The organism is Caballeronia sp. INML1 (assembly GCF_023631085.1).
GTDB lineage: Bacteria > Pseudomonadota > Gammaproteobacteria > Burkholderiales > Burkholderiaceae > Caballeronia > Caballeronia turbans.
This window is the reverse complement of record NZ_JALQDT010000056.1, coordinates 1-55,680: the sequence shown is the minus strand read 5'-3', so window position 1 is coordinate 55,680 and position 55,680 is coordinate 1. Positions and strand designations below refer to the sequence as shown.

Sequence of the window (55,680 nt, the reverse complement as noted above, 5' to 3'; positions counted from 1 at the left end):
CGGCCACGCGCGGGAAACCGGAACGGAAGCCGCTAAAGGGTAGGCGTTCCTAATCGACGCACGCGAAGGATGCCCTCATGCGACCCGCCAAAGTGCCTGCCACCGTCATTACCGGTTTCCTTGGAGCCGGCAAGACGACACTCGTGAATCATCTGCTCGAATCCACGCGGCCGATGCAGATCGGCATCGTCGTGAACGAATTCGGCGAAGTCGGTATCGACGGCCAGTTGATCGTCGCCGATGAACGCGCCGTGATCGAGATCAACAACGGCTGCGTCTGCTGCACGGTCCGCACCGATCTCGTCGCCAGCGTGCGCGACATGTTGATGCGCTTCGGCGATCGCCTGGAGCGGCTCATCATCGAAACGTCGGGCCTCGCCGATCCCGCGCCGGTGCTACAGACCTTTCTCGCCGATCCCGACCTGCGCGAGCGCGTGGAACTGGAATCGGTCGTCGCCGTGGTCGATGCGATGCACGCGCGGGCCCAGCTTCATGACGATATCGCGCGGGAGCAAGTGGTGTTCGCGGACCGCATCGTCGTCAACAAGACCGATCTCGTTTCGTCCGATGCCGTCGATGCGCTCGTCGCCGGGATTCGCCGGCTCAATCCGACTGCACGCATCGAGTACGCGCAGCGTTCCAGGATCGACGCGCATGCGCTTTTCGGCACGCGGAGCTTTTCGGTCGACAACCTGCTTGCCATCGAGCCGAAACTGCTCGACGAAGACAGCCACGATCACGAACACGACGACAGCATTGCATCGTGCGCGATCGTGGTGCCCGGTGGCATCGATGCGACGCGTTTCAACCGGTGGATCAATCAGCTCGTGCAAACGCAAGGCACACAGCTTCTTCGCATGAAAGGCGTGCTCAACATGCACGACGAACCGCGACGCCTGCATTTTCATAGCGTGCATATGTTGCTCGACACCACGTTCGGCCGTGCGTGGATGCGCGACGAAACACGAGAGAGCCGTTTCGTGATGATTGGCCGCAACATCGACGCCGCGCGAATGCGCGATGGACTTCTGAGTTGCATGAACTGAAGCCTTCATTCATTTCTTCTTCAAGGAGCTACGCATGAAAAAGCCAGAGGCATACACGGTGAGCATCGGCGTATTGGCGGTCGTCGATACATGGCTCACCGGCACGATCTTTCCGGTTCCCGTCTGGGTGACGTTCATCGCCTGGGCGTCGTTCTTCGTGCTCGGCGGCGGGCGCGCGGGCTTCGTCAAGAGCGTGGCGTCGAATCTCACGGGACTCGTGATCGCTTCGCTTACCTTGCTCTGCATTGCGACGACGAGCGGCGGCGCGATCGCGGTGGCGGTGCTGGTTGGCATCGGCAGCGCGGCGATGGTTCAGGCATCCAAGATCAAATTGCTCGACGTCTTGCCTGCGATCGTCTGGGGCTTCGCCTCGACCGTCGGCACGATGGTGGCCACAGGCAAGGCGATCACGACGGCGGGCATCGGCAATCCGGCGCTGATCGCGGCCGCCGCGCTCGTTACCGGCGCAGTCTTCGGCTTCGTCTCGGAAGTCGTCGGCGAAGCCCTGCAATTCAGACGCGAGCATCGGCTCGGATGAGACCGTTCCTATTCAAGCGGAGCACAACGTGAAGCTACAACATCATCTTGGCGGCATCGAAAATCTGGGGCCGGTCAGCACTGAAAAGCGCGTATTCGTCGAGCCATGGGAAAAGCGCATCTTCGGCATTCATACGGTCATGATGGCGGAGAGTGCGCATCTGTCGGACGCGCCGCATCGCTATCCGGTCGATACGCTGCCCACCGCCTTCAAAAGCAACTGGACCTGGGCCTCGCTGCGCACCGGCGCCGAAGACATGCAGCCGTTCGAGTACTTCAAATATCGCTACTACGAGAAATGGCTCGGCGGCATCACTCAGTTCTTCGTCGATCAGGGGTATGTGTCGGCGGAGGAACTCGCAGAGAAAACCGCCCACTACAGCGCGCACCCGGACGCGCCTTTACCCGATCGCCCCAATGCCGAACTCGCCGCGCAGATTGACGCCTATCTGCAGAACGGCGACTCGGGCTATCACGCGCTCGACGGCGCGGCGCGCTTTCGAGCTGGCGATGTCGTGCGTATTGCCGATCCCGAAGCGGTGGACCACACGCGCTTGCCGGGGTATCTGCGCAACAAGACCGGCGTGGTGGATCTCGTCTATCCCGGCGCGTTCTCCTATTTCGTCTCGACGGGCGCGGACGGTATCGGCGCGCCGATGCCTGTATATCGCGTTGCCTTCGACGCCGCGTCGATCTGGGGCGCCGGCAAAAGCGAGCCGAACACGACCATTTACGCCGACCTGTACGAAGCCTACGTGCAGGCAGCCGAATGAACTCGAATACAAGCCAACCACGAGCGAACCCATGAGCCAACTCTTCGAATTTTCCGACGACCGCGAAGCATCGAGCGCCGCCAAAGTGCGTGCGCTGGAAGCCTTGCTGATCGAAAAAGGCGTGATTGCCACCGACTCCGTCGATGTCGTGCTCAAACACTTCGAGACGATGGCCGGCCCGTTCAACGGCGCGAAGATCGTCGCGCGCGCATGGGTCGATCCGCAATACGCGAGGCGTCTCGTCGAGGACACGCCGAAGGCGATTGCCGAACTCTCGCTTCCACTCGGCATGACGGGCGCGGAAGGCGAGCATATGGCCGCGGTCGCGAACGATGCGAACGTGCATAACCTGATCATCTGCACGCTGTGTTCGTGTTATCCGTGGCCGGTGCTCGGCTTGCCGCCGTATTGGTACAAGGACCCGGTATTTCGCGCGCGCGGCGTGCGCGAACCGCGCGCCGTCTTGCAGGAATTCGGCGTACAGGTGCCCGCCACGAAGGAGGTGAAGGTGTGGGACAGCAGCGCGCAGATTCGCTGGTTCGTGGTGCCCGAGCGCCCCGCAAACACGGAGCATCTGAGTGAGGAAGAACTCGCCGCGCTCGTTACGCCCGAGTCGATGATGGGCGTTGCACTCGTCGAAGCGCCCGCAGCCTGAGGAGCGTGTCATGTTCACGCGTTTCGAAGAATACGCTGCCGCGTCGATGCTCGGCGCACCGGATTCGCCGCCGCGTCTCGACGGCAAGCTGCTGTTCACCAATCGCTGGGAGCGCGATGTGTTCGGCCTCGCGCTCTCGCTATCGAAGGCGGGATGTTTCGAGTGGGAGGACTTTCGCCAGAGCCTGATCGCGTCCATCGCGAAGTGGGAAGCAATCGAATGCGCGAATCAGCCGCGCTGGGACTACTACGAACGTTTTCTCGAAGCGCTGCTGAACGTGGTCGAGACGAGCGGCGTGCTGTCGCGCCGAGAGATCGAAGCTATCGTCGCGGCGCGCAGCCGCTGACATTTTTCTGACTCTTCCGGAGGTACTTCATGAATCAAGCTGTCCTGCATTCCACTGACACGTTCGAACCGATTCCGCTGCGCGAACTGCTGCCGTGGATGATCTTTGGCGGATTGCTGATGCTGCTGGCGCTGTATTTCGTCGGCGCGGAGCAGGGTGCTACCGCGATCTTTCAGGGCACCGCCATTCACGAGTTCGTGCATGACGGACGCCATCTGTTGGGCTTCCCCTGCCACTGACGAGGAGACGACGATGGTCGGCAAACTGTTGATGCGCGGCATGCTCGTGGGCCTCATCGCGGGACTGCTGGCGTTCTGCTTCGCGCGAGTGGCGGGCGAGCCGCAGGTCGAACGCGCGATCGCTTTCGAGGCCCATGAAGCACACGAGCACGCTCACGCAGGAGATGCGCCCGAGCCTGAAATCGTCAGTCGTGAAACGCAAGCCGGCGTGGGCTTGCTGACCGGCGTACTCGCGTACGGCGCTGCATTCGGTGGCCTCTTTGCGTTGTGCTTTGCCTATGCGTGGGGACGCGCGGGAAGCATGGGCGCGCGGCCGCTTGCGGCATGCCTTGCGCTCGCGGCTTTCGCCGCCTTGGTGGTGCTGCCGGCGCTGAAATACCCGCCGAATCCGCCTTCGGTGGGCGCCCCGGAAACCATCGGCATTCGCACCGCGCTTTATTTTTTCTGCATGGGGATTTCCGTCGCCATTACACTGCTGTCGATAGCTTTGCGCCAAGCGCTGTCGCGCAAATGGGGCGATGCCGACGCGACGCTCGCCGGTCTGCTGGCTTTCGCGATCATGACTGCTGCGATGCTCGCGCTGTTGCCGGCTATCGACGAAGTGCCCGCCGAGTTTCCCGCCACGTTGCTGTGGCAGTTCCGGGTGGCGTCGATCGGCATGCAGGCGATTATCTGGACGGTCATCGGCGCGGCATTCGGTGTGGCGGCAGAACGCATGGCGCTGCCCGGCGCAGCGCGCGCGCGTCGAGGCATGCCCATGAACAAGCCTGTTCTCAGAGGATCCGGATATCCGCGATGAAACGCATCAAGGTCGGAATGCTCGTCTTTCCTGGATTTCAACTGCTCGACATCGCCGGGCCGAAGGATGCGTTCGCCGAAGTCAAGGTGCTGAGCGGAGGCGAGTGCGAGTACGAAATGATGATGGTCGGCACGACGCGCGGCACGGTCCAATCGTCGAGCGGCCTGACGACCGTGCCGGATCGTACGATCTTCGATCCCTGCCCGGAGTTCGACACCATCATCGTGCCGGGCGGGCTCGGCATCTTCGACGCCTTCGACGATCCGGCGCTGAGCAACTGGCTGCGCGCGCAGCATCGGCAGTGCCGCCGCGTGTCCGCTATCTGCAACGGGTTGTTCGCCCTCGGCTCGGCGGGGCTGCTCGACAACAAACTGGTGACGACTCACTGGATGGACGTGCCCCGGCTCGCCAGCACTTTTCCGAAGGCGCGCATCGAGCCGGATCATATCTTCGTTCGCGACGGCAGCATCTACACGACGGCCGGTGTCACGGCGGGCATCGACCTGTCGCTCGCGATGATCGAAGACGACTTCGGTCGGCAAATGGCGCTCGATGTCGCCAAGTATCTGATCGTCTATCTGCGGCGCTCGGGCGGGCAGTCCCAGTTCAGTCCGCTGCTGGAAACGCAGGCTTCGCCGGGTTCGCAGACTATCGAGGTCCAGCAATTCATGCTGGATAACCTGCATGTGGATCATACGGTAGCGTCGCTCGCCGAACGCGTGCATATGAGCGCGCGCAATCTCTCGCGTATCTTCGCAAAGGATTGCGGCATCACGCCGATGACTTATCTCGCCAATGCGCGCATCGATGCCGCGCGGCGCTACCTGGAAGCCACGGACTTGCCGCTGAGAGTCATCGCACACCGATGCGGCTTCGAGGACACCGACAAATTTCGCCGTACGTTCCTGCGCCGTCTGCAGATTAGTCCGGTCGATTATCGCAACCGGTTCAGATCGAGGAACAAGCAAGAGTCGCTTAGTGCGGTTTGATGTGTCTCGCCATGCCGGGATGATGCGCTGAGATTGACTTTTCTGGCACTAAACGCGTGCATGGCCATGCACTTCTTCGGGGCTAATCGGCGCATTAAAACTTTAATTAAAGGTTAATTTTGGCGAGCCGTAAGAGGCGTAATAGATAGGTGGGCGAACGCGATCGCCGGCGGCCATTCGCTGCCCTGCGAGCGCCCGCCTGCATGACTTTTCTCGCACGCTTGCAAACGTCTCGCCCATGAAACGGAATCCTTTCTTCAAGCTGCTCGCGCGTTTGCGCGTGGGGCACAAGTTGCTGCTCATCTACCTGCTTGATCTGAGCGCGGTGATCTACATCAGCGGGATTCTGATTCACGAAAAGTATCTGGCGATTGATTTTTCAAACAAGGAGATTGTCGGCAACGCGTATGTTCACGAGGTGGAACATAGCATCACGTCCATCGCAATGGCGGGCGCGGGCAAACCGCCGACGGCGGCGCAACTCGATGCAGAGGTCGACAGGCTCGTTCGTGCCGAGCAGCAATACGGCGCGCAGATGGGAAGCGCAGAGCCCAGCAACGCGCTGCGGACCGCTCTGCAGACGATGGCGCACGAGCGTGAACTCAGGATCGCGTCGACGGACCAGGCGCTGACCGCCTCCCGCGATTTGATAACGCGCATCGGTAATCAGTCGAACCTGATTCTCGACCCGGATCTCGACAGCTACTACGCGATGTCGCTCTCGATCTTGCGTTATCCCGCACTGCTGACCGCGGTGAACAGCATCGGCCGCCATCTGCACAACGGCGTTCACGCGCGCTCGCGAGAGGAAGTGCGTTCGCGCTATCTGGTCCTCGAAGGGCAACTCGACGGCGTCATGCAGGGTTTGCGGTCGGACTACGCCGAGGCGGGGGCGGCCAATCGTCAATTCGAGCGCACGCTCACCCCGTCGTTCGATCGTATGCGCACTGCCGTCGAGGCATTCAGGCATGCGGCGCGGGTGGTGGTGGACGACAACGTGGCGCCGGATGCAGCGGTGCTGATGATCGTCGACAGCGCGCAGCAAGCGCTGGTTCAAAGCGTAGACGACCTCTGGCGCGATACCGGCGAGCAGCTCGACGGCCTGCTGCATGCGCGCGTGCACGCCCTGTTTTCGCGCATGTGGCTGCATTTGGGGACGGCGCTTTTCCTGCTGTGCGCCATCCTTACGCTAGTTTATTGCGTCGCGCAGCAGATTTCGTCGCCGCTACGCAAACTCGCGCGCGTAATGGATGTGGTGCGCCGTACCGGCGATCACACGAAGCGCGCCGACTGGGACAGTCAGGACGAGATCGGCCAACTCGTGCGCGGCTTCAACGAAATGCTTGCGCAGCTGGACCGCGAACGCGTCGTGCAGAAGGAATTGGCGGCGACCGCCCGCGCGTCAGCCGCGCAATCAGCGCTCGTGGAAGCCACGCCCGTGCCGATGGTAGTCACCGCTATTCCCGGCCACGAGGTATTGCACGCCAATGCTCCAGGACTCTTCTGGCTCAATGGAAGCAGCACCGACCCGTGGGCTCAGGGCCTCGACTCCGCCACCCGCGCGCGCTTTTTTCAGCAACTTTCCGACCGCGAAGCCATCGACGAATTCGAAGTTCACTGGAAAGCCACCTCTCAGCCGAGCTGGGCGATGCTGTCTGCGCGCCGTCTCGACTTCCAGGGACGCGACGCCATTCTCACCGCCTTCACGCCGATCAATCAGATCAAGCTCATGGAGCAGCGGCTGGAACTGTGGGGCAAGGTATTCGAGGCATCGTCCGAGGCGATCGTCATCCTGAACGCCGAGGCGCATCTGCTCACCGCGAATCCTTCGTTCTTTCGCGCAACTGGCTATCGGATGGACGACGTGGCGGGCAAGCCGCCGGCCTTCATCGACACGCAGACGCAGGACGACGAAAACGGCCCGCTGGGTAACCTCCTGCAACGCGTCGGGCGCAGCAGTACGTGGCACGGGGAGGCGCAAATAAGCCGCCGCGAGGGCGGTGACTATCCGGCGTGGCTCATGATCAGCGCAGTACACGACAAGCGCGGCACCGTATCGCATTACATCTGCACGCTTATCGACATCACGGACCGCAAGAAGAGCGAAGCGCGCATTCAGTTTCTCGCGCAGCACGACGTGCTCACCGAACTGCCCAACCGTGCACTCTTTGCCGCGAAACTCGGGGTCGCCATTGCAGCAGCGCAGCGAACGCGGCAGCGCGTCGCGGTGCTGTTCATCGATCTCGACCGTTTCAAGAACATCAACGATTCGCTCGGGCATCACATCGGTGACGGCTTGTTGCGGTCCGTGTCGCGACGCCTGCTCAATGCGGTCGGCACCCACGACACCGTGAGCCGCCTGGGCGGAGACGAGTTCACGGTACTGCTCAACGGAGTCGGTCACGCGAGCGAAGTGGCGCGCAGCATCGCACAGCGGCTACTCCCGCTGCTTCGCGAAGCGCATGAAGTGAGCGGGTTGACACTGCAGGTTGCAAGCAGCATCGGCGTCGCACTGTACCCGGATGATGGCGAAGACATCGATACATTGATGCAGAACGCCGACGCCGCGATGTATCAGGCCAAGTCTGCCGGACGAAATCAGGTCAAGTTTTTCGCGGCCGACATGGCCGAACAGGCGCGTCATCGGCTCGCGCTGGAAACGGGTTTGCGCACGGCTATTGATCTCAGCGAGTTGCGGCTCGAGTGGCAGCCGTGCCTCGAAGCGCGGTCCGGTGCGCTCGCGAGCGTCGAAGGACTGCTGCGCTGGAAGAGCGCGGTACTGGGTGAAATCGGTCCGGCGGTGTTTATCCCGGTGGCGGAGGACACGCGCCTCATCGTTTCCATTGGCGCGTGGGTGATCGAGGAAGCATGCCGACAGCTCGCCGCCTGGCGCGACGAAGAGGGCCTCGAAATACGCGCGTCTGTCAACATTTCGGCGATCCAGCTACGCGAGCCGGAACTCGTTGCGGCGCTTGGCAAGAGTCTGCTCGCGCATGGCGTACCGCCGCATTGCTTGGAACTCGAAATCACCGAGACGGTTCTCATGGATGGCGCCGAACACTACGCGCAAGCCATTCACGCCATTCGCGGGCTAGGCGTCAAGCTCTCGCTCGACGACTTTGGCACCGGCTACTCGAGTCTCAGCTATCTGAACCGGTTTCCGCTCGACCGTCTGAAGATCGACCGCGCGTTCGTGCGAGACATGCTCGACGCGTCCGCTGATCTTGCCATCGTCAAGGCGATCGTCGATCTTGGGCATGAGCTTGGTTTGCGCGTGGTGGCCGAAGGTGTGGAAACCGGCCATCAAGCGCAGGTATTGCGCAAGATCGGCTGCGATGAGTTGCAGGGCTTCCTGTTCGCACCGGCGATCCCAGCCGAAGAACTAGTGCTGTGGAACAGGGCGCGGCAAGACGAGGCGCTCGATGCTTCGCCGGCTTGAGGCGATCCCATCGCCACATGCGAGTCCCGACTAGCTATTCAACAAGGCCGGCGCTTCGTAGAACTGTTGAGCATCAGTGTAGAGCGTGCAGCTATGCAGTCGGAGGCCGTCGGCGAGGATATGCGGACTTACGCGCAGGAAAGGTTCGTCGGCTTTTTTCGGCGGGTCACGGGTCTGGTTTCGACAACGGCGCCAGCAGTGATGCACCGATGGCTGTGCCGAGCGCACTCATGATCAGATAGACAATCATCGAAAGGATCACTCCAGCGATGATGGAACCCCACGACAGCCGCGGCAGGCCGTCTTTTGTCGTAAGCAGTCGCATGATGTGTTCTCCGTCAGATCGTTTCGGGCGATGGTGACGTTGCGCAATACGCATGCCGGTTTCCTTGAGGTCGGAAAAACTCATCCCTCGGTCAGGCGCAAAGGGTTGAACCCGCCACGTCTGCGGCTCGGGTCTGCAGTTTCTTCCGGGGCGAAGCGCTAGGGCGCGACTTCCTGCGGCGCGAATTCAACTCTGCGTCTTTTTGGGAAACCCGGCCGCCCGAGCCTATCGGTGGGCTTCTTTTCTGTCTCGGTTTAGTCAACGCGGCCGGCTTCGCATTTCAAGGAATACGGCTATTGGTATCAGTGCTGCTACCTCGCCGCTTGGCGGAAGCCGGCGGCGCAATGACGGTTCGCCTCAGTCAACGGTTGCCGAAGGGCTGGGAAGTCGCGCTGCATATCAGGTGCAGAGCGCAACGGTCAGGGCAACTTCGCGCAGACCGGACCATTGTTTAACTCGCGTAGCCCGGTGCCGTCGAACGCCGCCCTTCAGCGAACGGACGCCAGCAGTTCCGCTGACGTCATCACTGCAGCGTATTTCTGCCGCATGTCGAAGAGATTGGCCTCGTGCGGCTCGAGCGCGCGATCTCCCACACAGTCCGACAGCACCACAGGACGGAATCCGTACTGCATCGCGTCGACGACGCTTGCGCGTACACAGCCGCTGGTCACGCATCCCGCGACGACGAGCGTGGACACGCCCCGCATCGCAAGCCACGCCGCCAGCGATGTCCCGAAGAACGCTGATGGCACGTTCTTGCGCACGACGAGTTCGCTGCGTGCAGGCGCAAGCTGCGGCACGATCGCGCTTGCCGGGGTGTCTTCCTTGAGCGTCAGCATGCCCGGCACCTTGAGCGAGAACACGTTGGCATCGGAATCATCGTCCGCGTAGACGATGCGGCTATGCGCCACCGGCCATTTCATTTCGCGCGCCGCCTTCAGCAGCGGCACGGTGTTCTCGATCGCTTCGGGAATGTTGCCGCCGCCGAACACCGCCGGATCGGCGAAACCGTTCACGAAGTCGATGATCAACAGCCCGATCGGGCCTGTGATTTCCAGCGTTTGCCCGAAGCCCTGACGTGCATAGACGGCGTCGTTCATTGTTCATCCTCCACGGTTTTACCGTCGCGCACGACGTCCACGCCATCGAGCGAGACGGTGCAGCGTCGCAACGGAATGTCGATATGGCAGGCGGTCGTGCGCTTGCCGCCGCCTTCGTTGTTCGGCCCGAGGGAGAACAGAAAATTGCCGTCGAACGCGCGGGCGTCCATGCCCAGTGTCGCTTCACGGTCGTACAGGCCGAGCGTGGACCAATGTGCGCGCTTCTGCAGGCCCCAGCCGATGTGCGAGATCGCGTAGGCCTCGGGGTCATCGAAGGTTTCCATGTATTCGCGCAGCAGGTCGGCGTCGACGCCGCCTTCGATCTCGCGCGCATAACCGGCTTCGACCGTCAGCACGATCGGCTCGGCGCAATAGGTTTTCTGGGGCAAGAGAATGTCGCCGCGATCGATCACGATGCGCCGGTTCGCGCCGCCTTCGTTCGGGAAAGTCAGCGCGAATCCGCTTGGCCAGTGATCCCAGCGGCCGGGTTCATCGACGAAACCGTATTCGGCGATCGCCGGAAACTCGCCCATCGGACAAGTCAGATCCGTACCGGCTTTCGACGTCACGCGCATTTCGCGCGACGCTTCGATCCGCTTCGCCGCAGCGAGAACCCGCGTTCGGTCATTGGGCGTCGGCGTCATGCGGACCAGCACTTCCGGCGGCTCGACAGCGAGCAGAATCTTCGTGCCCGACGCGAGGATGTCGTGCTGTTCGGGCGAGAAAAGCAACGTCATCAGATCGAGCACGAGGTCGCTCGCCTTGAGCGCCGCGATCGCCGCGCGGTTGCCGGTGAGCGGCGTTTCGCCGAGATAGGCGAGGGCGTCGCGGCTCAGCGCCTTCTCGCCGTTGACGGGCGGCAAGTCGAGCCGGTTGACGACCGCGCCCATCGACTGCGTCGCGATCAACGCGCACGCGAGCGTTTGCGGATGCGTCGCCGCGCCGGTCAAAATGGTCACGGTCTGCCGCGGTTCGAGCCGCGAGAGCGTGAGCACCTGCTTCCAGGCTTCGACAAGTTGGTAGTCGCTAATTGGCATGATGATGTGCGATGGTTATTCGAGCGCTGCGCCGAAGAACGAACCGAAGGCCCGATAGAAGCCTTCCTCGTCGTCCCACGGAATCATGTGGCCGGCCTCCGGCACCTTGACGACTTCGACGTGCGGCAGCAAACCGCGAATCTCGTCGATGTCCTCGCTGCGGATCACGTCTCCACGGCCCGCCGCCATCAGCAGCGCGGGCTGCTTCACGTGCCGCATGTCGGCGTGAACGTCGTCGGTATGGAAACCTTCGAAGCTCGTGCGGATGGCGCGTTCGTCGCAGGTATGCAGCCATTCGGCGCGCAGGCGCAGTTGCTCTTCCGTCCACGTCGGGCAAAAGCGGCGCATGCCTTCGACATCGAGCCCATTGCGTGCAAGCGCGATCGAATCCACATACCACGGCAACGCCGACGGATACGCCCGTCGTCCCGGACCCGACACGGGCGGATCGACGAGCGCCAGCCGCGCGAGCGTGCCGCGTTGCGAGCGTGCCGCCGCGCGCAAGGCGATGCGCGCGCCCATCGAGTGCCCGAGCACGCTCGCGCGCCCGAGCCCGATTGCGTCGATGAAAGCGAGCAGGTCGCCGGCTTGCGCGTCGAGGCTGTAATCCAGTTCCGGCGATGCGCTCGACAAGCCGCGGCCCCGCACATCCAGCACATACGTGTCGAAGTGCCTGCCGAGCCGCTCGCCGACGAAACCCCATGTGACCGCGGGACTCGTGATGCCCGGCACGATCACGACCGCATCGCGCTCCATGCGCGGGCCGCTCGCCCCGCCATAGCGCAGATAATGCTGGCGTATGCCGTTCGCGTTGACATTCGCGCCGTACAAAAACGTCGATTGCATCGCTGCGCCCTCGCTCAATAAGCGCCGGAAAGGAGCGCCCCGGCGCCCGGCACGATGGGCCGCAAGTCGAGCTGCCGCAACATCGCATATGTGGTGGCGATGGCGGCGGTCACGACGGGCTTGCCGGTCATCGCTTCGACCATCGGGACGACGGACAGGGACGGCATCTGCACGCAGGCGGACAGGACGATGGCATCCGCGTCGTGGTACTTCAGCGTCTTCACGATGTCCGGCAGATTGCGCGGATCATGGCGCGCGACTTCCAGGTTGTCGGCAATTTCGAGCGCGCGATAGTCGATCACTTCGAAGCCTTCATGCCGGATGTAATCGACCACCAGCTCGGTGAGCGGCTTCATGTACGGCGCGACGACGACCACGCGCTTCGCTTTCATCACCTCGAGCGCATCGACGAGCGCGCCCGCGCTGGTAACGACAGGCGCATCGGCGCCATTCGCGGCGGTGTGCGCCTGCAAGCGTTGCTGCGACGCGCGGTGATAGCCGCGTCCCATCGCCATGATCGCGACGAGGCACGCGTAACCGAGCACGTCGACGCGCGCATCCGACAGTTCGACGGCGCAGCGGTCGGATTCCGCGTCCATCTGCGCGAGTTCTTCCTTGACGACCTTCTTCATCCGCATGCGGCTCGAATGAAACGTGAAGCGCTCCGGCTGGATGCTTTGGCGCGCCGTCAGCATGGCGGGAATTTCGGTTTCCATCGTCGTGTTCGAACTCGGGACGATCTGGCCGATGCGATAAGTCTTTGCGGGCATGTCGAATAACCTCTTGATGTGATCAGGCGGCGGTGAGCGCGCGGGGTGCGAAGCCGGTCGCGTTATACGCATAGACCCAGTTCGCCTGAATGCCCGATGCCTGCGGATTCAGATACGACTTGAACTTGTAGATGAGATCGCGCTTGCGTTGCGCGAACGCGCTCGGCAGGTGATACGTGCGGCCCCGTTCACGCGACTCGAGTTGCACGCGGCTCGTGCGCGGCAGGCGTTCGGCCTCGTAGTCGCGCAATGCATTCGCGATATCGCTACCGTGCGCTTTCAACGAACGCGCCAGCACGTAGCCGTCTTCGATCGCCATCGCCGCGCCTTGCGAGAGAAACGGCAGCATCGGATGCGCGGCATCGCCGAGCAGCGTGACGCTGCCGCGCGACCAGGTTTGCATCGGATCACGATCGAAGAGGCCCCATTTGAAGACCGAATCGGCGCGCTCGAAAAGGCGGATCAGGTTCGGATGCCAGCCTTCGAACGTCGTGAGCAACTCTTCGCGGCTGCTTGCCGCATTCCATGATTCCTCGACCCACTTTTCCGTCTCCGCGACCGCGACGATGTTGACCGCCTTGCCGCGACGCACGAAGTACGTCACGACGTGCGCGTTCGGCCCGAGCCAGAACGAAGAATCGGGGCTCACGAAGTCGGGCATCTCGTCGAACGGCACGACCGCGCGAAAGCACATGTTGCCGGTGAAGCGCGGCGCCTCCTCGCCGAAGAGCTTGCTGCGGACGATCGACCGCACGCCGTCGGCCCCGACGATCAGATCAGCTTCGAATTCGCTGCCGTCGTCGAACACGGCGACCGCGCCGTCCTTGCCTTGACGAATGTCGACGCAACCGGTCGAAAGACGCGCAGCATCGGCAGGAAGGAGCGAAGTCAGAATGCGATGCAGGTCCGCGCGATGCACGTGATAGAACGGCGCGCCATAGAGAGCAGGGCAGACGGCGGCCAGCGGCGTGCGAAAGTTCTCGCGCGCCGTCTCCCAGTTACGGCCGACGATCGCTTGCGGCACGAAGGCCACGTCGCGCAGCGCGTCGCCGAGGCCGAGCGCCTGCAGCACCTTCACCGCGTTGGGCGTCATCTGAATGCCCGCGCCGACCTCGCCGAATGCGCTCGCGCGCTCGAAAAGCCGCACTTCGATCCCTTGCTGCGCGAGCGCGCCCGTGAGGGCGATGCCGCCGATTCCGCCGCCGATCACGCCGACGCGAAGTGTTCTGCTCATGGTCTCGTCCTTCCTGAAAAGTGAATCCGTGTAGATGCGCGATCAATATTATATGGCCGTATAAATAAATGCAACGGCGGACGTGTGGCGATGTGACTGCTGAAGGAAATTAGGGATAGGCGTTTGAACGACCGTAAAATATGCGGCGACCGCAGCCGCATGCATCGAGCGGCCTTCCATTCAACGCAAGACGGCCCCGCATGACGAAAGACCAGACTACCCACGCTCGCGCACACGGAGATTCGGCCGGACGCAAACGGCTCGGCCGCCCGGCGGGCAACGTGAACCAGCGCGAGAACATCCTCGATGCCGCCGAAGTCGATTTCTCGCAGCGCGGCTACGCGGGCACGTCGCTCAAGGAAGTGGCGGCGTCGTGCGGCGTCACGCAGGCGCTGATCACGTACTACTTCGGCACCAAGCAGCAGCTGTTCGAGCAGGTCTTTTTGCGCCGCGCCACGCTGGTGTCGGAAGAGCGGGTCAATCTTCTGCGCGCACTGGGCGATGGCGGCGCGAAGCCGGACGTGCGTGACATCGTGCGAGCGTTCTTGCAGCCGCTGGTCGCGCTGCGCCAGTCCGATGGCGGCCGCGCATTCATCCGCCTTCAGGCGCGTTTGCATACTGAACCGCCCGAGATCTCCTACAGCCTGCGCAGCACGGCCTATGGCGATTCCACCGATGCCTACGTCGAAGCCCTGCGCACTGCGTTGCCCGGCCTGCCTGAAAAAGACCTTTACTGGCGCGTGACCGCGATGATCGGCGCCTATCTGTACGCTTTCTCGGATACGCACCGGCTCGATATGCTGGCCAAGGGCGCATGCGATCCGTGGGACGCGAACGAGACGCTGGAGCAGTTGACGAGCTTTATCGTCGGCGGCCTGGAGGCGCAGGCGAGCGTGGCGACGAAGCCTGCAAAGACGAGCCGCGCGAAGAAAACGGCGGACGCCCCCGCGAAGAAAACGGTGAAAGCAGCGAAGACCGCCCGGGCCCCGCGGGCGGCCTGAAACACGGTCGATCAGCGGCGCAGGCCGATTTCCATCGATTCGATCACGTGCGTGAGCGTTGCGTGCATCGACGTGAGCGCGGCCTGCGGCAAGTCCGCGCTTGCGGTTTCGCCGATCATGTCGCGCAGCGTCTCCTGAACATCGACGCATGCGCTCTGCGGCAGCGCGGCGGCGATCACGCTGATCGCGGCAGTGAGTCCATGCAATTTGCCCGTCAAGACTTCGAGTTCCTGGCTCATCTCTTACTTCCTGTCGTTGCGTTGATTGAAGCGTGGAAAGCGGACCGCTCGCGATAAGGACGGTCCGCGATGGTCACATTTGCCCGGTCGCCGGATGCGCCTTCAGCTTGACGAAGAGCGCGAGGCCGGCGATCACCGAAGGCACCGCGAGCAGCGCGAACACCGCCGGCAAGCCGAGCTTCCATTGCGCGAACAGCCCGCCGAGCGCGACGCCCGCAATGCCGCCGAAGCGCCCGACGCCGTACATCCACGAGACGCCGGTCGCGCGGCTTTGTGTCGGGTAGAACATGGCGGCGAGGGAGGGCATCGACGATTGCGCGCCGTTCATGGTCGTGCCGGCGAGAAAGATCAGCGCGCTGACGAGGCCGACGCTGCCGATCGCCTGCCCGACCACGAAGATGAACGCCGCAGTCAGCAGGTAACCGAGCATCACGATGACATTCGCGTTCCAGCGATCCATCAGCCAGCCGGACACCACCGTCCCGATGCCGCCGCCGAGCGGGAAGAGCGCGGTCAGCAGCGCGGCGCGTTCGGGCGTGAAGCCCGCTTCGTTCATCAGGAGCGGCATCCAGCTCATCAGCAGATAGAAGATGACGAGGCCCATGAAGTACGTGAGCCACAGCATGATCGTGCCGGTGAGAAAGTCCCTGGAGAGAATCGCGCCGACGGACGTCTTCGCGTGCGTTTGCATGCGTTCGGACAGGCGGAACGACTGGACGCCCGACAGATCGAGCGGCGCGATTTTCGCGAGCGGCGCACCGATTTTTTCCTTGGACGCGCCCTGCTTCACGAGAAAGCGTACGGATTCCGGCACCCAGAACACGACGCCGAGCACGAGGATCAACGGCAGCACGCCACCGACCACGAACAGGCTATGCCAGCCGTCCGCCGGAATCAGCCACGACGACATGAAGCCGCCGAGCGCTGCGCCTACCGTGAAGCCGCAATACGTCGTATTGACGATGATCGCGCGCCTGCGCTGCGGCGCGTATTCGGAGACCAGGGTGATGCTGTTCGGAATCGCCGCGCCAAGGCCGATGCCGGTGAGAAAGCGCAGCGTCACGAGCGACTCGATGGAGCCCGCGAACGCGGTGGCGAGACTCATCGCACCGAAGAAGGCCGTCGCGGCGATGAGCACGCTCTTGCGCCCGAAGCGGTCGGCGGCAGGGCCGGAGATGACCGCGCCTGCGGCGAGACCGAAGAGCGCGGCGCTCAGCACGGGCGCGAGCGCAGCCTTCGAGATGCCCCAGCCCCTGACGAGCGCAGGCGCGATATAACCGATGGCCGCGGTGTCCATGCCATCGATCAGTACGATCAGGAAGCACACGCCCATCAAGACCCACTGGAAGCGCGAGAAGCGATGTGCGTCGATGAACGCTTCGACGGGCACGTCCCCGCTCCACGCATCGCCGCGATCGGAAACCGATGGATGCTCCGCCCGCGGCGGAAAGGCCGGGCCGGATTGAAGCTCTGCTTGCGACATGAACAACTCCTCGTTGTCGACGGCTCACACCGTCCATGAATGCCACCAGGCCGGCCAGATGCCGGAACTGCGCGAAGCGGGGGCTCACCGGTTTCGACGCAGTTTATTATATGGATATACAATTAATAAACGCAATCGGGAAAAAAATAAGAGACGGGCGTGAGGTCACGCCACGCCCATCGAAGGCGATCAGGCGCTGGTTGGAGATGGCGACGCGGTGCGTCTGGTGTGAGAGGTGCCCGAGCACCGCTTTGGGTCCGGCGAACGGGCGCTTGGCGTAGACCACCGATTCGCAGGTACGTAGCGGCGCCACCACCGGGCAAAGGTGGCGGGTCTAGCGAGACCGGTACTCGCCGAAGAACTGCAGCTCGCCGTGCCGCTGGGCCACTTCGAGCGCTTCGAGGAAGCGCCGGCTGAGTACGACGGGCAATCCGCGGGGCACGTGCACGGGTGCATACTGACCATCAACTCGGGCCGGTCGAGCGTGACTGTGAAGAAGAACTTCAGGCCGGTGATCGCGTGGTCAGCGACACGGCCGATGTGCCGTGGCCGACCAGATAAAGTCGGTAGCGCCGCAGGTCCTCGACAGTGGCCATGTCAGGTGAGCGCGCCTCTACCGCGCGAGCGGTTTCGTTCAGCGGCGACGAAGAGGCGAAGCAGCAGTGCTCAAGTACGCTTCTTCTGGGCCTTCGGCGGTGCGCCCGATGACGCTCTCACGATTAATTCGGCCTCCAATTCAACGCTTCGGGCGGTACCTGGTTCTGAAAGCTCGGAAAGAATCATCTTTGCAGCATTTGTTCCGATTGCGGCGCTCGGGACACGGACGGTAGTAATCGGTATCGGTAGCTCGGACATAAGCTCAAAATCGTCGAATCCGGCGAGGCTCAGGTCGCCGGGGATCTTGTAGCCTTGATGCATCGCTTCCAGCATTGCGCCCATTGCAAACGAACCGTTGCCGCAAATCACCACGGTCGGCGGCTGCGGCGTGTTCATCACTTTCGAAAAGAGTTGTCGCCCGACGCGCGCGCCCCACACGCCGTCGACCATGTGAGCGGCGGATATTCCCAATCCGTGCTCTGCAAGCGCATCGCGCACCCCTTCACGTCGGGCCTGCGCGCGATCGTTGGTATCGGTGTGCTGCGATAGCATCGCAAAACGGCGATGCCCCAGACCAACAAGATAAGTCGTGAAGTCGAAGAATGCGCGGTAGTTATCTACACCCACGCAAAGCGCGTCGCTGTTTTCTCGATAAACGAATGTGTTGACGAACGGAATCTGACGCTGCGATAGAAGGGGTTGCAGATCTCGATGATGAGCTTCGCCCACCAGTACGACGGCATCGACTCCGCGTTCGAGCATGGTTCTGACTTGTCGATATTCCCGATCGAGGTCGTACTCCGAGCAACCGAGCAGAAGCGTGTATCCAGCCTGTTCGAGTGACTCCTGGAGTGCCTGTATGGCTGAAGCGAAATGCTCATTGGCCAACGTTGGGAAGACTGCCCCGATTGTTCCGGTCCGTTGAGTTGCAAGTGCTCGCGCTGCGGCGTGCGGCACCCAGCCGAGATGATCGATCGCGACCATGATTCGCGAGCGCAACTCGTCCGAGACGACCGTTGGATTGTTCATCACTCTGGAAACGGTCGCCGACGACACGCCGGCAAAGCGAGCGACGTCCCGCAAGGTCACCCCCGAGGTGCGCGAGCGCTTTGCGGCCGCGTGGGGTTCGGCCGCTTCCGCTGATATTAGTTTGCTCTTCGCCATGCGTGGGGATGGTCGGATTCGCGCGAGATCATCGATTATATCAACGCCTTTCCTCGTTACTCCGCCATTAAGCGAAGACTTTTCCCGCCTCGATTCATTGCCTCGGCGATGTTTTCTGACGATGAGCGGCAGTGCACCTTCGATGCAAAGAAATGCTTCTTTCGATCATGTACGTAGTAGACCTATTGATAGCGGGGCCCCTCGATCTGAAGAGACAACGACTCTTGAGATCCGTGAAACATCTGATCGGCCCCCTCGCGACAAACAAAACAGAAATAACAGAAGTGTCGCTAAGCGGTTTGCTCGCCGCTGCTGGGATCCATTCTCGCGACGTCGCGCGGTGACCGCGTCGGGCCCAAAGTAGGTTCAAAGGATCCAGCCGTATTCGACATCCGGGTATACCTGTAGGAAGGACATCGGTCCAATGCTCGCGCGGGTTACACCACGATGCGGGAAACCCCCTACATAGCTTTCATTCAAGATTGAATAGAGTTCAATCAACGAACGTCGTAGTATCTTGGTGTCTTACAGGCACCAGACGCTGATCGGATCGGCGCGCACGAGAATGCTTGAACTATCGCTGCACTTCACTCGCGGAAGGAGACACAGATGTCAATGAAGTTATCGTCGCGGCAGGTCGATGGCCTGCAAGGCGGAAACGGAGGGCAACCCGGAGCGGCCGAACGTCCCAAAGCACGTCCGTCCGCCGGAATGCGCAAAGTCAAGCGGCTCGGCTGGAATCTGCTTCCACCGTTGACCTTCGTGGCCATCATCGCAATCTGGGCGGCGGCGGTGCGCCTCTTCGACATCCCCGCGTACGTCATGCCTGGTCCCGGGCTGGTTTTTTCACGACTCGTCGAGGAATATCCGCAGCTCTGGAGCAATTCGATCGTCACGGTGACGGAAATTGTCTGGGGCTTCGGATTGACGATAGTGACTGCAATCCCGGTAGGGCTCGTCATCGCGCTGTCGCCGCTTGCGAAACAGGTGGTTTATCCGCCGCTCATGTTTCTCCAGCTCGTGCCGAAGATCGCAGTGGCGCCGCTGTTCCTGGTCTGGCTCGGCTTCGGCATCGAGTCGAAGGTGCTGCTCACCGTCCTCATGACCTTCTTCCCTTTGCTGTTGGCCAGCGTCAGCGGCTTTCAGATTCTGGACAATCGTCTGCTCTATCTGACGCAATCCATGGGCGCGAGCTCGTGGCAAACCTTTCGCTATCTGCGCCTTCCCTCAGCGCTGCCGGTCATCTTCTCCGGCATCAAGACGTCCGCCACCATCGCCGCAACGGCTGCGATCGTCGCCGAGTTCGTCGGAGCGAACAAGGGTTTGGGCTACGTGCTGCTCCGAGGGACCAGCACGATGGACATCGGACTGACCTTCGCCGTGATTGCCGTGCTGACCTTTATCGGCATTGCCATCAACTACATCGTCGAATTCGCCGAATGGGCGATGACACCCTGGCAGCGCGATAAAAACTGACGTCGAGAACGAAAGAGCGATTGGCCCGATGTCGCCGTGGCCAACACCAACACCTTTGGAGACTAACAAGATGCTTCGTTTTATCAGCCGCACGCTGGCCGCAAGCGCTGTGTCGTCAGCGTTGGTTTTTGGAGTGAGTGCCACCGCCGTCGCAGCGACGCCTGTCACATTCCAGCTGAATTGGGTCGCAGGGGGCTCGAACGCGGGGTTTGCCGCGGCGCTGACCGAGGGTTACTACAAGGAAGCGGGCCTTGACGTCACGTTGATCGAAGGCAATGGATCGGGCAATACAGCTCAACTCGTGGCCGCGAATCGCGTGCAGTTGGCCTACGCCGATGCCGTCGCGGTGAGTCAGCTCATCGCGAAGGGCGCGCCGATGAAGGTCATCTCGACAGTCTATCAATCCAACCCTAACGAAGTCTCGGCGCTGAAGAAGACGAATATCAACTCGATCAAGGACCTCAAAGGCAAGAAGGTGGGCGTTCCGTCCGGTTCGTCTCAAACGACGATGCTTCCGCTTTTCCTGAAGGCGAACGGGCTGAAGGAATCGGAGGTGAACCTGATCAACATGCCGTTGACGTCCATGGTTCCGACCTTGTTGCAAGGGCAAGTCGACGCGATCCTCGGATCGATCGATTCGTATCAGATTCAGCTGGAAGCGCAAGGCGCGCAGTTGACCAACTTTCGCTTCGCGGACTACGGCGTGCCGACCGTCAGCACGTCGATCTTCGCGAACGAAACCTATCTCAAGGAGAACAGCGAGGTGGTCAAGAAGTTCGTTGCTGCGAGCCTGAAAGGCTGGAGCTTCGCGCTCGATAACCCGGCCAAGGCAATCAAGGATCTGAAGGCGGTCTTCCCGAATCTGTCGGAGAAGACGGCGACAGCAGAGCTTGCGGCCATCACGCCGCTCTTTTGCAGCGGCGGCGCGAAGTACGTAGGTAAAGCGGAAGACGCGCAGTGGGTGAAGACGCAGGATCTCTTGTCGCAGGTCGGTCTGTTGCCCGCGGGTCGCGACCCGAAGTCGTATTACACGAACGATTTCCTTCCGCCGACGTCGGCCATGCGTGCGTGCAAGTGACTAAAGAAGTAACTAAAGGACCGTCATGACTGAACAGCGAAACATGGGACTGCGTTACTCGGACCTCGAAGTCGGATTGAAATTTCGCAGCCCCGGACGAACGATCACGGATGCGGACCTGGTCGGGTTCGCAGGCCTTACAGGCGACTTCTCCGAACTTCATACGAGCGATGTGTACGCGCAAGCCAGCCAGTTCGGCCGCCGCGTCGCGCACGGCATGCTCGGGCTCGCTTACGCGCACGGCCTGATGTGGGCGCGCACGGGCGAGTTGCGCGAAACCGCGATCGCGTTTCTCGGGATCAACGAATGGAAGTTTCTCAACCCCATCTTTGTCGGCGACACGATCTTCGTCAACTACGAGATCAGTGAGCTTCGCGAGAGCAAGTCGCGGCCGACGCAAGCCATCGCGACCTTCGATGTCTCGGTCGTGGATCAGGACAACCGGGTCGTTCAGAAGGGCAAAAAAGCTTTGCTGGTGTCCAAGGTTCCCCTTTCTGCTGTCGCAGCAAGTAATTCGTCCGCCGCGAGCGGCGAGGAGCGGAAGTCATGAGTAATCAGGTTGCAGAACAGCGGGACACTGCGACGAAGTCCGGCGTACCGATCAGTATTCGACGCGTCGCCAAGACCTTCGGCGAAGACAGCGACAAGCCGTTTCAGGCGCTCAAGGAAATCAATATCGACATCCAGCCGGGCGAGTTCGTCTCCATCGTCGGCGCTTCCGGATGCGGCAAGAGCACCTTGATGCTGATGATCGCGGGTCTGCTCAGGCAGAGTCAGGGCGAGATTCTGGTCAACGGCAAGCCGGTGACGAAGCCGATCACCGATGTCGGGATCGCGTTTCAGGATCATTTGCTGCTCGAATTCAGAACGGCGCTCGAAAACGTGATGCTGCAGGCCGACATCCGCGGCCTGCCGAAGAAGAAGATCGAGGCACGTGCAAAGGATCTGTTCGAGCAATTGCGTCTGACGCATGCGATGCAGAAGTATCCGCGGCAGTTGTCGGGCGGTATGCGGCAGCGCGTCTCGCTCGTCAGAACGCTGGTTCACGATCCGTCCGTCCTTTTGATGGATGAACCGTTCGGCGCACTGGATGCATTGACCCGGCTTCAGGTCCGGATGGACCTTGAGGCGCTGTGGCTGCGTCGCCGCCCGACCGTCGTCTTCATCACGCACAGCGTGGAAGAAGCGGTGGGGTTGTCAGACCGCATATTGGTGATGAGCCCGAATCCCGGTGAGGTGGTCGACGAGATTACGGTCCATCTGCCGCGGCCGCGTCCCATTGTGCTGGGCGACGCGCCGGAATTTGCGGCCTACGTCGACCGCATCTATGGGCATTTCGAACGCATGGGCGTGCTGCACGGCATCGAGGTGCCTAAGGCTACATCGGCCGCATCGTAAATCTGGCAAACGACAGGACGACATGAGCACAGCAACGGAACACGTCAGCCGGTTGGTCACGACCGAGGTGAACGGTTTTATCGCCACCGTGGGGATTAGTCATGGGCCGCTGAATCTGGTCACGACCGGTTTGTTGCGCGAGTTGAACGAGGCGTTCTCGGCAGTGTCCGCGATGGCCGATATCCGTTGCGTGATTCTGCATGGAAGTCAGTCGCGCGCCTTTTGCGCGGGCAGCGACATCAAGGAATTCGCGCGCGTTCGCGAACAGGCCAGTGAAAAGAAGATCCTTTTCGAAGACATGGTGCTTCGTCAACTGGCGCGCCTGCCGATGCCGACTATCGCGGCGATCGACGGCGCAGCGCTCGGCGGCGGTCTCGAACTCGCCCTGGCTTGCGATCTGCGCGTGGCGCGACACGGCGTGGCGATGGGCCTGACCGAATCGCGTCTGGGCGGGCTCGCCGGTAGCGGTTCGCTGAGACTCACGCGCCTAGTCGGCCCGGCGCGAGCCAAGCTGATGTTGTTCACAGGCGAAACCATCGATTGCGCGCAGGCGCTGTCGTGGGGTCTGGTCGATCGCGTGACAGATGACGGAACCGCGCTGGATGCCGCGCTCGAACTTGCGGGAACCATCGCCGCGCGAGGGCCGGTGTCGAATCGCCTCGCCAAGGAACTCGTCGATGCCGCGCAAGATTTCCCGCTCGATGCGGGCCTGTCGATGTCGACCGTGGCGCTCCAGAAGATATTCGACAGCAGAGACCTGCATGAAGGTGTGGATGCGTTCTTCTCCAAGCGCCCACCGTCGTTCAAGGGCCATTAAGGCTTAAGCAAAGATCATGAGTGTTACGAACCTGGAAATCGGCATGACCGAAAACGCGCAGGCCGCTGACTCGGCCTTGCTGGGCGACGGCGCAGTTCTCGTCTGGAACGATGTGGTATCCGAAGGCCGCGAGCAGTTTTATGAGTGGCATGACAAGGAGCACATCCCCGAAAGGCTTTCGATTCCTGGCTTCCGACGCGGACGCCGGTATGTCCGCTCGGGTCACTCGCCCGAGTGGCTGACCATGTACGAGGCGGTCGATCTGAACGTGGTGGTGTCGCCGGCTTATCTCGAACGTCTGAACGCGCCGACGCCCGCAACGGTCGATACGTTGCGCTACTTCCGAAACACATCCAGAGCGGTATGCCGAATCGTGCACTCGGTCGGGTCGAGTAGCGGCGGTCATGTGCTCGCATTGCGTCTGGATGTGCCCGCGGCGCGGGCCGAAGCGATGAAGACATATCTCTGCACGGAGGTGTTTCCGCGTGCCGCTGCGTTGACGAGCGTCGTCGCCTGCCATCTCTACATGGCCGATCAATCCGGCAGCCATATCGACACCGCTGAGTCGAGCACGCGTGAGTTCGACGTGCCCGCCTGGGTAGTACTCGTCGAAACCACCACACCGGAAGCGGCCGAAAGCGCCCGTGATCTTCTCGACGCCCGGAAGCTCGAATCGCTCGGTGTGACGGTGCGCCCCGACGGCACAACTTATTCGTTGGAGATCTGCCGGCTGGCACATGCTCCGGCAGACATTTGAACGCTAGACCACTCAAGAGAGACTGCGATGAAACTGGTAAGACACGGGCAACCCGGCGAGGAGCGCCCGGGCATCATTGACGCGCAAGGTCAGATTCGCGACCTCGGCGACCGTTGCAAGGATTTCGATCCCGCGTTTTTTGCGGGCGATGGCCTTCAGCAGTTGAAAGAGATCGACGTGCAGAGCCTTCCGGTCGTCGCAGCCGATACGCGTCTTGGGCCGTGCATCGCGCAACCCGGGACGTTCCTGGCCATCGGCCTGAACTACGTTCAGCATGCCATCGAGACAAACGCGCCGATCCCGACGGATCCCATCATCTTCAGCAAGGCGCCGTCCTGCGTGTCGGGTCCGAACGATCCGGTGCTCCTTCCCAAAGGGTCGACTAAGACCGACTGGGAAGTGGAGCTTGCCTTCGTCGTCGGCAAGCGCGCTCACTATGTCGAGGAGTCCGAGGCGCTCGATTACATCGCGGGCTATTTCATCTGCAACGATGTGTCGGAGCGCGAGTTCCAGCTCGAACGAAGCGGCCAGTGGCAGAAAGGAAAGATGTTTCCCACCTTCGGCCCCATCGGTCCGTGGCTCGTCACGTCCGATGAAATCGCTGACGTGCAGAACCTCGGGCTCTGGCTCGAACTGAACGGCAAGCGCATCCAGAACTCGTCGACCAGCGACATGATTTTTTCGATCGCGAAGATTCTTTCCGAAACGAGTCAGTACGTAGTCTTGCAGCCGGGCGACATCATTACCACCGGCACACCGCCGGGCGTCGGCCTGGGCATGAAGCCGGAGGCTTATCTGAAGCCCGGCGACGTCATGCGGCTCGGCGTGGACGGGCTCGGTGTGCAGGAACAGCGCGTTCTGCGTTGGGGCGAACAGTGATCGACCTTGCGGGCCGCTTCGCAGCAGGCGGCCGCGCACGTCGAGTGACCACGAAAGACTGGGCGGATCATGGAAAGAATAACTGCAGATGAAGCGGCGAAGCTGATCGAGGACGGGGACGCGATCCTCATCAGCGGATCGGGCGGGGGGCATTCGGTGCCGGAGGCGTTGCTTGCAGCCGTGGAGCGGCGCTTTCTCGAAGAACGCAAGCCGCAGGGACTCACGTCCGTGAGCGTAGTGGGCGTGGGAGACCGCGCGGCGCTGGGCGCAAGCCATCTGGCGCACGAGGGCTTGTTGCGTCGTGCGATCACGAGCGCGCTGGTCGACTCGCCCGGACTGGTGCATTTGGCCGCCGAAAACAAGATCGAAGCCTACACGCTTCCTCAAGGCGTCCTCTCGCAGTTGATGCGCGACATGGCCGCCGGGCGCCCCGGGCTCCTGACCAAGACGGGACTCCATACGTTTGTCGATCCGCGCCAGCAAGGTGCGCGACAGAGCCCGTGTACGCCGGAGGACTTCGTCGAAGTCGTCGATCTCGCGGGCGAGGAGTGGCTCTTCTTCAAGCCCGTGCCGGTCAACGTCGCATTCCTTCGCGGGACGACGGCAGATGAAGACGGTAATGTCACGATGGAGGAGGAAGCGGTCCTCGGCGAAATGCTCGCCATGGCGCAGGCGACGCGCCGCGCGGGCGGCATCGTCGTGGTTCAGGTCAAGCGGATGGCCAAGCGCGGAACCTTGCCGGCCAAGCAGGTGAAAATCCCCGGCATTCTGGTGGATTTCGTGGTCGTGCATGCCGAGCAGCGGCAGACCTACGCGACGTACTATGACCCGAGCTACTCCGGCGAACTGCGGATTCCGGTGGAAGGCATCAAGCCTTTGCCGTTCGGCGCCCGTAAAGTCATTGTCAGACGCGCAGCGATGGAGCTTTTCCCGGGCGCGATCTGCAATCTCGGCGCGGGAATTTCGACGGGCCTGTCCACCGTGGCCGCCGAGGAAGGTTTGCTCGACGCGGTTTATCTGACCAACGAACAGGGGATCATCGGCGGCGCACCAATCACCGGAAGGGATTCCGGGGGCGGCCAGAATTTCGCCGCCATGATCGAGCAGCCCGCGCAGTTCGATTTCTACGATGGCGGCGGACTCGACGTCGCGTTCCTTTCGTTCGCAGAGGTCGATGCGCAGGGCAATGTCAACGTGTCCCGATTCGGCGACAAGATCATCGGCGTGGGCGGCTTCATCAATATCAGTGCGAACGCCCGATGCATGGTCTTCAGCGGCACCTTGACCGCAGGAGATCTCGACGTGGGTTGGGAGCAGGGCCGCACGATCATCAGGCAGGAGGGGCGGCATCAGAAATTCGTGCCGAAGCTCGAGCAGATCTGCTACAGCGCGTCGATGGCGCGCGCGAAGGGTCAAACTGCTTTCTTCGTCACCGAACGCGCGGTATTCACGATCGGCGAGCATGGGCTCGAGCTGATCGAGATTGCACCGGGCGTCGATGTGGAACGCGACGTGATTGCGCACATGGGATTCAGACCGGCTGTGTCGAAGGTGCTCAAGGAAATGGACGCGCGAATCTTCAATCCCGCTCTCATGGGGCTTGGCGCGGACGTACATGGCAAGGCAAGGCGCTACCGATCCGAGCGCGTTGCGAAATGGCATAATTCCCGCGCTGGAGGCGCCCAGCGATGAGCGCGCCTACCATCACGGGAAAGACCCGGTTGTTTTGCATCGTCGGGGATCCGATTGTTCAGGTGCGCTCGCCGCAGGTGTACACCGAGCAGTTCGCGGCCGCAGGCATCGACGCCGTTCTGGTTCCGATGCAAGTGCCCGCTGACCGATGTGCGGAGATCATTCCCGCGTTGATGGCTCTGGGCAACCTCGATGGCTTCCTTGTCACGGCGCCCTTGAAAGCGCGCGTGGCGGCATTCGCGGACCGCCTCGGCCCGACGGCCTCCTGCATTGGCGCCGTCAATGCGTTGCGGCGCGAGGCCGACGGTTCCTGGACAGGCGACATGTTCGACGGCGAAGGCTTCGTTCGAGGTCTTCTTGCGAAGGGCGCGCGCGTTCGCGGCCGGCGCGTGCTGCAGTTTGGCGCGGGCGGGGCGGGAAGCGCTATCGCATGCGCGCTCGCAAACGCCGGCGTGCAATCGATTCGGATCGTCAATCTGGACCCGCGGCAGACGCAATCGCTCATTGCGTCGTTGGCGAAGGTGTTTCCCGAGTGCGATGTGCAGACCGCAAGCGACGATCGTAGCGATATCGACATGATCGTGAATGCGTCGCCTGTGGGCATGCGTTCGGGCGACGGCCTGCCGGGCGATCCGGGTGCGGTGACTTCAGACACGTTGATGGGCGATGTCGTCTTGTCCTCGTCGCCGACCGCCTTCATTCAGGCGGCGCTCGATCATGGCTGTCAGTGGGCGGATGGCCGGGATATGCATTCCGGCCAGATCGACGCCATCATGAACTTCTTCGTCGCACGCACGTAGTTTCTTTTTTTGACCGGTAATCTTATGGCTCATATTCCCGCAGAGCGCTGCCTTGACATCATCGAATTGCTCGCGGACGGTGCTGTTACGATGCCGCTCGGTGAGATCGCAACGCGACTGGATCTGCCGAAGAGTGGTGCCCATCGATTGCTCGCGACTCTGGTCGATCTCGGATGGGCCGAACAGGACGCGGAGACCGGTTTTTATCGACTCTCGATGCGGCTCGCCATCCTGGGGCAGCGATTTTTCGTCGCCACAGGCATCCCGGATATCTGCCAGCCGCTGGTCGATCGTCTCGCGGGCCAGTCCCGCGAGTTTGTGCGACTGGCGGTGGTCGACGGGTCCTCGTTGACATGGGTCGCGCACGCGCAGGGCGCAACGGGCGGCCTGCTTTATCAACCCACGCTGGGCAGCAACACCGTGCCGCTGCACGCGACGGCCACGGGCAAGGCATGGCTCGCTACCTTGGCCACCGAGCAAGCGGCGGAGAATGTGCTGCGTGTGGGATTCGGCGATGCCGAGAAGTACGGCCCGAACGTCATCCGTTCGCTGGACGCGCTTCTGCAAGAGATCGAGGCGACGAGGAATCGCGGATACGGTATCGCGCTGAACGAAGGCGAGCCGGGCGTGAGCGCGATAGCGGCGGCCATTCGTCCACCGAGCGGCGGCCCGGCGCTGGGCGTCGTCAGCGTGGCGGGACCGAGCGCGCGCATGACGGAAAGCCGTATCGCCGAGATGGCGCCGTTGGTCATGCAGGCCGCGACGGAACTGGCGTCCTTCTGGCCGCTGCGTACGCGTTCCAGCAAGTTGGCGACCGCGAGCAATATGATCGCTGCGTGAGCTAGCGGAAGCCCACGGGTCTAGGCTAAGAAGCCGCCAATCCGGTCATGCTGCGAACAAGTCAGACACGATGGATGTGAAGCCCGCCATCGATATGAATGGCCTCTCCTGTACTGAACGGAAGACATCCCGTTGCCAGCGACACAACGGCCTTCGCGAGTTCTTCCTCACGCCCGCAACCCCTAAAGGCTTAACGTTTAGGGCTTCAATGGACTTGATCACGCGCCTTACCCGATTTCAATGATCGTCTCGAGACAACTTCCGCTGAAGCGTGAAAGTTGGCGAACCTGTCAGCCATGCGTGCGGGACCATTCGGCAACCCGCTCGGAGCGATAGCGTCGCTCCTTACGTGACATGTCCTCGGCGAGACCCATGAGGCCCGTGCCGAAGAGTCGGACGTCCATTTCCCGCACATCCGAAGCGACGGGCGTCCTGAATGCCATTTGCCCGAAGATATCGCGCTCGAGATCGATGCCCGGCGCAATTTCGACCAGTTCAAGCCCCGCCTCTCCAGCCCGGAACACGGCCCGCTCCGTCACGAACAAAGCGGAGTTTCCGCGTTGTCTGGCGAATGCAGCGCTATAGGAAATTTGCTCGAGCGCGCTCACGAACTTGCGATGCTGACCTTCCCGAATGACAGTCGCGCGGCCATGCGTCCATTGCACTTCCAGACCGCCGGCCGTGAAGGTGCCGCTGAAAATCACGCGTTTCGCGTTTTGACTGATATTGACGAAGCCTCCCACCCCGACGATCTTGTCGCCGAAGCGGCTGATATTGACGTTACCTTGCGCATCCACTTCCGCAAAGGAGAGAAAGGCGAGGTCGAGGCCACCGCCATCGTAGAAATCGAACTGTGACGTCTGCTCGATCATGGCGGCGAAGTTCTGCGCTCCGCCCGAGTCACGGCCCGTGATGGGCGCGCCTCCAATCAGCCCTTGTTCATTCGTCAGCACGACGGCATCGAGCAATCCTTCTTCGGCTGCGACGGTCGACAAGCCCGTCGAGACTCCGGCGCCGAGATTGCAAATAGCGGACGGATACAGTTCCATCGCCGCCCGTCTCACGATTACTTTGCGCGGGCCGAACGCAATGGGCTTGATCTCGGCAACTGGCACGCGCAATTCGCCCGAATAACTCGGATCGTAGTAGGTGGCGTAGGTCTGTCGCTGTTCGGCCTCGACCACGACGAAATCCACCAGAATGCCCGGAATCTTGACGTGTTTGGGCGGCAACGTGCCGCTGCGTGCCATTCTTTTTACCTGCACGACGACCACGCCTCCAGCACGGCGCGTTGCCTGTGCCATGGCGAGCATTTCGCCCAGCACGGCCTCCTGTTCCATGGTGATATTGCCGTCCTCGTCGGCTGTGGTGCCACGGAGAAACGCAACATCGATGGGAAGCGGTTTGAAGCGGAGCCACTCTTCGCCGTCGAGGTGAATGAGTTCGACGAGTTGTTCTTCCGTCCTCGGACTTTGTCGGCCACCTCGCTGGCGAGGATCGATGAAGGTATGCAAGCCCGTTTTCGTGATCAATCCCGGCCGTCCGCCGGCCAGTTCGCGCATAAGCTGCGAGAGGACGCCCTGCGGCAGCGTGTAGGCCTCGATCAGATCGTTTGCAGCCATCTTCAACAGGCCCGGCGAATCGATGAGCGCGCCCGATATGGCGCGCTTGATCAGCCCGACCTGTGCGAGATGATCGGCGCCCAGCGAGATACGGTCTCCGATTCCTACTACGCTGATCGATGTCAGGCCGCGCGGCTGTTGTTCGTTGCGGAACCGCTGTCCGACTGCCGCGAGCAATGCCTCGGGTACGGCATGCCCGGCGCCCGATCCGCTGATCAGGAGAGTGTCGCCCGTACGCACCAGGCTCGCTGCTTCGTCAGGGGTGATTCGTTGCATGGTGTTTCTCGGTTCGGACCAAGGGCGGGCGGACCTGCCCTAAACAATGTAACCGGTCTCATTATGGTCTCACTGTTGATGACGCTCCATCGGGGTAATCTCGGGTTTGGCATTTCTGTAGCGATTTGAGGCCGTAACAGCGCTGGTTTCTTGCCGGCACCGATGTCTTATGGAACAGGTTTCCCGCGCGCGGCTTCGAGGATTGCGTACCAGTCTTCGCGACTCAACCCGATGCGAAGACCCTCAAGCGCCTGCTGCAACGACTCCACGCGTCGGCTACCCACGAGCAGGTAGGGCGCACAGGGGAGCGTGAAGATCCACGCATAGACGATCGAAACCCAGGAGGATGCGTTGTATTTCTCCGCCAATGTAGTCAACTCGCGGCGAAGCAGGAGCGCGAGTTCGTCGGTCTCGGAGAAAAGACGTCCGCCTCCGAGCGCGGACCAGATCATCGGCGACACCGATGCCGATGACAGCCCGGTAAAAACGTCATCGTCCAATGCCTGAAGTTCGAAAGGGGAGAACTCGATCTGGTTGGTCGCGAGCGGGACTTTGGCGCGAAGCGAATCGAACTGTCGCGTCGTAAAATTCGAAACGCCGAACGCGCGAATTTTGCCCTGCCGTATGAGGCTTTCTGCCGCGTCGGCGATCTCGTCGTTGTTCGCCAGATGGTCCGGGCGATGAATGAGAAACAGATCGAGATGATCGGTCTTCAGACGCTGCAAGGAGCGTTCGACTGCTGCTTGCAGATAGGCGCGACTCGTATCGTAGTGTTTGACCCGGACGGCACCCGCAGAGGAACCGCGCGGCCTGATTCCCGCTTTGCTGACGATCTGCATTCTGTCGCGTAACGACGGCGTCTGCGTCAGCGCATCGCCGAAAAGCGCTTCGACTTCGCCGCCGCCATAGATGTCGGCGTGATCGAACGTCGTGACACCCAGCGTCATGCTTTCCTGCACGTAGCGTTTCAGTAGAGCGGCGGACATGTTCCACTCGCGAACGCGCCACAATCCGGCTACAACCTTCGAACAGCCGATAGCGGCCAGTGTGTCCAGGCTTCGCTTCTCGGCAGGTGCGCTTGCCTCTTCATTCATTTGACCCCCTTGTGTGTGCGGTTTCAGGATGAAACCGGATAGGACCTTACTTTAATGTGGCTCATGCAAAGCTGGAAAACGGGCTGTGTAGGGAGATTCCCTACAAGCAGACGCTGTGTATCGTGTCGCGAAATGATACCGGTTACATTCGCCGTCCGGTGTATCAGATATCCTCCGGCTCCATCGGGCCGTGGTATCGAGACACATGAGGCGAAGATTTCCACGCTCGATAGAAAGGTCGGGCAGCTGACGACGGAAATCGACCTTCTTGAAAAATTGCCGCGCCTGCGTTTCGTGAGGGACAGCGAGAGCTCATTGATTATCAGCGGCCCGCGTCCCGTTCCATCAGGGGATGGCTCGCTTCTCGCGGCCTTGCAGCCAATCACAAGCCAGTTGCTCGAGTGATGCGCCAATATGGCCTGCCTGAAGATTTTTGATCAATGTTGACAAGCAAAAATACGGCGCTTTAGACTGGGCCCATTCCTCGAGGCCCGACAAAGATGTCCGCCCGAGGACTCGGCACAGAAGCCCCCTGACGAACCGACGGTTCGTCAGGGGGCTTTTTTTTGTCCGAAATTTCCCCCTTGTTATAGCGCTCATCACTGGAGAACCCGCATGTTGCTGAAGCCGTCGGGCTGGATGCGTCTCGCCCTCACCGCAGGACTTGCAGTGACTTCGCTCGCGTCGAGCGCCGCCGATCCCGTGAAAATCGGCTTGCTCGAGGACGCTTCGGGAAACTTCGCACTGGCAACCATTCCGAAGATCCACGCCACACAACTCGCGGTCGATGAAATCAACGCGAAGGGCGGCATTCTCGGACGTCCGGTGACGCTGATCGCGTACGACACGCAGTCGGACAACACCAAGTTTCAGGAACTCGCGCGGCGCCTCGTCCAGACGGACAAGCCCGATGTCATCTTCGGCGCGTTCTCCAGCGCCTCGCGCGAAGCGATTCGGCCCATCATGGACCGTGCCCATCAGCTTTACTGGTACGACAACCAGTACGAAGGCGGCGTCTGCGATACGAACACTTTCGTCACCGGCGCGGTGCCCGAGCAGCAATTCTCGACACTCATTCCATGGATGATGCAGAAGTACGGCAAGAAGGTGTACACGATCGCAGCCGACTACAACTTCGGGCAGATTTCGGCGGAATGGGTGCGCAATATCGTCAAGGAAAACGGCGGCACGATGGCTGGTGAGGAATTCATTCCGCTGTCCGTGTCGCAGTTCGGCCAGACGATCCAGAACATTCAAAAGGCAAAGCCCGACTTCGTGGTCACGCTGCTGGTCGGCGCGAATCAGGCCTCGTACTACGAGCAACAGGCGTCGGCGCATCTGAACCTTCCGATGGCGAGTTCGGTCAACGTCGGTCAGGCATACGAGCACAAGCGCTTCAAACCGCCCGCGCTCAAGGACATGTACGTGACCGCGAATTACGTCGAAGAAGTGGATTCACCGGCGAGCAACGACTTCAAGAAGCGCTTTCACGCCAAGTTCCCGAACGAGCCGTACATCAACCAGGAAGCGGCGAACGCCTACGACGCCATCTACCTCTACAAGGCGGCCGTGGAAAAGGCGAAGTCGACGAGTCAGGATGCGGTGCGCAAGGCGCTGGAAAGCGGCGACATCTGCACGACGGGCGCGCAGGGCAAGGTCTGCATCGATCCGAAGAGCCACCACGCGAGCCACACGATCTATCTGGTGCACGTGAAGGAAGATCACTCCGTAGACATTCCGAAGGTGTGGGACGACGTCCAGCCGTACTGGCTCGGAAAGGTCGGATGCGATCTGCCGAACAAGCCCGATCACCGTCAGTACACGCCGTCGAATCTTCCCAAGAAGTCCTGATCCGAGGCCGGCGCGCGTTCGACAGACGCAGGGCGCCGGCCTCCTGAACGTGGAGGATGCATGGCCACTCTACCGAATGTCTATTCGCTCGTTTATCAGTTCGGCGACAACTTCGCCTATCTGGTGCTCGCGGCGCTCGGTCTCGCGGTGATCTTTGGCATGATGGGCGTCATCAATCTCGCGCACGGCGAGTTCATCATGTGCGGGGCGTACGTCACCATCATCGCGGCGAAGCGCGGCGTGCCGCTGCCGCTCGCCATGCTGCTCGGCGCGATCGCCGCGGCGCTCGCGGGCGTGATCGTCGAAAGGCTCGTGATCCGTCACCTCTACGACCGGCTGTTCGATTCCGTCGTGGCGACATGGGCGATCAGCCTCATCGTGCAGCAGACGATGCTGCTCGTCGCCGGTCCATCCATCGAAGGCATCGGCACGCCGTTCGGCTCGTTCTCGCTCGGCGATTATTCGTTTTCGACTTATCGCGCCGTGCTGCCGCTCATTGCGCTGGCGATTCTTTTCGGCCTCTATCTGCTGTTCTTCAAGACGAATTACGGCGTCTGCGCACGCGCAACGATCCAGAACGCGAATATCGCGCAATGCCTCGGCCTGCGCACGGACCGGCTCTACACGCTGACCTTCGCGCTCGGCGCAGGGCTCGCGGGTCTCACCGGCGCGCTCTACGCCCCGACGATGACGGCGGTGCCGACGATGGGCAGTAACTTCATCGTGCAGGCTTTCGTTTCGGTGGTGGTCGGCGGCGCGAACGTGATCGCCGGTACGACACCAGCCGCTGGCGTGCTCGCCATCATCCAGACGGGGCTCACGGCGTCTTACGGGCAACTGTTCGGGCAGATCGGCCTGCTGGTGACGGTCATCGTCGTGATCCGGCTGATGCCGCAAGGCCTCGGTAATCTCTTCACCCGCTTGCGCTAGGAGGCAGACGTGAAGCAAACGAAAATGCCATCCATGAGCGCTTGCCCGCGTGCGCTGCAAACCGTGCCGTGGCTCATTGCGCTGTGTCTGCCGCTCGTCGTCGATGCGAACACCAGCGGCAATCTCGCGTACTGCCTGCTATGGGCATTCAGCGCGGTCGGCCTTGCGGCGATGTGGGGCTATGGCGGCATCCTGTCGTTCGGACAGACGGCCTTCTTCGGGCTGTCGGGATATAGCTACGGCATCTTCACGCTGAACTACAACGACACGTGGTTCGAGTCGTGGCTCGGTCTCGGCGCGGGGCTGGCGGTGAGCGTCGCGGTCGCGACGCTGATCGGATACATGATCTTCTATGGCCGCATCAAGGGCGTGTTCATCGGCATCGTCACGCTTTCGGTGACGCTCGTGCTCGAGACCTTCATGTCGCAGACGGCCGGGCCGCAGTGGGCGATCGGCGAGGCGCGGCTCAACGGCTACAACGGCATGGGCGGCATGTCGCCGCTGACGATTCCCTGGCCGGGCGGACCGCTCACGCTGGAGAACGCGAGCTTCTATTACCTCGTGCTGATCCTGCTGATCGCGGTGTACGCCGTCATGCGCAAGCTGCTCGACGGCCCTTTCGGTCTCACGCTCATCGCGATCCGCGAGAACCCGCAACGTGCGGAGATGCTGGGCGTCGATATTCGCCGTCATCAATTGCTCGTGTTCGTGCTCGGTTGCACGCTGGGTGGCGTGTCGGGCGCGCTGTACACCATCTGGGGCGCCTACATCACACCATCGACGATGGGTCTCACGGCCGCCGCGATGCCGGTCATCTGGGTCGCGACGTCGGGCCGCAAGAGCATCGGCGGAACCATTCTCGGCACCGCGTTGCTCGTCTGGCTCTCGCAGAATCTCGCGGTGTACGGCAGCCAGTACGCGTTGATCCTGCTAGGGGCGATCCTGCTGATCGTCGTGCTGGCCGCGCCCGAAGGCCTGCTGCCCTTCGTCACGCGGCAGCTCAAACGTTTCTCCAGCCGCACGAGCGACGGCACCCGCCACGGTGGCGCGTGTCTCAAGCGAGAGGAGGGGAAGTCATGACGACGCTACTCGAAACGCGCGGACTCAAGAAGCACTTCGGCGGCGCGCACGTCATCAACGGTATCGACTTCAGGATCGACGCGGGCGAGATTCGCTGCGTGATCGGGCCGAACGGCGCGGGCAAGAGCACGTTCTTCAAGCTCATCACGGGCGAGCATCGTCCCTCGGAAGGCAGCGTGATGTTTCTTGGCCAGGACATGAGCCATGTGCTCCCGCACGAGCGCATCCGCATGGGCATGAGCATTAAGTTCCAGATTCCCGGCGTGTTCCCGGACCTGAACGTGCGCCAGCATCTGACACTGTCGCTGCATCGCGCAAAGGACGATCGCCCCGAAAGCCTCGACGAATTGCTGCAACGCTTCATGCTGGAAAACGAAGAGCACGTGCTCGCGCGCAATCTGTCACACGGCAAGAAGCAGTGGCTCGAAATCGCGATGGCCGTGTCGCTGCGGCCGAAACTGCTGTTTCTCGATGAACCCGTGGCGGGTATGTCGGTGGAGGAAACGCACGCGACGGGCGAGCTGATCAAGCGTCTGTCGGCGGCCGGTCTTACGATGATGGTGGTCGAGCACGACATGACCTTCGTCAAGCAGATCGCGTCGCGCGTGACGGTCCTGCACGGCGGAAGCCTGCTCGCGGACGGGCCGCTCGAAGACATCCTCGCGCGCGACGATGTCGCGGAAGTCTATCTGGGGAAGAAGAAATGAGCGCGTTGCTCGAGGTGTCAGGCGTGGAAGCGGGATATGGCGGCGGCCGGGTGCTCAACGGCGTATCGGTCGGCATCGGGCGAGGCGAGGTGCTGGCGCTGATCGGGCGCAATGGCGTCGGCAAGACCACGCTGATGCGCGCGCTGATCGGTCTCGTCAAACTCGATGCCGGTGAAATCAGGCTCGACGGCGAAGCGATCGGCCACGAGAAACCGTACGTTCGCGCGCAGAAAGGCATGGGCTACGTGCCGCAAGGCCGCGAGATATTCGGCGCGCTGACGGTCGCCGAAAACCTGCAGGTCGGCGCGCAGGCGAATCGCGCGCAGGCAGCGCAGATGCGCGAGCAGGTCGTCGGCTATTTTCCTATCCTGAAGAAACGCTACACGCAGAAGGCCGGGACCATGAGCGGCGGGGAACAGCAGCAACTCGCCATTGCGCGCGCGCTCATCAGCGCGCCCAAGGTGCTGTTGCTCGATGAACCCTCGGAAGGCATACAGCCGTCGATCGTCGATCTGATCGGCGAGACGCTGCAGCAGATCGCGTGCGAGACGGGCATCGGCGTGGTGCTCGTCGAGCAGGACATGGGCATGGTCGAGCGTATCGCGACACGCTGCTGCGTGATGGACAAGGGCCGTATCGTCGAAACATTGAGCCCCGCGCAACTCGGAGACGAGCAACTGATTCGCCAGTATCTGGCACTGTGACGGAGAGCGGAACATGAAATGGCTTGAAGAATCGATCATGATGAAGCGCGGTGTCGGCGCGGATCGGGAACCGGTGGAGCATCACCTCACCGAAGAGAAGCAGAAGACATATCACTACACCATCGGGCCGTATTCGCAGCCGGTGCTGCACGTGAAGCCCGGGGATCGCGTCGTGGTGGAAACGCGCGATGCCTTCGAAGGCAAGATCAGGGAGGAGACCGACAAGCCCTCTCAGGTGCTCCAGGTGCCGTTTCTCAATCCGCAGAACGGGCCGATCATGATCGAAGGCGCGGAGAAGGGCGATGTGGTCGCGGTGTACATCGAGAAGATGGCGCCGCGCGGCGACGATCCGCACGGCTTCTGCTGCATGATTCCGAACTTCGGCGGACTGACGGGCACCGACTACACCGCGCTGCTCAACGAGCCTTTGCCGGAAGTCGTGCGCAAGATCAGGATCGACGAAGAGAACGTGTACTGGAGCAAGCGCAACACGTTGCCGTATAAGCCGCATATCGGCACGTTGAGTCTTTCGCCGGAAATAGATTCGATCAATTCGCTCACGCCCGACAATCACGGCGGCAACATGGATGTGCCGGACATGGGGCCGGGGAGCATCACGTATCTGCCGGTTCGCTCGCCCGGCGGGCGTCTCTTTATCGGCGATGCGCATGCCTGTCAGGGCGACGGCGAAGTGTGCGGCACGGCAGTGGAGTATCAAAGCACGACGACCGTTCGCGTCGATCTCATCAAAGGATGGAAGATCGACTGGCCGCGGCTCGAAAACGAGGATGCGCTGATGAGCATCGGCAGCGCGCGGCCGCTTGAGGATGCGACGCGCATCGCCTATCGCGAACTCGTGCTATGGATGGCCGCCGAGTATGGCTTCGACAAGTGGGACGCGTACATGATGCTGAGTCAGGTCGGGCGCGTTCGCCTCGGCAATTTTGTCGATCCAAAATACACGGTTGGCGCGATGGTCGCCAAGCACTACCTCAAGTAAAACATCTGTCAGACGAATAGAAGCAGAGACGACCAAAGCGCGGAGGGACCGCTTCGCGCGCATTAGAGAGCGTGTCACGAAATGGCTTTGTCCGACCCCATCAAAGTGGGCCTGCTGTGCTCGACGCGCGGTTCGACCGCGTTGCTGGAGCAGTCTCAGTGGCGCGGCGCCTGCCTCGCTGTCGAGGAAATCAATGCGCGCGGCGGTATCGACGGACGCGAACTCGTCGTCCTTCATTACGATCCCGGCTCCGATCCGGTGTCGTTTCGTGAGCTTGCGGAGCGGCTGATCGTGAAGGACGGCGTCAATACCATCTTCGGCGGCTATACGTCGACCAGTCGCAAGGCGATGCTGCCCGTCGTCGAAAAGCACAACCGTCTGCTGATCTACGCGCAGATGTACGAGGGCTTCGAGTATTCGGACAACATCATCTATAGCGGCGCGTCGCCCAATCAGAATGGTGTGCAGCTCGCGGACTTCATGACCGAGACGTTCGGCGCGCGCGTGTACTTCGTCGGCTCGAGCTATGTCTATCCGTACGAGTGCAATCGTACGATGCAGGAACTGCTGCTTCAGCATCCTGAAGGCGCGATTCTCGGCGAGCGGTATCTGCCGCTCGATGCGACGCGCGATCAGTTCGCGCACGTCATTGCGGACATCAGGCGCAAGTCGCCGGACTGGATCTTCTGCACGGTGATCGGGGAGACCGTGCCGTACCTCTACGATGCCTATGCGCATGCCGGCTTCGATCCGGCCACGATGCCCATCGGCAGTCTCAATACCTCCGAGACCGAAATTCACGCGATGGAACGCGGCATCGCGGCGGGGCATATCACGGCGGCGCCTTATTTCCAGAGCATCGACACCGAAGAGAATCATCGCGCGGTCGCGCATCATCAGTCGCGCTACGGCACGGATACGCCCACGGACATGAACTGGGAGGCTGCGTATTACCAGATGCACATGTTCGCCGAAGCATTCGCGCGCGCAGGCTCGGACGAGCTTGCGACCATCATGCCGCATCTGCTCGGTTCGGAATTCACCGCGCCGCAAGGCCGCGTGCGCATCGATCCCGTGAATCATCACATGGCGCTTTATCCGCGCATCGGCCGGGCGAATGCGCACGGCCAGTTCACCATCCTGCGCGAATCGAAGTTCGCTGTCGGCCCCGATCCGTACATGACGCGTCAGACGCTCGGGGACTGGGTCACGAAGTTGAGCACGCGGGATTACTGACGTGAGCGCGCGCGCGGACAGAGGCCAGCGAAGCCTCACCAGTTCGATCCTCGAGCGCAATGCGCGCGTGGTCGTTTTCCATCCGGATGACGACGACGGGCAAACGCTCGCGAACCATCTGCGGCGCATGGGCTTTCAGGTGGAGCGATGTTGGCCGCCGACGGACACGCTGCCCGAATGCGTCGACCTCGTGTTTCGCGCGCTACTGCCGGAAGAGCGTGCGCCGAAGGGCGAATGGTCCGGACCGGATGCGCCGCCCTTGATCTGCGTGGTGGCCTATGAGAATCCGACGTTCATCGATCAGGCCATCAAGCTCGGCGCCGATGGCATCGTCACCACGCCGATTCGCGCATCGGGATTGCTGTCGACCGTGGTGATGGCGTTGCATCACGCGAAGCGTTCGCGTCAGCACGCGCAGCGCATCGCCAAGCTCGAACAGAAACTGCTCGACAGCCGGCATCTGCAGGAAGCCAAAAACATTCTGATGATCATGCATCGCGTGAGTGAGCGCGATGCATACGACATGCTGCGCGCCCAGGCGATGGAGAAGCGCGTGACCATCGACGACATCTGTCATTCCGTCATTCAGGCGGGCGAAGTGTTGCAGATTGCGCGCGGCATGACATCCGGGGACGGACGCGAGAAAGAGTGAGCGCGCCGTCACGTTTTCTGATCGACACGCACAGGAGCGGCAAACATGGACCTGCAACTGAAAGGCTTGAAGGCGATCGTCACCGGCGGCACCAAGGGCATCGGGCTTGCCATAGCACGAACATTGGCAGCGGAAGGCGCGGATGTGGCTATCTGCGCGCGCGACGAAGCCGCCGTCGAAGCGACCGCGAGCGTGCTCGCCGAACTGAGCGGCGCACGGGCATCGGGCGCGGCCATCGATGTATCGGACGGCGATGCGCTCAAGGCGTGGGTCGCGCGTGTCGGTGCGCAGTGGGGCGGGCTCGACATCATCGTGGCCAACGTGAGTGCGCTTGCGATCGGCAACGACATCGGATCGTGGCGCAAGGAATTCGAGACGGACCTGCTCGGAACGGTCAATCTCGTCGATGCCGCCATGCCGTTTCTCGAGGCGAGCCGGGCCGCTTCGATCGTCGCGATATCCAGCGTGTCGGGACGCGAGATCGACTTCGCGGCGGGGCCGTACGGCGTATTCAAGGCCGCGCTCGTTCACTACATGCAGGGGCTCGCGAATCAACTCGCGTCGAAGGGCATCCGAGCGAATACTGTGTCGCCGGGCAACGTGTATTTCGAGGGCGGCGTATGGGACTGGATCGAACATAACGATGCAGCGCTGTTCGAACGCGCGCTCGCATTGAATCCGACCGGACGCATGGGCCGGCCGCAGGAAATCGCCAACGCGGTGGCGTTTATCGCGAGTCCGGCGGCAAGCTTCGTGAGCGGGGCGAACTTCGTCGTCGATGGTGCGCTCACGCGCGGCGTGCAGCTTTGAGCGGCAATTCAACAGGAGCATCGAATGGAACAGGGCAGTGCAAAGGACATCGATCTGGACGCTCTCACGGTCGACGCCGTGCAGGCGGGTTTTCGGGCGGGCACGTTTACGGCCGAGCAACTGACGCGTGCCTGCTTCGACAGAATCGAGCGCGACAACGTGAAGTACAACGCGCTGATCTTCCTGAACCCGGATGCAATCGACGATGCGCGCAGAATCGACGAACGGCGTGCTGCCGGTGAATCCCTGGGGCCGCTCGCGGGCGTGCCGGTGGTCATCAAGGATCCGATGGACATGGTCGGCTTTCCGACCACGGCGGGATGGGCGAAGCTGTACAGCAAGCGGGGCGGCATCGATCTGATGCCCGAGCGCGATGCGCCGGTCGTTGCGCGCATGCGGCGCGCGGGCGCGATCCTGCTCGGGAAGACGAACGTGCCGATTCTGAGTCACACCGGATCGCATGCGAACGATAGCTGGGCCGGGCCGACCATAAATGTGTCAATGCCCGACCGCGTGCCGGGCGGCAGCAGCGCTGGGACGGCAGCGGCGGTGGCGTCGGGCATGGCGGTGCTCGGACTCGCCGAGGAGACCGGCGGATCGATCCAGAACCCGGCTTCGGCGCAGGATCTCGTCGGCATCAAACCGACCATCGGGCTCGTGCCGAACGCGGGCGTCGTTCCGCTGTCCGGTAATCGCGACGTCGTGGGACCGATTGCGCGTAATGTGCGGGATGCGGCGCTGTGCCTCGACGCGCTTGCCGGCTATTCGAGCGAAGATCCGAAGACGCTCGCCAGCGTCGGCCGTCAACCGGAGAGCGGTTATGCGTCGGCGCTGAAGCCGGACGCGTTGAAGGGCAAGCGTATCGGCTTATACGGCCCCGGATGGCGCACGCAGCCGCTTTCGGATGAAGCCGCCGCGCTGTACGAGCGCGTGAAGAATGAGTTGACGCGGCTGGGCGCGGTCCTGATGGACGATCCTTTCTCGGGCTCCGGTTTCGCCGACTTGAGGAAGCCGACGCCGCCGCTGGAGCATTTCGATGCGCGCGGTCTCGAATCCATTCCGTACGATCTCGAGAAGTATCTGCAACGGCTCGGCAAGCATGCGCCGCTCAAGAGCTTCGCGGAATTCGCCGAAGCGACGAGGGACGACGATGCATTCGGCCCCGAAGGCGTGCTTGGCTATCTGCATAGCCTCGCGGATTTCCGCTCGGCGCTGGCCGATCCGTCGCTGCCGCCCGAGATGCCCGAATTCATCGAACTGAAGGCGCGCTATCTGACGATCTTCAATAGGGTGATGAGCACGCATCGGCTCGACGCGCTCGTCTTTCCGCAGATGCGATGCGAGCTTCCGCCGCTTCACGGCAAGGACCTCATCCAGGAGACGACGGTCGGCGAGATCAATATCGCGGGTCTGCCGGGCATCGCAGTGCCGGCGGGCTACTATCGGTCGGGCTCCCCGTTCGGGCTGATCTTCGTCGGACGGCAGTGGGATGAGGCCGCGTTGCTCGGCTATGCGTACGCGTATGAGTGCGGCACGGGGCGCCGGAAGGTGCGCAGGGTCGATTGACCGGGTTCCCGGCGGGGGGCGAATGGGTCAAGCCGGTCGAAAGTCCACCGCGACGAAGGCGATCGCTGGCTGCGCGAGGTGGTGATCGACTGTTCGCGGAAACGGCGATGCGAATGCGAAAAGCGAAGTCGTGAGAAAAAGCCGCGATGCATTCGTCACGCCGTCACGCCACCGGCAAGCCATTGCGCCTGCGTAGTTCGCGGATCAACGCGCTGTGATCCAGCTCACCGTCACCATGCTCGACCATGTCGGTGAAGAGGCCGTCGACGAGCCCCAGCACCGGCAGCTCCAGCCCCACGCTGTGCGCGAAACCGAGCGCCGTCTTCGTATCCTTGATCTGATACTTGGCCGGCCCACCCGGCTTGAAATCCTGCGCGATCATGCGTGCCGCGTGCTGACGCAGGATCGTCGAGTCGGCGAATCCGCCGAGGAGCGCCGCGCGGACCTGCGCGGGATCGGCGCCGCCGCGTTCCGCGAGCAGCATCGCTTCGGCGACGGTGGCGATCGTGCTCGCGACCATCATCTGGTTGACGAGCTTCGCGAGCTGGCCCGTGCCCGCCGGGCCGATGCGCGTCGGACGGCCCATCGTCTGCAGCACGGCGCGCACGCGTTCGAATACCTCCGCCTCGCCGCCGGCCATGATCGCGAGCGTGCCGTCCTGCGCGCCTTTCTCGCCGCCAGAAACGGGCGCGTCGAGATAGCCGACGTCACGCGCCGCTGCGGCCTGCGCGTGGCGCTGCGCGGTATCGACAGGAATCGAACTCATCACGATCAGCACGCTGCCCGCACGCATCCTGGCGACGATCCCGTCGTCGCCAAGCAGGAGGTCGTCGCACGCGGCGCCCGAGCTCAGCATGCAGATGACAACGTCCGCATCGCGCGCAGTTTCGCTTGCATGACCGACCACCTCGATGCCCGCCGACACGAGCGGCGCCGCCTTGTCCCGGGTGCGGTTCCACGCCGCGACCCGGTAGCCGGCGCCGGCCACGCGCCGGGCCATCGGCAAGCCCATGATGCCCGTGCCGATGAAACCTACTGCAAGGCTCGCGCGCATCATGCAGGCTCGCGACGGCCGAAGCACACCGGGCGCTCCTTCACGATCAGCGCCGGAAAGCCGGCACGAAACCGATCGAGGTGCGAGGTCTGCAAGTGCGCATCGAACGCGGCGCGATTGTCGTACACCTCGTAGAACATGACGCGCGCCGGCGTTTCTTCGAACTGGACGATGTCGAACTGCCGGCAACCGGGCTCGTCGGCAAGCGAGTGCCGCGCGTCGTCGCGTGCGAGTGCAAGGAAGTCGCGCACACACTCGGCCTTCACTTCGAACTCCGCGACGACGACGAATGCTTCCGTTCGGCTATCCATGCTGGACTCTCCAATCGATGCACATGATGTGCGCACTTCACGCTGCTTTCGCGGGCTTGCCGAGCGCGCTCTGCTCCATCTCGCGACGCAGCGCGACGACATCGAGATCGCGTTCCAGTTCGACGTCCTCGAAGCGCACGATGGTGTCCTTGGCGACCGGGCGCTTGAGTCTGACGTTGTGCGCGAGCCCGATCGGCAGGCCGCCGATGGCGAGGCTCTTCGATGCCGGGATCGCATTGGCCCAGACTGCGTAGCCGCCTTCGCCGTCTAGCGTCTCGCCCGGCTTGAGGTCGCGCTTGGCGGTCGCCACGGCGTCGCCGCGGAATTCCTTGGACGAACCCGTGGCCTCGCCGCGCAAGACGGCCGACAACACGCTCACGCTGGTTTCGAGACCGATCATGTGGAACGGACGCCACATCGAGCCGTACCAGCCGGTCGGATCGACGAGCAGGCCGTACTGCTTGAAGCACGCGCGCGCGTATTCGTTCGGCGCCTTGAACGTGACGAAGACGCCGTAGCGGATGTTGTTGAGCACTTCGCGGCCGTCCGGTTCCTGGCTCGCGGCGATGTCCACGAGACCGCTGCGCGACAAGCGTCCGCCGTCTTGCGCCGGCCGAAAGACGCGCGCCAGATCATGCAGGCCAGCGGGAGGAAAGGCGAGGCCGTTGTCCGGACAGTCGAGGCCGGTTCCGTTCGCGACCGCAGCCATTTCGATCGCGGCCTTCGTGCCATCGGTGAAGGAGTTGTACATCTTCGGGTTGAAGTCGCCCTTGGCCACTTCTTCCTCGGTCCAGCCGAAGAAGCTCCATACCGTGTCCGGCGTCGAATAGCGATAGCGCGGCTCGAAATTCATGCCCTTGCCAGCCGAGATCAGCTCGAAGCCGCACGAGCGCACCCAGTCCACCAGTTCGCAGATGATCGCGGGCTGATCGCCGTATGCCATGCTGTAGACGAGACCGCGCTCGCGAGCGCGGGCGGCGAGCAGCGGGCCGCACATCGCGTCGGCCTCGACGTTGACCATCACCACATGCTTGTTGCCTTCGATTGCGGCCAGTGCGTGACGCACGCCGGCGATCGGATGGCCCGTCGCTTCAATGATGCATTCGATTTCCCCGCAGGCGGCGAGTGCGGCGGCATCGTCGAGGACGCAGGTGGCGCCGGTCTCGACGGCATCGGAGAGGGTGCGTGCGCCGTATTGTTCGGCAGGCCAGCCGACTCGCGCAAGCGATGCGCGCGCCTTGCCGACGTCGAGATCGGCGACGCCTACGACATGCAGCCCTTCGATATGGCGGGCCTGCGACAGCACCATCGAGCCGAACTTGCCGGCGCCGATCAGGCCGACGCGTACGGGGCGTCCGGAAGCGTTGCGTGCCTGGAGCAGACTGGAGAGATTCATTTGCAATCCTTTGTGGTCGAGACTATGGATCGTGGCCGCGAGCGCGGCGCGCGGTGAGTGGCCGGGGAGGCGTGTTCGAAGGCATGACAGCGGTGCGCCTTACTTGCGAGCAAGTGTAGTCAGGGGGTTCAGCCAGAACAATTAACATTTCCGAGGCGATTTGTTAGCCAGGCTTCAACGTCAGCGGGCGGCGGCACGCTACGAAGCGGCTTGCCAGGCGGCACGCTCGGCGCGCAGCCAGTCGAGGAACAGGATCACTTTCTTCTTGTGCAGATGCTCGAACGGACAGACGACCCACTGCGTCGTCAGCCGTATCTCCGGAGGCTCACGCACAGGGCAGATCAACGTGCCGTCGCGCAGTTCGCGCCACATCATGAGCGTGCTTTCGAGGGCAATGCCCATGTCGTCGACGGCGGCATCGATCGCCATATGGCTGCGGTCGAAGAGCACGCGCTGCCCCGGATCGAGCGGTTCTGTGCGCGCCACCGAGAACCAGTGCGGCCACTGGACCTGCGACTTGATCGAATAGATGAGCCGATGGCGCCGCAGTTCGGCGGCATCGAGACTCGACGGTGCGCAGTACGCGGGTGAGCAGACCGGCAGGAACGATTCCTCGGTCAGCGCCTCGACATACAAGCCCGGCCATTGCCCGGTGCCGTGACGAATCTCGATATCGACGGATTCCTGCGCGAAGTCGGTCATTTCATTGGTGCCGTTAAGACGCACTTCGAGATCGGGATGACCGTCGAGGAACGAGCGCAGGCGCGGCAGGAGAAACTTGGTGGACAGCGTTGGCGTCGCGCGCACGGTCAGGAGCGTGACGGAGCGCAACCCGCGTATACGCTGAGTCGCGTCGGCGATGCGGTCGATCTCTTCTGAAATCATCGCGAAGTAGCGCTCGCCTGCTTCGGTCAATGCCACACCACGTCCGACCTTCGTCATCAACGTAGTGCCCAGATGCGTCTCCAGAGACTGGATTTGCTGGCTGACGGCCGATGGTGTGACGTTCAGTTCCGCGGCTGCGCGAGAGATGCTCCCCGAACTCGCAGCCGCATGAAAAACACTGATGGCCCGCAATGGCAGATACATGACTCACCCTTTAGATTGGCTACACCTTTGCGCAAAATAATTGAATTGTCCTTCACCAACAAGCCTCTTATATTTTGCACACGCAGGACCGGCGGCGCCTCGACGAGAGTCGAACAAGTGTCGCGACGTGCCGCGACGCCATACAGACAAAGTGGCGCGTGGACACGCAAGTTCATAAACAGGAGACAGCATCATGAGCACGTCGAACTCGCCGCGCCGCCTCTCGCGACGCGCGGTGTTGAAGGCCGCGGCCGCCCTTCCGCTGGTAACGATATGGACCCGGCCCGCACGCGCCGCAGAGTTCACCTACAAGCTCGCCACCGGGCAATCCCTTAATCAGCCGATCAATGCGCGGCTCAAGGAAGCCATCGACCGCATACGCGAGGCGAGCAGCGGCAGGCTCGAAATCCGCTTCTTCCCCGCATCGCAACTCGGCTCGGACACCGATCTGCTCTCGCAGACGCGCTCGGGCGCCGTCGAGTTCCTCAACATCTCAGGCTCGGTGATGTCGACCGTGATTCCGCTCGCGGCGATCACCAATCTCGGCTTCGCGTTCTCCGACTACGATCAGGTCTGGCGCGGCGTCGATGGCGATCTCGGCAAGATCATTCGCACGCAGATCGACAAGAGCGGGTATGTGTCGGTGTCGAAGGCGGCGGACAACGGCTTCCGGCAGATCACGTCCGCCACGAAACCGATCAAAGCACCCGACGACTTGCGCGGCTACCGCATTCGCGTGCCGGTCTCGCCGATGTTCACGTCGCTCTTCCAGACACTAGGCGCAAACCCTACGTCGATCAACTTCAACGAGCTCTACACCGCGTTGCAGACGCATCTCGTGGACGGCCAGGAAAACGGCCTCGTCACGATTGAGGCGGGCAAGCTTTATGAAGTGCAGAAATACGTGGCTGAGACCAACCACATCTGGGACCCGTTCTGGCTGCTCGGCAATCCGCGCGCATTCAACGCACTGCCCGACGATCTCAAGACGATCGTGAGACGCGAATTCGATCGAGCGAGTGTCGAGCAGCGTGCGGATGTCGCGCGGTTGAACACGTCGCTGAAGTCCCAGCTTTCCAGCAAGGGACTGACGTTCGTTCCCGCGGACAGGGACGCGTTTCGCGCAGCGCTCTCGAAAGCCGGCTTCTATGCGCAATGGCGCGACAAGTTCGGTGCCGGTCCCTGGAGTGCCCTCGAAGCGGTGACGGGGAAAATATCATGAGCGCCGCACACAATCTGGAGGTGCCGGGGCCGTCGTTCGTACGCGACAATCACGGCGAGACCGGCATCGAACGCTGGTTGCGCCGTGGCATCGAAGTGCTCGCCGCAGCCGCGGTCGTCGGCGAGGTTGTGCTGCTGTTCGTCGGCATCGTCGCGCGTGCGGTGTTTCATCAACCGCTCATCTGGTCGGACGAACTCGCGTCCATCCTGTTCCTCTGGCTTGCGATGCTGGGCAGCGCGCTCGCGGTGCAGCGTTCATGTCACATGCGGTTGACCTTTTTCGTATCACACATGACGCCGCGCGCACAGGCGTGGGCCGAGACGCTGGCGGTCACTGCCGCGGCCGCCTTCTTCGCGCTCGTGATGCATCCAGCGTTCGACTATGTGCAGGATCAGGCATTCGTCGAAACGCCGGCGCTCGGCTGGTCGGGCTCGGTGAGAGCGCTGGCGATTCCGTTCGGCTGTGCGGCGGCATTGGTCAGTTGCGGGCTGCGTCTTGCACGGCATGACCGGCGTCATATCGTCGGTGCGCTGGCGCTCATCCTGCTGATCGCGTTCGGCTGCTTTCTCGCCAAGGGGCCCTTGACGCACATGGGGCAGGGCGCGCTACTCGTGTTTTTTGTCGGCGTGCTTGGCGCGGCGGTGATGGCCGGCGTGCCGATCGCCTTCGCGTTCTCGCTCGCGACGAGCGCCTATCTGCTGACCACCACGTCGACGCCGCTCAGCGTCGTGGTCGGACGCATGGATGAGGGCATGAGCACACTGATCCTGCTCGCCGTGCCGATGTTCGTGCTGCTCGGCCAACTCGTGCATGTGACGGGCGTCGCGCGCGTGATGGTCGCGTTTCTCGCTTCGCTGCTCGGTCATGTTCGGGGAGGCATGTCGTATGTGCTACTCGGAGCGATGCTGCTGATCTCGGGCATCTCCGGATCGAAAACAGCCGATATGGCGGCGGTTGCGCCCGTGCTTTTCCCCGAGATGCGCAAGCGCGGGATGAAAGACGGCGAGTTGGTGTCGCTGCTCGCGGCGTCCGGTGCGATGAGCGAAACGATTCCACCGTCGCTCGTGCTGATCGCGATCGCGTCGGTGACGGGCATATCTATCGCGGCGCTCTTCACCGCGGGCATTTTGCCGGCGATCGTACTTGCTTTCGTGCTCGGCGTCGTCGCGTGGTGGCGTGCGGGGCGCGAGGAAGAAACGGCGGAGAGCCGCGCTGGCGCGGTGAGGGCGCCGTGGTCGCAGGTGCGTCGCACGTTCGTAATCGCATTACCAGCGCTACTGCTGCCGTTTCTGATTCGCAGCGCGGTGGTCGAAGGCATCGCGACCGCGACGGAGGTATCGACGATCGGCATCGCCTATTCGCTCGTGATCGGCCTCCTGATCTATCGCGGCGGCCTCAAGTGGAAAGCGATCATGCCGATGCTGCTGCAGACGGCGGCACTATCCGGCGCGATTCTGTTCATCGTCGGGGCGGCGAGCGCGATGGGCTGGGCGTTGACGCAGTCCGGCTTCTCGCACGACCTTGCGAACATGATGACGAGAGTCCCTGGCGGTGCCGCGGGCTTCATGCTGGTATCGATCGCTGCGTTCATCGTGCTTGGCAGCGTGCTGGAGGGCATTCCCGCCATCGTGCTGTTCGGGCCGCTGTTGTTTCCGGTTGCGCATCAGCTCGGGATACACGAAGTGCACTATGCGATGGTCGTCGTGCTCGCAATGGGGCTCGGGGTGTTCGCGCCGCCGTTCGGCTTGTGCTATTACGCAGCGTGCATCATCGGCGAGGTGTCGCCGGAAGCGGGGCTCAGGCGGATCTGGATCTATCTCGGCATGCTGCTTCTTGGACTGATCGCAATTGCCTTTATTCCCTGGATTTCGACGGTTTTCCTTTGAACGGCCTTCGCCATTTTTGCAGGCTATGACCGCACTTGCCAGTCGCGAAGTGCGGTTTCACATGTCGAGAGCAGCGCCCGGTGGTGGGTACGCTGCTCGTCGAGCGTCCAATCGGGTTTCCCTTCCACGCTGCGTACGCTCGAACCCGTACGCTACCGTACCGACTTTGCCCCGGGGCGCGCGCACTGTGGTGTAGACGCTCCGCAGTCCCACTGAAAGGCGCCCGAGACGGCCCCGCGCGGCATGATCGTCGTCGATCGCCTGCATCGGCAGCCTCCCTTCATCACATTTCGCGCCGCCTTGACTTCCATGCGAAGGTGCCTGCCGCCTTCATCGGCTGGTATCTGTTTCTCTGGGGCGTCTTCATGTTCTACATGTGGCTTGCCACGTTCCGCTCGCCGCGCGCGCCGCTCCAGTTCATTTTTCTGGCGTTATGGATCACGTTTTCTCCTGCTCGCCGGTGGCGAATGGACGGGCTCGGTAGCGTTGCGGATGGCGGGCGGATATGGCGGTCTGCTCACTGCCGTGCTCGCGTTCTTTCTGTCGGCCGCCGATGTCATCAACGAAGTATATGAGCGGACCGTGTTTCCGATGGCGAGGCGCGGACGTTCAGCCGGCACGCGGTCATCCTGCAGCGGACGATGGCGGACGATGCCACAAGCTAGTCACGCTACTGATTGTTCAACAACATGTCGAAAGGAGAGTCACCATGGCAACACCTGTTACGCAGATCGCTGATTTCAGCAAGATCCTGGAGAGCTTCAAGTTTCCCGGCGTCGATATGACGTCGTTGCTGGAAGCGCGGCGCAAGGACGTAGAAGCACTCGCGAAGGCCAACACACTCGCGTATGAAGGCATGCAGGCGTTGGTTCGAAAGCAAACAGAGATGCTCAATGCGAGCGCGCAGGCGATTCAGGCCGCAGCGGGCCGGATGAGCGGCGACAATGCAGCGGAGGCGATGGCAAAGCGGGGGGCGTTCATCCAGGAGTCGCTGCAGACGGCGTTCGAAAACATGCGCGAGCTTGCTGAAATGGCACAGAAGTCGCAGACGGAATCGTTAGCGGCGATCAGCAAGCGCGCCGAGCAGACGATGCAGGAGCTCACGGCGCTGTCGTCGAAGCGCACGCAGTAGGGAATAACAAAGGCGCCTTGCCGGTGGCACAGAGCGCCGCGCGAGGCGCGATTTAGACGGCCTTTAGATCGGGCAGCAGACGGTCGAACTCCTGCTTCACGACGCGATAACACTCGCAGACACGTTTTTCGAGCCCCGGCCGGTCGAGCACCTGGATGTGTCCGTGACCGTAGCGAATGAGCCCGGCGTCCTGAAGCTTAAGCGCTGCTTCCGTCACACCGGAACGCCGTACGCCGAGCATGTTGGCAATCAGTTCCTGGGTCATCTTCAGTTCATTGGAGGGCAGGCGGTCCATGCTGAGCAGCAGCCACCGGCACAGTTGTTGGTCGATCGAATGGTGCCTGTTGCAAACGGCGGTCTGTGCCATTTGCGTGATCAGGGCTTGCGTATAGCGCAGTAACAGCCGCTGCACGGGGCCGCCGCGGATGAATTCCTCTTTGAGTATCTGCGCGTCCAGCCGGAAGGCGGCCCCGGCGCTTTGCACGATAGCGCGGCTCGGCGTCGTTTCGCCGCCCATGAACAGTGCGATGCCGATGAGCCCCTCATTACCCACGATCGCAATTTCTGCGGACGCGCCATCCTCCATCACGTAGAGCAGAGACACGATGGATGTCGCAGGGAAATAGACGAAGCGCTGGCGATCGCCCGATTCGTACACGACCTGCCCCAAAGTCATGTCGACCGGAACGAGATGCGGCGCAAGGCGCACCCTTTCTGCTTCTGGCAAAACCGAAAGTAAATGGTTTTCGTCGAGACGTGCGTCGTCAACCATAGCGGGTCCTCAGGTTCGCCAGAATCGCCCCGGACAAAGGGGGCGGCGGACCGCGCGCGAGCGGGCCTCGCGACCGTTTCAGGGAATCGATTAATCGCACCCGCGCGGGGTCACTTCCTGCTCGAAGTATAGTTCTGGCGCGCCGCGCGGATCGACAGGCCGATATCGGCGGGCGGACGAGGCCGTGTTCAAGCGGCCATGCACTACAGCGACGGGGAAGCGCTCGTGATGCTTTATGACATCCTGCCGACGCGCTTCGAGTGCGACGTGTTGAACGGCAGAATTGAAGTCGCGCACCCGACGCCATCGGAAACGCCGTAGAGGCACGCGTTAAAGATCATCGCGTGGCATACATCCGTCGAACACGTCTGCGGCGCGAGACGCCAAGCAGACGCGCGGCAATGAACCAAGCAAAGCTAATATCGTGACATTGCTCGAGCTTCTCGCGGGCCAGCGTCGGGCCAAAGTCGGCGTAGCGTTCCCGGATGAGGTTCACGGCGCGCTGCGCCAGGACGTCGTCCAGCTTGCGATTGCCCGGTCGGCCACGCTTACCCGACGCCACGCCTTGCGGTCCGTGCTCCCGATAGCGCGTCAGCAGGCGCTCGATCTGACGCACCGTCAGACCCAAGCGCTCAGCCGCGCGTCCGGGCTTCAAACCCGTCTCGACGACCGCTTCGATAACCTTCAGTCTGTCCCATTCGCCCATGGTCAAACTCACAGGTGCGTTCGGTGACATGACGGGCTCCCGTCTGAACGGTCAGCCCCCAGCTTGCCACCGGTCAAAAACTCGACATCTGTAAATAGCCAGAACCCGACATTAGGATACAGCCGCTACAACCCAAAAATACGATAATTAGGTTTTTTCGGCGCAGGGCAAGCTGACGCTCAAGCGTCTTCAGTTGGACGCATCCGCGTTATCCGACTGCAATATCTTCGGACATTCGGATCTTGCGTGGGACTTCGGTCAGTTCGTCCGGACGCACCAAGCCGCAGGTCCGCGTGTCGCGGTAAGCGAGGCGCGGAAGCGTAGCGATGTATCCGCGAGGCGAGAACAGTCGTTTTCTGAAGAGTCCCGCGTAACTGGCCCGCACTCTCGTTGGACAAGTCTCGTTACATGCGCACGCTCGGTTGCACTGGCAAGCGTCCAGAGTCTTTATTTTTTTCGTTTCTCTCGCCGCGACGACATCAAAAAAGCTTGGATGTACCCTTTCACCTCATCCTCGTCGATTAGCAATCCCCTCGCATCTTCGACGTTGAACGTCATCTCAAAGCTGATCTTTGTCGGCGTTGCGCGTATCCTCAGAGACATGTCGGAATAGTCCCGTGCCCCCGCCAGTGCATTTAACAGTTCATCCGTAGAGCGACGCTTGGGCCTGTCGTGGAGCGCCCTTGCGTTCCGAATCAGTCTCTCTTCGCCGACCGTCCTCTGGATCCCGATCAGCGTCTCGCCGACCTCTAGCGACATATATGATCCGTCGAACAAGCTGAGGACTATTGATGGAAGCTTTGAGATTGCGATCGCCCTTGCAAGCGTCGACCGGTCCCAACCAGTGATGGTGGCCGCCTCTGCCATGGTTGACCAAAGATTAGAAGCCAAGCCGTCCGCAAACTGGGACGCCCGCTCAATTGGCGAGACGTCCTTCCACTCTGCCCTCCTTCGAACAGGCGGGGGCACCCCTTCTAGCATCGCTACCAACTCTTGCCAGCTTCGGCCATTGGCATCGATCCTCTCAGCCCGCCGTTGCACTTCATCCCTTCCGAACTTGTTTTCGAGCCGTATCAACTCGCGAGCAGTTGCGTCTCTAACCTTCGTCGATGAAAAAAGCGACAGGACTGCTTCCGGCATCGCAATCAGCCGCGCCGCTCGGTTTATGTGTGCACGAGTTACTTTGAGCCCGGCGAGCGCTTTGGCAGCCTGAGTTTGATTCTGCCATGTTCTCCCAAGTCCGCTTTGATAGACGGAGGCAAGCAGGAGCGGATTTTTTCCTAACGATTTTGTAGATAAGTCGACAGTCATTGATTTGTTGATGTGTCGATGCGCGGCGACGAACAACGCGGGTGCGCCAAAGTTCGGACAGCGCGTCGAGGGCGAGTAGACCTCTAGCCCGGAGGCACAACTTTGTATCGTTCAAAGATCGGGCTGACCTCATACACGCAGGATGCGAGAACCTGAGCACACCAGCCTTATCGCAATCTCCATTCAACGAAGCGTCATGGTTAGATTGCATTTCAAAGGTAGGGCGATACTTTACAAGCTATTCATCCCGGGTACGTACGTCTCGGAAGCCATTTGATGAAGGCTCGACGAGTTGCGAAGAGCTGACGTGACTACAAGGATCGGCACGTCCGTGAACAGCGGCGCATAAGTGCTTTTTGTGCCGAATTCCCTTTTTGTTCCTAATCGTAACACTCTCTCGAGGACCCGAGCCGGCTGTAGGTATCGTGACATTTCCTACGGCGCTCGCGGCAGTCCGCAAACATGCGCAGATGCACAAATGTGCCCAAACGCTCCTTCCGTCACAACTTAGTCGGTCCGCCACAGCATAGGGTTCATCTGCGAGCGACCGTAAAAGACGTGCGAAACAGAGCACGACTCCACGGAGATCCCGGTCGCGAGCGGAACGCGATGACGTGGTAGGGTCAAGAAAGCTGGTCGGTATCAGCGTTTGTCGTCGGCCTTACTCATCCTTGGTACAGCTCATACCGGTATGTCACGGCTTAGCATTCGTGATATTTGCTGGTCAACGCTGGTGACCGTAGTGACGCTTCGACCGTCAAAGACATGGCGATTCGCCGGTTCACGAGCGAGCCGGTGCTGTCAGACCGCCTGAAACGTCGCGTATGACCGCCAGCATCAACGCGGTGATAGCTCAAATGATCGGCGCGGCAGCGGGGCAGTTCCGCGACTGGCCACCGGCTGCGGCCAAGAAGGCCGCAAGCGACTCGCCGTTCAATGCAGCGATAGTCGCGGGCGACCCCATGAGCCCGACCAATCCGTTCAACGGCGGCGCCGATCCTTTGACGATGCCGAGCGTCGCACGCATTGGCGTGTTCAACAACCGGGACCAGATCTACCGCGTGCTGGCCGCCCCGCTCAAGTTGACGACGATTGAGCTGGAGAAGGGCGAGAAGCTGATTGCCGACCCCGCGATGGGCGACAGCGTCCAGTGTGAGCAATTGACTCTTCGATCGCAACGAGCAAGCATCGCGTGCCTTGCGCGGAACGCTGGAACGCAGTCGAGTCTGGGAGCGGAATGTAATGCCGTGGCACCGGAACGCTGTGCCGTGGTTACGTCCGCCGAACATCGCCAAATGAGCCTACGAATTATCATGATAATTCCTAGCTTGTCAGCCCCTAAACGATAAACGCTTGTTTCTAAAGATTTTTTCTGTCCAAAACGAGGGTGTAACAAATCCGCACACTTGCGAAAATGTTACACCCCACTCGCAGGATCGCCCAGCGAGCCGTTTGGCTAGTACATACATGGCCTAGGTCTGCAGCGGAAAGCGACATCTTTTCGCGCCTGTTCTCACGGATCGAGAATTATCATGATAATTCCTAGCGAACGCTAACCGACCGCAGCACGGTACCGAACGGCGCACCGTGCAAAGACGCACGAAACAAGCCGTCTTTCCGCCGACAAAAGCACGCGCACGCTGTTTCAATGGTGACCATTCCAAAGGGTTGCCATGCGTCTTCTCAAGAATAAGCGACGGGCCGCGCTGTCCACGGCCCCCGGCTCATACGCCGAAGAAGATCCAAGCAAGGTGATTTTCGAGACGAGCACGAAGCTCAAGCTTGAAGCAAACCGCTGGATGCTGATTTCGTTCGGCCTGGCCTTTCGCCGCCGGTGCTGTCTGGACGCGCCAACCTCCGCCTTCAGTCACTCGAGTTGTGGGCGTCTCTGCTGACACCGGCGGCCATCCGATCGTGACCGAGCTGGTCGCCTACAAGCCCGACTCGCAAGCTGTGCGCACGACCGTCAAAGACATGGCGATTCGCTGGTTCACGATCGAGCCGGTGCTGTCGGACCGTCTCGAGACTTCGCGCATGACCGCCAACATCAACTCGGTCAAGGCGCAAATGATCGGCGCGGCAGCCGGTCAGTTCCGCGACTGGCTGAAGGCTGACACACCGTTCCAGCAGATCACGGCAAACCCGAAACTGATCCGCGAAGTCGACGTGCGCAACATCGCGTTGCTTGAAGACTCGACGGTACTTGTCGAATTCACGACGACGACGTCGCAGGCTGGCGCCACGGGTAAGCCGGACGTGAAGTCGTACGCACTCACGCTGCGCTATCAAATCGTCGCTCCCACTGCCGAGCAAGCGCTGACGACGAACCCCTTCGGCATCTTCATTCCGTTCTTCCGCCTTGAGCGGACCGCATAAGCATGACCGCAACCACTCTCCATAAACCGCCGGTCATCGGCATGTGCGTTCTCGCTGCATGCGCAGCGTTCCTTGCTCAACCGGCTGCGGCTAAGAAAGCCGTGAGCGATTCTGCATTTAATGCTGCGATGGTCGCGGGCGACCCCATGAGCCCGATCAATCCGTTCAACGGCGGGGCCGATCCTTTGACGATGCCGGGCGACGCGCGCATTGGCGTGTTCCCATACAGCCGCGACCAAATCTACCGCGTGCTGACCGCACCGCTCAAGCTTACGACGATCGAGCTGGAGAAGGGCGAGAAGCTAATTGCTGACCCGGCGATGGGCGACAGCGTCCAGTGGGAAATCGACGACGACAAGATGAACCACGTGTTCATCAAGCCTCACAAGGCCGATCTAGCAGGCCGTTGAAATATCCGTCGTTGGCGCGCTAAGACGCGTTGCGACGGATGCTGAACTCGCGCTTCTGACACGCGCAAAAACCCTTGTGAGCGTTCGATGCTGCTCGTGAGTTCACAAAACCGACGCTATCGATTGCTTCC

55 protein-coding genes and 2 pseudogenes are annotated in these 55,680 nt (G+C 61.8%); 37 read left to right on the top strand and 20 right to left on the bottom strand.

The window, feature by feature from the left end; genetic code table 11:
• The first annotated feature begins 77 nt into the window (after positions 1 to 77).
• From NCR38_RS21270 to NCR38_RS21230, 9 genes are all read left to right on the top strand, one after another.
• On the top strand, positions 78 to 1,046 hold the full coding sequence (locus NCR38_RS21270) for a GTP-binding protein (protein WP_061119065.1): 969 nt from the start codon (positions 78 to 80) through the stop codon (positions 1,044 to 1,046).
• Between the two features lie 34 nt (positions 1,047 to 1,080).
• Complete coding sequence (locus tag NCR38_RS21265) at positions 1,081 to 1,584, top strand: DUF1097 domain-containing protein (RefSeq protein ID WP_061119066.1); 504 nt, start codon at positions 1,081 to 1,083, stop codon at positions 1,582 to 1,584.
• A gap of 28 nt (positions 1,585 to 1,612) precedes the next feature.
• On the top strand, positions 1,613 to 2,356 hold the full coding sequence (gene nthB / locus NCR38_RS21260) for a nitrile hydratase subunit beta (protein WP_061119067.1): 744 nt from the start codon (positions 1,613 to 1,615) through the stop codon (positions 2,354 to 2,356).
• Positions 2,357 to 2,387: 31 nt separating this feature from the next.
• The gene (gene nthA / locus NCR38_RS21255) at positions 2,388 to 3,011 is read left to right on the top strand and encodes a nitrile hydratase subunit alpha (protein WP_061119068.1); all 624 of its coding nucleotides are present in this window, start codon (positions 2,388 to 2,390) and stop codon (positions 3,009 to 3,011) included.
• Between the two features lie 10 nt (positions 3,012 to 3,021).
• Complete coding sequence (locus NCR38_RS21250; RefSeq protein ID WP_061119069.1) at positions 3,022 to 3,357, top strand: nitrile hydratase accessory protein; 336 nt, start codon at positions 3,022 to 3,024, stop codon at positions 3,355 to 3,357.
• 29 nt (positions 3,358 to 3,386) lie between these two features.
• On the top strand, positions 3,387 to 3,596 hold the full coding sequence (locus tag NCR38_RS21245; RefSeq protein ID WP_061119070.1) for a CbtB domain-containing protein: 210 nt from the start codon (positions 3,387 to 3,389) through the stop codon (positions 3,594 to 3,596).
• Between the two features lie 13 nt (positions 3,597 to 3,609).
• Positions 3,610 to 4,395 carry a CbtA family protein gene (locus NCR38_RS21240; RefSeq protein ID WP_061119071.1) on the top strand — a complete coding sequence of 262 codons (786 nt, stop codon included), beginning with the start codon at positions 3,610 to 3,612 and terminating at the stop codon, positions 4,393 to 4,395.
• Entirely contained in the window at positions 4,392 to 5,384 is a 993-nt protein-coding gene (locus tag NCR38_RS21235; protein WP_061119072.1) for a GlxA family transcriptional regulator, read from the top strand. The genes NCR38_RS21240 and NCR38_RS21235 overlap by 4 nt, the downstream gene beginning before the upstream one ends.
• 238 nt (positions 5,385 to 5,622) lie before the next feature.
• On the top strand, positions 5,623 to 8,823 hold the full coding sequence (locus tag NCR38_RS21230; RefSeq protein WP_250477565.1) for an EAL domain-containing protein: 3,201 nt from the start codon (positions 5,623 to 5,625) through the stop codon (positions 8,821 to 8,823).
• A gap of 166 nt (positions 8,824 to 8,989) precedes the next feature.
• On the opposite strand, the gene NCR38_RS21220 is transcribed toward NCR38_RS21230, so the two are convergent.
• From NCR38_RS21220 to NCR38_RS21195, 6 genes are all read right to left on the bottom strand, one after another.
• Entirely contained in the window at positions 8,990 to 9,232 is a 243-nt protein-coding gene (locus NCR38_RS21220) for a hypothetical protein (protein WP_061121423.1), read from the bottom strand.
• A 404-nt stretch (positions 9,233 to 9,636) separates the two neighbouring features.
• The gene (locus NCR38_RS21215; protein ID WP_061121424.1) at positions 9,637 to 10,248 is read right to left on the bottom strand and encodes an N-carbamoylsarcosine amidohydrolase; all 612 of its coding nucleotides are present in this window, start codon (positions 10,246 to 10,248) and stop codon (positions 9,637 to 9,639) included.
• The gene (locus NCR38_RS21210; RefSeq protein WP_250477564.1) at positions 10,245 to 11,285 is read right to left on the bottom strand and encodes a 2,5-dihydroxypyridine 5,6-dioxygenase; all 1,041 of its coding nucleotides are present in this window, start codon (positions 11,283 to 11,285) and stop codon (positions 10,245 to 10,247) included. Before NCR38_RS21210 ends, NCR38_RS21215 begins: the two co-directional genes overlap by 4 nt.
• A gap of 15 nt (positions 11,286 to 11,300) precedes the next feature.
• Positions 11,301 to 12,131, bottom strand: coding sequence for an alpha/beta fold hydrolase (locus NCR38_RS21205; protein ID WP_061121465.1), 831 nt, complete (start codon positions 12,129 to 12,131; stop codon positions 11,301 to 11,303).
• A 14-nt stretch (positions 12,132 to 12,145) separates the two neighbouring features.
• Positions 12,146 to 12,901, bottom strand: a complete 756-nt coding sequence (locus tag NCR38_RS21200) for an Asp/Glu racemase (RefSeq protein WP_061121426.1) — start codon at positions 12,899 to 12,901, stop codon at positions 12,146 to 12,148.
• 22 nt (positions 12,902 to 12,923) lie between these two features.
• Entirely contained in the window at positions 12,924 to 14,135 is a 1,212-nt protein-coding gene (locus NCR38_RS21195; protein ID WP_061121427.1) for an FAD-dependent monooxygenase, read from the bottom strand.
• Between the two features lie 200 nt (positions 14,136 to 14,335).
• Here NCR38_RS21195 and NCR38_RS21190 point away from each other — a divergent pair, with 200 nt between their 5' ends.
• Positions 14,336 to 15,136 carry a TetR/AcrR family transcriptional regulator gene (locus NCR38_RS21190; protein ID WP_061121428.1) on the top strand — a complete coding sequence of 267 codons (801 nt, stop codon included), beginning with the start codon at positions 14,336 to 14,338 and terminating at the stop codon, positions 15,134 to 15,136.
• Between the two features lie 11 nt (positions 15,137 to 15,147).
• Here NCR38_RS21190 and NCR38_RS21185 read toward each other — a convergent pair whose 3' ends face one another.
• The 5 genes and pseudogenes from NCR38_RS21185 to NCR38_RS21165 form a co-directional block, all read right to left on the bottom strand.
• Positions 15,148 to 15,375 carry a hypothetical protein gene (locus NCR38_RS21185; protein WP_061121429.1) on the bottom strand — a complete coding sequence of 76 codons (228 nt, stop codon included), beginning with the start codon at positions 15,373 to 15,375 and terminating at the stop codon, positions 15,148 to 15,150.
• A gap of 73 nt (positions 15,376 to 15,448) precedes the next feature.
• Positions 15,449 to 16,858, bottom strand: a complete 1,410-nt coding sequence (locus NCR38_RS21180) for an MFS transporter (protein ID WP_250477563.1) — start codon at positions 16,856 to 16,858, stop codon at positions 15,449 to 15,451.
• Between the two features lie 106 nt (positions 16,859 to 16,964).
• Positions 16,965 to 17,171 (bottom strand): transposase, encoded by a 207-nt coding sequence (locus NCR38_RS21175; protein ID WP_409241437.1) that lies wholly within the window; start codon positions 17,169 to 17,171, stop codon positions 16,965 to 16,967.
• 81 nt (positions 17,172 to 17,252) lie between these two features.
• Positions 17,253 to 17,466: pseudogene (locus NCR38_RS21170) on the bottom strand (integrase); the annotation flags it as partial.
• A gap of 58 nt (positions 17,467 to 17,524) precedes the next feature.
• Positions 17,525 to 18,619: a LacI family DNA-binding transcriptional regulator gene (locus NCR38_RS21165; RefSeq protein WP_061121430.1), complete on the bottom strand. Its 1,095-nt coding sequence runs from the start codon at positions 18,617 to 18,619 to the stop codon at positions 17,525 to 17,527.
• A gap of 609 nt (positions 18,620 to 19,228) precedes the next feature.
• On the opposite strand from NCR38_RS21165, the gene NCR38_RS21160 reads away from it, so the two are divergent.
• The 10 genes from NCR38_RS21160 to NCR38_RS21115 all read left to right on the top strand — a co-directional run bounded on the left by NCR38_RS21160 (position 19,229) and on the right by NCR38_RS21115 (position 28,356).
• Positions 19,229 to 20,095: an ABC transporter permease gene (locus NCR38_RS21160; protein WP_061121432.1), complete on the top strand. Its 867-nt coding sequence runs from the start codon at positions 19,229 to 19,231 to the stop codon at positions 20,093 to 20,095.
• A 133-nt stretch (positions 20,096 to 20,228) separates the two neighbouring features.
• Positions 20,229 to 21,173, top strand: a complete 945-nt coding sequence (locus NCR38_RS21155) for an ABC transporter substrate-binding protein (protein ID WP_250477562.1) — start codon at positions 20,229 to 20,231, stop codon at positions 21,171 to 21,173.
• A gap of 25 nt (positions 21,174 to 21,198) precedes the next feature.
• Positions 21,199 to 21,723 carry a MaoC/PaaZ C-terminal domain-containing protein gene (locus NCR38_RS21150; RefSeq protein ID WP_250477561.1) on the top strand — a complete coding sequence of 175 codons (525 nt, stop codon included), beginning with the start codon at positions 21,199 to 21,201 and terminating at the stop codon, positions 21,721 to 21,723.
• Complete coding sequence (locus tag NCR38_RS21145; protein WP_061121435.1) at positions 21,720 to 22,571, top strand: ABC transporter ATP-binding protein; 852 nt, start codon at positions 21,720 to 21,722, stop codon at positions 22,569 to 22,571. The genes NCR38_RS21150 and NCR38_RS21145 overlap by 4 nt, the downstream gene beginning before the upstream one ends.
• Before the next feature lie 22 nt (positions 22,572 to 22,593).
• Complete coding sequence (locus NCR38_RS21140; RefSeq protein WP_061121436.1) at positions 22,594 to 23,388, top strand: enoyl-CoA hydratase/isomerase family protein; 795 nt, start codon at positions 22,594 to 22,596, stop codon at positions 23,386 to 23,388.
• A 43-nt stretch (positions 23,389 to 23,431) separates the two neighbouring features.
• Entirely contained in the window at positions 23,432 to 24,145 is a 714-nt protein-coding gene (locus tag NCR38_RS21135; protein ID WP_250477560.1) for a hypothetical protein, read from the top strand.
• Positions 24,146 to 24,172: 27 nt separating this feature from the next.
• Positions 24,173 to 25,024 (top strand): fumarylacetoacetate hydrolase family protein, encoded by an 852-nt coding sequence (locus tag NCR38_RS21130; RefSeq protein ID WP_061121438.1) that lies wholly within the window; start codon positions 24,173 to 24,175, stop codon positions 25,022 to 25,024.
• A gap of 69 nt (positions 25,025 to 25,093) precedes the next feature.
• Positions 25,094 to 26,716, top strand: a complete 1,623-nt coding sequence (locus NCR38_RS21125) for an acyl CoA:acetate/3-ketoacid CoA transferase (RefSeq protein WP_250477559.1) — start codon at positions 25,094 to 25,096, stop codon at positions 26,714 to 26,716.
• Positions 26,713 to 27,516, top strand: coding sequence for a shikimate dehydrogenase (locus tag NCR38_RS21120; protein ID WP_061121440.1), 804 nt, complete (start codon positions 26,713 to 26,715; stop codon positions 27,514 to 27,516). Before NCR38_RS21125 ends, NCR38_RS21120 begins: the two co-directional genes overlap by 4 nt.
• Before the next feature lie 24 nt (positions 27,517 to 27,540).
• Positions 27,541 to 28,356: an IclR family transcriptional regulator gene (locus NCR38_RS21115; RefSeq protein ID WP_061121441.1), complete on the top strand. Its 816-nt coding sequence runs from the start codon at positions 27,541 to 27,543 to the stop codon at positions 28,354 to 28,356.
• 290 nt (positions 28,357 to 28,646) lie between these two features.
• Here the strand turns inward: NCR38_RS21115 and NCR38_RS21110 are convergent, their stop codons facing one another.
• Together NCR38_RS21110 and NCR38_RS21105 are read right to left on the bottom strand one after the other, a co-directional pair.
• Entirely contained in the window at positions 28,647 to 30,254 is a 1,608-nt protein-coding gene (locus NCR38_RS21110; protein WP_061121442.1) for an acyl CoA:acetate/3-ketoacid CoA transferase, read from the bottom strand.
• Between the two features lie 167 nt (positions 30,255 to 30,421).
• Complete coding sequence (locus tag NCR38_RS21105; RefSeq protein WP_086961581.1) at positions 30,422 to 31,348, bottom strand: aldo/keto reductase family oxidoreductase; 927 nt, start codon at positions 31,346 to 31,348, stop codon at positions 30,422 to 30,424.
• A 615-nt stretch (positions 31,349 to 31,963) separates the two neighbouring features.
• Between NCR38_RS21105 and NCR38_RS21100 the strand changes: the two genes are divergently transcribed.
• The 10 genes from NCR38_RS21100 to NCR38_RS21055 all read left to right on the top strand — a co-directional run bounded on the left by NCR38_RS21100 (position 31,964) and on the right by NCR38_RS21055 (position 41,884).
• Positions 31,964 to 33,199 carry an urea ABC transporter substrate-binding protein gene (locus NCR38_RS21100; protein WP_061121445.1) on the top strand — a complete coding sequence of 412 codons (1,236 nt, stop codon included), beginning with the start codon at positions 31,964 to 31,966 and terminating at the stop codon, positions 33,197 to 33,199.
• 60 nt (positions 33,200 to 33,259) lie between these two features.
• Entirely contained in the window at positions 33,260 to 34,129 is an 870-nt protein-coding gene (locus NCR38_RS21095) for an ABC transporter permease subunit (protein WP_061121446.1), read from the top strand.
• A gap of 9 nt (positions 34,130 to 34,138) precedes the next feature.
• Positions 34,139 to 35,209, top strand: coding sequence for an ABC transporter permease subunit (locus NCR38_RS21090; RefSeq protein ID WP_061121447.1), 1,071 nt, complete (start codon positions 34,139 to 34,141; stop codon positions 35,207 to 35,209).
• Complete coding sequence (locus NCR38_RS21085) at positions 35,206 to 35,916, top strand: ABC transporter ATP-binding protein (RefSeq protein WP_061121448.1); 711 nt, start codon at positions 35,206 to 35,208, stop codon at positions 35,914 to 35,916. Before NCR38_RS21090 ends, NCR38_RS21085 begins: the two co-directional genes overlap by 4 nt.
• Entirely contained in the window at positions 35,913 to 36,620 is a 708-nt protein-coding gene (locus NCR38_RS21080; RefSeq protein WP_250477557.1) for an ABC transporter ATP-binding protein, read from the top strand. Before NCR38_RS21085 ends, NCR38_RS21080 begins: the two co-directional genes overlap by 4 nt.
• 13 nt (positions 36,621 to 36,633) lie before the next feature.
• Complete coding sequence (locus tag NCR38_RS21075) at positions 36,634 to 37,620, top strand: acetamidase/formamidase family protein (protein ID WP_061121450.1); 987 nt, start codon at positions 36,634 to 36,636, stop codon at positions 37,618 to 37,620.
• An 81-nt stretch (positions 37,621 to 37,701) separates the two neighbouring features.
• Positions 37,702 to 38,856, top strand: a complete 1,155-nt coding sequence (locus tag NCR38_RS21070) for a transporter substrate-binding domain-containing protein (protein WP_061121451.1) — start codon at positions 37,702 to 37,704, stop codon at positions 38,854 to 38,856.
• Between the two features lies 1 nt (position 38,857).
• On the top strand, positions 38,858 to 39,508 hold the full coding sequence (locus NCR38_RS21065; RefSeq protein WP_061121452.1) for an ANTAR domain-containing response regulator: 651 nt from the start codon (positions 38,858 to 38,860) through the stop codon (positions 39,506 to 39,508).
• A gap of 45 nt (positions 39,509 to 39,553) precedes the next feature.
• Complete coding sequence (locus tag NCR38_RS21060; protein WP_061121453.1) at positions 39,554 to 40,318, top strand: SDR family NAD(P)-dependent oxidoreductase; 765 nt, start codon at positions 39,554 to 39,556, stop codon at positions 40,316 to 40,318.
• A 24-nt stretch (positions 40,319 to 40,342) separates the two neighbouring features.
• Positions 40,343 to 41,884, top strand: a complete 1,542-nt coding sequence (locus NCR38_RS21055) for an amidase (protein ID WP_250477556.1) — start codon at positions 40,343 to 40,345, stop codon at positions 41,882 to 41,884.
• Between the two features lie 163 nt (positions 41,885 to 42,047).
• On the opposite strand, the gene NCR38_RS21050 is transcribed toward NCR38_RS21055, so the two are convergent.
• From NCR38_RS21050 to NCR38_RS21035, 4 genes are all read right to left on the bottom strand, one after another.
• Positions 42,048 to 42,941 (bottom strand): NAD(P)-dependent oxidoreductase, encoded by an 894-nt coding sequence (locus tag NCR38_RS21050; protein WP_250477555.1) that lies wholly within the window; start codon positions 42,939 to 42,941, stop codon positions 42,048 to 42,050.
• Positions 42,938 to 43,249, bottom strand: a complete 312-nt coding sequence (locus NCR38_RS21045) for a putative quinol monooxygenase (RefSeq protein ID WP_061121455.1) — start codon at positions 43,247 to 43,249, stop codon at positions 42,938 to 42,940. Before NCR38_RS21045 ends, NCR38_RS21050 begins: the two co-directional genes overlap by 4 nt.
• Positions 43,250 to 43,286: 37 nt before the next feature.
• On the bottom strand, positions 43,287 to 44,645 hold the full coding sequence (locus NCR38_RS21040; protein WP_061121456.1) for an NAD(P)H-dependent oxidoreductase: 1,359 nt from the start codon (positions 44,643 to 44,645) through the stop codon (positions 43,287 to 43,289).
• Positions 44,646 to 44,843: 198 nt separating this feature from the next.
• Positions 44,844 to 45,734 carry a LysR substrate-binding domain-containing protein gene (locus tag NCR38_RS21035; RefSeq protein ID WP_250477554.1) on the bottom strand — a complete coding sequence of 297 codons (891 nt, stop codon included), beginning with the start codon at positions 45,732 to 45,734 and terminating at the stop codon, positions 44,844 to 44,846.
• A 193-nt stretch (positions 45,735 to 45,927) separates the two neighbouring features.
• Between NCR38_RS21035 and NCR38_RS21030 the strand changes: the two genes are divergently transcribed.
• The 3 genes from NCR38_RS21030 (at position 45,928) to NCR38_RS21015 (ending at position 49,974) form a co-directional block, all read left to right on the top strand.
• A complete protein-coding gene (locus NCR38_RS21030; protein ID WP_061121458.1) occupies positions 45,928 to 46,956 on the top strand; it encodes a TRAP transporter substrate-binding protein in 1,029 nt (342 codons plus the stop codon).
• The gene (locus NCR38_RS21025) at positions 46,953 to 48,842 is read left to right on the top strand and encodes a TRAP transporter large permease subunit (RefSeq protein ID WP_061121459.1); all 1,890 of its coding nucleotides are present in this window, start codon (positions 46,953 to 46,955) and stop codon (positions 48,840 to 48,842) included. The genes NCR38_RS21030 and NCR38_RS21025 overlap by 4 nt, the downstream gene beginning before the upstream one ends.
• A gap of 709 nt (positions 48,843 to 49,551) precedes the next feature.
• Positions 49,552 to 49,974 (top strand): phasin family protein, encoded by a 423-nt coding sequence (locus tag NCR38_RS21015; RefSeq protein ID WP_061121460.1) that lies wholly within the window; start codon positions 49,552 to 49,554, stop codon positions 49,972 to 49,974.
• A 52-nt stretch (positions 49,975 to 50,026) separates the two neighbouring features.
• Here the strand turns inward: NCR38_RS21015 and NCR38_RS21010 are convergent, their stop codons facing one another.
• Positions 50,027 to 50,746, bottom strand: coding sequence for a Crp/Fnr family transcriptional regulator (locus NCR38_RS21010; RefSeq protein ID WP_061121461.1), 720 nt, complete (start codon positions 50,744 to 50,746; stop codon positions 50,027 to 50,029).
• Between the two features lie 198 nt (positions 50,747 to 50,944).
• Between NCR38_RS21010 and NCR38_RS34180 the strand changes: the two genes are divergently transcribed.
• Positions 50,945 to 51,067, top strand: a complete 123-nt coding sequence (locus NCR38_RS34180) for a hypothetical protein (protein WP_284502351.1) — start codon at positions 50,945 to 50,947, stop codon at positions 51,065 to 51,067.
• A gap of 16 nt (positions 51,068 to 51,083) precedes the next feature.
• Here NCR38_RS34180 and NCR38_RS21005 read toward each other — a convergent pair whose 3' ends face one another.
• Together NCR38_RS21005 and NCR38_RS21000 are read right to left on the bottom strand one after the other, a co-directional pair.
• The gene (locus NCR38_RS21005; protein WP_409219319.1) at positions 51,084 to 51,482 is read right to left on the bottom strand and encodes a helix-turn-helix domain-containing protein; all 399 of its coding nucleotides are present in this window, start codon (positions 51,480 to 51,482) and stop codon (positions 51,084 to 51,086) included.
• Between the two features lie 417 nt (positions 51,483 to 51,899).
• A complete protein-coding gene (locus tag NCR38_RS21000) occupies positions 51,900 to 52,763 on the bottom strand; it encodes a hypothetical protein (protein WP_061121463.1) in 864 nt (287 codons plus the stop codon).
• Positions 52,764 to 53,587: 824 nt separating this feature from the next.
• Between NCR38_RS21000 and NCR38_RS20995 the strand changes: the two genes are divergently transcribed.
• From NCR38_RS20995 to NCR38_RS20985, 3 genes and pseudogenes are all read left to right on the top strand, one after another.
• The gene (locus NCR38_RS20995; RefSeq protein ID WP_250477553.1) at positions 53,588 to 54,112 is read left to right on the top strand and encodes a TrbG/VirB9 family P-type conjugative transfer protein; all 525 of its coding nucleotides are present in this window, start codon (positions 53,588 to 53,590) and stop codon (positions 54,110 to 54,112) included.
• 529 nt (positions 54,113 to 54,641) lie between these two features.
• A complete protein-coding gene (locus NCR38_RS20990) occupies positions 54,642 to 55,139 on the top strand; it encodes a type IV secretion system protein (RefSeq protein ID WP_311765931.1) in 498 nt (165 codons plus the stop codon).
• Between the two features lie 2 nt (positions 55,140 to 55,141).
• A pseudogene (locus NCR38_RS20985) lies at positions 55,142 to 55,537 on the top strand (TrbG/VirB9 family P-type conjugative transfer protein); the annotation flags it as partial.
• Positions 55,538 to 55,680 lie beyond the last annotated feature (143 nt).

What these genes read in the sequence shown, in the direction of transcription:
- NCR38_RS21080 (WP_250477557.1), top strand. Translation starts at nt 35,913, where the DNA reads ATGAGCGCGTTGCTCGAGGTGTCAGGCGTGGAAGCGGGATATGGCGGC.
- NCR38_RS21055 (WP_250477556.1), top strand. Translation starts at nt 40,343, where the DNA reads ATGGAACAGGGCAGTGCAAAGGACATCGATCTGGACGCTCTCACGGTC.
- NCR38_RS21250 (WP_061119069.1), top strand. Translation starts at nt 3,022, where the DNA reads ATGTTCACGCGTTTCGAAGAATACGCTGCCGCGTCGATGCTCGGCGCA.
- NCR38_RS21240 (WP_061119071.1), top strand. Translation starts at nt 3,610, where the DNA reads ATGGTCGGCAAACTGTTGATGCGCGGCATGCTCGTGGGCCTCATCGCG.
- NCR38_RS21075 (WP_061121450.1), top strand. Translation starts at nt 36,634, where the DNA reads ATGAAATGGCTTGAAGAATCGATCATGATGAAGCGCGGTGTCGGCGCG.
- NCR38_RS21070 (WP_061121451.1), top strand. Translation starts at nt 37,702, where the DNA reads ATGGCTTTGTCCGACCCCATCAAAGTGGGCCTGCTGTGCTCGACGCGC.
- NCR38_RS21045 (WP_061121455.1), bottom strand. Translation starts at nt 43,249, where the DNA reads ATGGATAGCCGAACGGAAGCATTCGTCGTCGTCGCGGAGTTCGAAGTG.
- NCR38_RS21210 (WP_250477564.1), bottom strand. Translation starts at nt 11,285, where the DNA reads ATGCCAATTAGCGACTACCAACTTGTCGAAGCCTGGAAGCAGGTGCTC.
- NCR38_RS34180 (WP_284502351.1), top strand. Translation starts at nt 50,945, where the DNA reads ATGCACTACAGCGACGGGGAAGCGCTCGTGATGCTTTATGACATCCTG.
- NCR38_RS21195 (WP_061121427.1), bottom strand. Translation starts at nt 14,135, where the DNA reads ATGAGCAGAACACTTCGCGTCGGCGTGATCGGCGGCGGAATCGGCGGC.
- NCR38_RS21010 (WP_061121461.1), bottom strand. Translation starts at nt 50,746, where the DNA reads ATGGTTGACGACGCACGTCTCGACGAAAACCATTTACTTTCGGTTTTG.
- NCR38_RS21150 (WP_250477561.1), top strand. Translation starts at nt 21,199, where the DNA reads ATGACTGAACAGCGAAACATGGGACTGCGTTACTCGGACCTCGAAGTC.
- NCR38_RS21145 (WP_061121435.1), top strand. Translation starts at nt 21,720, where the DNA reads ATGAGTAATCAGGTTGCAGAACAGCGGGACACTGCGACGAAGTCCGGC.
- NCR38_RS21135 (WP_250477560.1), top strand. Translation starts at nt 23,432, where the DNA reads ATGACCGAAAACGCGCAGGCCGCTGACTCGGCCTTGCTGGGCGACGGC.
- NCR38_RS21095 (WP_061121446.1), top strand. Translation starts at nt 33,260, where the DNA reads ATGGCCACTCTACCGAATGTCTATTCGCTCGTTTATCAGTTCGGCGAC.
- NCR38_RS21115 (WP_061121441.1), top strand. Translation starts at nt 27,541, where the DNA reads ATGGCTCATATTCCCGCAGAGCGCTGCCTTGACATCATCGAATTGCTC.
- NCR38_RS21205 (WP_061121465.1), bottom strand. Translation starts at nt 12,131, where the DNA reads ATGCAATCGACGTTTTTGTACGGCGCGAATGTCAACGCGAACGGCATA.
- NCR38_RS21120 (WP_061121440.1), top strand. Translation starts at nt 26,713, where the DNA reads ATGAGCGCGCCTACCATCACGGGAAAGACCCGGTTGTTTTGCATCGTC.
- NCR38_RS21050 (WP_250477555.1), bottom strand. Translation starts at nt 42,941, where the DNA reads ATGATGCGCGCGAGCCTTGCAGTAGGTTTCATCGGCACGGGCATCATG.
- nthA (WP_061119068.1), top strand. Translation starts at nt 2,388, where the DNA reads ATGAGCCAACTCTTCGAATTTTCCGACGACCGCGAAGCATCGAGCGCC.
- NCR38_RS21030 (WP_061121458.1), top strand. Translation starts at nt 45,928, where the DNA reads ATGAGCACGTCGAACTCGCCGCGCCGCCTCTCGCGACGCGCGGTGTTG.
- NCR38_RS21160 (WP_061121432.1), top strand. Translation starts at nt 19,229, where the DNA reads ATGTCAATGAAGTTATCGTCGCGGCAGGTCGATGGCCTGCAAGGCGGA.
- NCR38_RS21085 (WP_061121448.1), top strand. Translation starts at nt 35,206, where the DNA reads ATGACGACGCTACTCGAAACGCGCGGACTCAAGAAGCACTTCGGCGGC.
- NCR38_RS21200 (WP_061121426.1), bottom strand. Translation starts at nt 12,901, where the DNA reads ATGCCCGCAAAGACTTATCGCATCGGCCAGATCGTCCCGAGTTCGAAC.
- NCR38_RS21230 (WP_250477565.1), top strand. Translation starts at nt 5,623, where the DNA reads ATGAAACGGAATCCTTTCTTCAAGCTGCTCGCGCGTTTGCGCGTGGGG.
- NCR38_RS21185 (WP_061121429.1), bottom strand. Translation starts at nt 15,375, where the DNA reads ATGAGCCAGGAACTCGAAGTCTTGACGGGCAAATTGCATGGACTCACT.
- NCR38_RS21015 (WP_061121460.1), top strand. Translation starts at nt 49,552, where the DNA reads ATGGCAACACCTGTTACGCAGATCGCTGATTTCAGCAAGATCCTGGAG.
- NCR38_RS21000 (WP_061121463.1), bottom strand. Translation starts at nt 52,763, where the DNA reads ATGACTGTCGACTTATCTACAAAATCGTTAGGAAAAAATCCGCTCCTG.
- NCR38_RS21060 (WP_061121453.1), top strand. Translation starts at nt 39,554, where the DNA reads ATGGACCTGCAACTGAAAGGCTTGAAGGCGATCGTCACCGGCGGCACC.
- NCR38_RS21165 (WP_061121430.1), bottom strand. Translation starts at nt 18,619, where the DNA reads ATGGCGAAGAGCAAACTAATATCAGCGGAAGCGGCCGAACCCCACGCG.
- NCR38_RS21025 (WP_061121459.1), top strand. Translation starts at nt 46,953, where the DNA reads ATGAGCGCCGCACACAATCTGGAGGTGCCGGGGCCGTCGTTCGTACGC.
- NCR38_RS21100 (WP_061121445.1), top strand. Translation starts at nt 31,964, where the DNA reads ATGTTGCTGAAGCCGTCGGGCTGGATGCGTCTCGCCCTCACCGCAGGA.
- NCR38_RS21190 (WP_061121428.1), top strand. Translation starts at nt 14,336, where the DNA reads ATGACGAAAGACCAGACTACCCACGCTCGCGCACACGGAGATTCGGCC.
- NCR38_RS21125 (WP_250477559.1), top strand. Translation starts at nt 25,094, where the DNA reads ATGGAAAGAATAACTGCAGATGAAGCGGCGAAGCTGATCGAGGACGGG.
- NCR38_RS21105 (WP_086961581.1), bottom strand. Translation starts at nt 31,348, where the DNA reads ATGAATGAAGAGGCAAGCGCACCTGCCGAGAAGCGAAGCCTGGACACA.
- NCR38_RS21270 (WP_061119065.1), top strand. Translation starts at nt 78, where the DNA reads ATGCGACCCGCCAAAGTGCCTGCCACCGTCATTACCGGTTTCCTTGGA.
- NCR38_RS21110 (WP_061121442.1), bottom strand. Translation starts at nt 30,254, where the DNA reads ATGCAACGAATCACCCCTGACGAAGCAGCGAGCCTGGTGCGTACGGGC.
- NCR38_RS21265 (WP_061119066.1), top strand. Translation starts at nt 1,081, where the DNA reads ATGAAAAAGCCAGAGGCATACACGGTGAGCATCGGCGTATTGGCGGTC.
- NCR38_RS21220 (WP_061121423.1), bottom strand. Translation starts at nt 9,232, where the DNA reads ATGAGTTTTTCCGACCTCAAGGAAACCGGCATGCGTATTGCGCAACGT.
- NCR38_RS21215 (WP_061121424.1), bottom strand. Translation starts at nt 10,248, where the DNA reads ATGAACGACGCCGTCTATGCACGTCAGGGCTTCGGGCAAACGCTGGAA.
- NCR38_RS21235 (WP_061119072.1), top strand. Translation starts at nt 4,392, where the DNA reads ATGAAACGCATCAAGGTCGGAATGCTCGTCTTTCCTGGATTTCAACTG.
- NCR38_RS21130 (WP_061121438.1), top strand. Translation starts at nt 24,173, where the DNA reads ATGAAACTGGTAAGACACGGGCAACCCGGCGAGGAGCGCCCGGGCATC.
- NCR38_RS21035 (WP_250477554.1), bottom strand. Translation starts at nt 45,734, where the DNA reads ATGTATCTGCCATTGCGGGCCATCAGTGTTTTTCATGCGGCTGCGAGT.
- NCR38_RS20995 (WP_250477553.1), top strand. Translation starts at nt 53,588, where the DNA reads ATGACCGCCAGCATCAACGCGGTGATAGCTCAAATGATCGGCGCGGCA.
- NCR38_RS21180 (WP_250477563.1), bottom strand. Translation starts at nt 16,858, where the DNA reads ATGTCGCAAGCAGAGCTTCAATCCGGCCCGGCCTTTCCGCCGCGGGCG.
- NCR38_RS21245 (WP_061119070.1), top strand. Translation starts at nt 3,387, where the DNA reads ATGAATCAAGCTGTCCTGCATTCCACTGACACGTTCGAACCGATTCCG.
- NCR38_RS21005 (WP_409219319.1), bottom strand. Translation starts at nt 51,482, where the DNA reads ATGTCACCGAACGCACCTGTGAGTTTGACCATGGGCGAATGGGACAGA.
- NCR38_RS21140 (WP_061121436.1), top strand. Translation starts at nt 22,594, where the DNA reads ATGAGCACAGCAACGGAACACGTCAGCCGGTTGGTCACGACCGAGGTG.
- NCR38_RS21040 (WP_061121456.1), bottom strand. Translation starts at nt 44,645, where the DNA reads ATGAATCTCTCCAGTCTGCTCCAGGCACGCAACGCTTCCGGACGCCCC.